At 72.2% G+C, this 55,928-nt stretch carries 52 protein-coding genes and 7 tRNA genes (2 of these 59 only partly in view); 43 read left to right on the top strand and 16 right to left on the bottom strand.

Features of this window, described 5'->3' with window-relative positions; translation table 11 throughout:
• The 7 genes from ACZ4VK_RS21135 to ACZ4VK_RS21165 all read left to right on the top strand — a co-directional run.
• Positions 1-292, top strand: partial view of a methionine ABC transporter permease gene (locus ACZ4VK_RS21135; RefSeq protein WP_030204624.1) — the final stretch only. The gene continues 377 nt to the left of window position 1, outside the view; the window shows 292 of its 669 coding nt (coding positions 378-669); its start codon lies off the left edge, out of view; the stop codon is at positions 290-292.
• Between the two features lie 93 nt (positions 293-385).
• Positions 386-1,240: a MetQ/NlpA family ABC transporter substrate-binding protein gene (locus tag ACZ4VK_RS21140; protein WP_468354071.1), complete on the top strand. Its 855-nt coding sequence runs from the start codon at positions 386-388 to the stop codon at positions 1,238-1,240.
• A 211-nt stretch (positions 1,241-1,451) separates the two neighbouring features.
• Positions 1,452-2,087 carry a GNAT family N-acetyltransferase gene (locus ACZ4VK_RS21145; RefSeq protein ID WP_468354073.1) on the top strand — a complete coding sequence of 212 codons (636 nt, stop codon included), beginning with the start codon at positions 1,452-1,454 and terminating at the stop codon, positions 2,085-2,087.
• A 69-nt stretch (positions 2,088-2,156) separates the two neighbouring features.
• Positions 2,157-3,410, top strand: coding sequence for a precorrin-6y C5,15-methyltransferase (decarboxylating) subunit CbiE (gene cbiE / locus ACZ4VK_RS21150; RefSeq protein WP_468354075.1), 1,254 nt, complete (start codon positions 2,157-2,159; stop codon positions 3,408-3,410).
• A 306-nt stretch (positions 3,411-3,716) separates the two neighbouring features.
• Positions 3,717-7,430 carry a nicotinate-nucleotide--dimethylbenzimidazole phosphoribosyltransferase gene (gene cobT, locus ACZ4VK_RS21155; protein ID WP_468354077.1) on the top strand — a complete coding sequence of 1,238 codons (3,714 nt, stop codon included), beginning with the start codon at positions 3,717-3,719 and terminating at the stop codon, positions 7,428-7,430.
• A 285-nt stretch (positions 7,431-7,715) separates the two neighbouring features.
• A complete protein-coding gene (gene cobA, locus ACZ4VK_RS21160) occupies positions 7,716-8,969 on the top strand; it encodes a uroporphyrinogen-III C-methyltransferase (RefSeq protein WP_468354079.1) in 1,254 nt (417 codons plus the stop codon).
• Between the two features lie 87 nt (positions 8,970-9,056).
• Entirely contained in the window at positions 9,057-9,875 is an 819-nt protein-coding gene (locus tag ACZ4VK_RS21165; RefSeq protein ID WP_030551811.1) for a TrmH family RNA methyltransferase, read from the top strand.
• 11 nt (positions 9,876-9,886) lie between these two features.
• Here the strand turns inward: ACZ4VK_RS21165 and ACZ4VK_RS21170 are convergent, their stop codons facing one another.
• Positions 9,887-11,071 carry a serine/threonine-protein kinase gene (locus ACZ4VK_RS21170; RefSeq protein ID WP_468354349.1) on the bottom strand — a complete coding sequence of 395 codons (1,185 nt, stop codon included), beginning with the start codon at positions 11,069-11,071 and terminating at the stop codon, positions 9,887-9,889.
• Positions 11,072-11,572: 501 nt separating this feature from the next.
• Between ACZ4VK_RS21170 and ACZ4VK_RS21175 the strand changes: the two genes are divergently transcribed.
• The 3 genes from ACZ4VK_RS21175 to ACZ4VK_RS21185 all read left to right on the top strand — a co-directional run bounded on the left by ACZ4VK_RS21175 (position 11,573) and on the right by ACZ4VK_RS21185 (position 13,290).
• A complete protein-coding gene (locus ACZ4VK_RS21175) occupies positions 11,573-11,740 on the top strand; it encodes a hypothetical protein (RefSeq protein ID WP_384107216.1) in 168 nt (55 codons plus the stop codon).
• A 225-nt stretch (positions 11,741-11,965) separates the two neighbouring features.
• Positions 11,966-12,949, top strand: coding sequence for a phosphotransferase family protein (locus ACZ4VK_RS21180; protein WP_468354081.1), 984 nt, complete (start codon positions 11,966-11,968; stop codon positions 12,947-12,949).
• 47 nt (positions 12,950-12,996) lie between these two features.
• Complete coding sequence (locus ACZ4VK_RS21185; protein WP_056566617.1) at positions 12,997-13,290, top strand: TFIIB-type zinc ribbon-containing protein; 294 nt, start codon at positions 12,997-12,999, stop codon at positions 13,288-13,290.
• A gap of 49 nt (positions 13,291-13,339) precedes the next feature.
• Here ACZ4VK_RS21185 and ACZ4VK_RS21190 read toward each other — a convergent pair.
• The 5 genes from ACZ4VK_RS21190 to ACZ4VK_RS21210 all read right to left on the bottom strand — a co-directional run bounded on the left by ACZ4VK_RS21190 (position 13,340) and on the right by ACZ4VK_RS21210 (position 13,821).
• Positions 13,340-13,414 (bottom strand) — tRNA-Val (locus tag ACZ4VK_RS21190).
• 42 nt (positions 13,415-13,456) lie between these two features.
• Positions 13,457-13,528 (bottom strand) — tRNA-Val (locus ACZ4VK_RS21195).
• Between the two features lie 34 nt (positions 13,529-13,562).
• Positions 13,563-13,634 (bottom strand) — tRNA-Val (locus ACZ4VK_RS21200).
• A 1-nt stretch (position 13,635) separates the two neighbouring features.
• Positions 13,636-13,709, bottom strand: a tRNA-Cys gene (locus tag ACZ4VK_RS21205).
• A 39-nt stretch (positions 13,710-13,748) separates the two neighbouring features.
• Positions 13,749-13,821 (bottom strand) — tRNA-Gly (locus ACZ4VK_RS21210).
• Between the two features lie 233 nt (positions 13,822-14,054).
• Between ACZ4VK_RS21210 and ACZ4VK_RS21215 the strand changes: the two genes are divergently transcribed.
• From ACZ4VK_RS21215 to ACZ4VK_RS21225, 3 genes are read left to right on the top strand one after another with little or no spacing between them, the layout of a single operon-like run.
• Positions 14,055-15,122, top strand: coding sequence for a chorismate-binding protein (locus ACZ4VK_RS21215; protein WP_468354083.1), 1,068 nt, complete (start codon positions 14,055-14,057; stop codon positions 15,120-15,122).
• Positions 15,119-15,949 carry an aminotransferase class IV gene (locus ACZ4VK_RS21220; RefSeq protein WP_468354085.1) on the top strand — a complete coding sequence of 277 codons (831 nt, stop codon included), beginning with the start codon at positions 15,119-15,121 and terminating at the stop codon, positions 15,947-15,949. The genes ACZ4VK_RS21215 and ACZ4VK_RS21220 overlap by 4 nt, the downstream gene beginning before the upstream one ends.
• Before the next feature lie 42 nt (positions 15,950-15,991).
• Positions 15,992-16,831, top strand: coding sequence for a GNAT family N-acetyltransferase (locus ACZ4VK_RS21225; RefSeq protein WP_468354087.1), 840 nt, complete (start codon positions 15,992-15,994; stop codon positions 16,829-16,831).
• A 10-nt stretch (positions 16,832-16,841) separates the two neighbouring features.
• Here the strand turns inward: ACZ4VK_RS21225 and ACZ4VK_RS21230 are convergent, their stop codons facing one another.
• Entirely contained in the window at positions 16,842-17,357 is a 516-nt protein-coding gene (locus tag ACZ4VK_RS21230) for a DsbA family protein (protein WP_468354089.1), read from the bottom strand.
• A gap of 148 nt (positions 17,358-17,505) precedes the next feature.
• Between ACZ4VK_RS21230 and ACZ4VK_RS21235 the strand changes: the two genes are divergently transcribed.
• On the top strand, positions 17,506-17,919 hold the full coding sequence (locus ACZ4VK_RS21235) for a hypothetical protein (protein ID WP_468354091.1): 414 nt from the start codon (positions 17,506-17,508) through the stop codon (positions 17,917-17,919).
• Positions 17,920-18,030: 111 nt separating this feature from the next.
• Entirely contained in the window at positions 18,031-18,195 is a 165-nt protein-coding gene (locus tag ACZ4VK_RS21240; RefSeq protein WP_468354093.1) for a hypothetical protein, read from the top strand.
• An 11-nt stretch (positions 18,196-18,206) separates the two neighbouring features.
• Here ACZ4VK_RS21240 and ACZ4VK_RS21245 read toward each other — a convergent pair whose 3' ends face one another.
• Positions 18,207-18,764, bottom strand: coding sequence for a CGNR zinc finger domain-containing protein (locus tag ACZ4VK_RS21245; RefSeq protein ID WP_468354095.1), 558 nt, complete (start codon positions 18,762-18,764; stop codon positions 18,207-18,209).
• 191 nt (positions 18,765-18,955) lie between these two features.
• Positions 18,956-19,369 (bottom strand): SsgA family sporulation/cell division regulator, encoded by a 414-nt coding sequence (locus ACZ4VK_RS21250; protein WP_015032345.1) that lies wholly within the window; start codon positions 19,367-19,369, stop codon positions 18,956-18,958.
• Positions 19,370-19,559: 190 nt separating this feature from the next.
• Here ACZ4VK_RS21250 and ACZ4VK_RS21255 point away from each other — a divergent pair, with 190 nt between their 5' ends.
• Both ACZ4VK_RS21255 and ACZ4VK_RS21260 read left to right on the top strand, forming a co-directional pair.
• Positions 19,560-19,982: a TIGR02611 family protein gene (locus tag ACZ4VK_RS21255; RefSeq protein ID WP_468354097.1), complete on the top strand. Its 423-nt coding sequence runs from the start codon at positions 19,560-19,562 to the stop codon at positions 19,980-19,982.
• A gap of 54 nt (positions 19,983-20,036) precedes the next feature.
• A tRNA-Val gene (locus ACZ4VK_RS21260) sits at positions 20,037-20,111 on the top strand.
• A 49-nt stretch (positions 20,112-20,160) separates the two neighbouring features.
• Here ACZ4VK_RS21260 and ACZ4VK_RS21265 read toward each other — a convergent pair.
• Positions 20,161-22,665, bottom strand: a complete 2,505-nt coding sequence (locus ACZ4VK_RS21265; RefSeq protein WP_468354099.1) for an SCO7613 C-terminal domain-containing membrane protein — start codon at positions 22,663-22,665, stop codon at positions 20,161-20,163.
• A 93-nt stretch (positions 22,666-22,758) separates the two neighbouring features.
• Between ACZ4VK_RS21265 and ACZ4VK_RS21270 the strand changes: the two genes are divergently transcribed.
• Positions 22,759-23,205: an SRPBCC family protein gene (locus ACZ4VK_RS21270; protein WP_468354101.1), complete on the top strand. Its 447-nt coding sequence runs from the start codon at positions 22,759-22,761 to the stop codon at positions 23,203-23,205.
• A gap of 39 nt (positions 23,206-23,244) precedes the next feature.
• Positions 23,245-23,316 (top strand) — tRNA-Val (locus ACZ4VK_RS21275).
• A 48-nt stretch (positions 23,317-23,364) separates the two neighbouring features.
• Here ACZ4VK_RS21275 and ACZ4VK_RS21280 read toward each other — a convergent pair.
• Entirely contained in the window at positions 23,365-24,093 is a 729-nt protein-coding gene (locus tag ACZ4VK_RS21280) for an exonuclease domain-containing protein (protein WP_468354103.1), read from the bottom strand.
• 121 nt (positions 24,094-24,214) lie between these two features.
• Here ACZ4VK_RS21280 and ACZ4VK_RS21285 point away from each other — a divergent pair, with 121 nt between their 5' ends.
• From ACZ4VK_RS21285 to thrS, 3 genes are all read left to right on the top strand, one after another.
• Positions 24,215-24,790, top strand: a complete 576-nt coding sequence (locus ACZ4VK_RS21285; protein WP_468354105.1) for a DUF4365 domain-containing protein — start codon at positions 24,215-24,217, stop codon at positions 24,788-24,790.
• On the top strand, positions 24,790-26,103 hold the full coding sequence (locus ACZ4VK_RS21290) for a serine/threonine-protein kinase (protein ID WP_468354107.1): 1,314 nt from the start codon (positions 24,790-24,792) through the stop codon (positions 26,101-26,103). The genes ACZ4VK_RS21285 and ACZ4VK_RS21290 overlap by 1 nt, the downstream gene beginning before the upstream one ends.
• A 135-nt stretch (positions 26,104-26,238) precedes the next feature.
• Positions 26,239-28,215 (top strand): threonine--tRNA ligase, encoded by a 1,977-nt coding sequence (gene thrS / locus ACZ4VK_RS21295; RefSeq protein ID WP_468354109.1) that lies wholly within the window; start codon positions 26,239-26,241, stop codon positions 28,213-28,215.
• A 12-nt stretch (positions 28,216-28,227) separates the two neighbouring features.
• Here thrS and ACZ4VK_RS21300 read toward each other — a convergent pair whose 3' ends face one another.
• Positions 28,228-28,917, bottom strand: coding sequence for a potassium channel family protein (locus ACZ4VK_RS21300; protein ID WP_468354111.1), 690 nt, complete (start codon positions 28,915-28,917; stop codon positions 28,228-28,230).
• A gap of 65 nt (positions 28,918-28,982) precedes the next feature.
• On the opposite strand from ACZ4VK_RS21300, the gene ACZ4VK_RS21305 reads away from it, so the two are divergent.
• On the top strand, positions 28,983-29,546 hold the full coding sequence (locus tag ACZ4VK_RS21305) for an HIT family protein (RefSeq protein ID WP_468354113.1): 564 nt from the start codon (positions 28,983-28,985) through the stop codon (positions 29,544-29,546).
• 22 nt (positions 29,547-29,568) lie between these two features.
• Here the strand turns inward: ACZ4VK_RS21305 and ACZ4VK_RS21310 are convergent, their stop codons facing one another.
• Complete coding sequence (locus tag ACZ4VK_RS21310) at positions 29,569-31,227, bottom strand: hypothetical protein (protein WP_468354115.1); 1,659 nt, start codon at positions 31,225-31,227, stop codon at positions 29,569-29,571.
• A 175-nt stretch (positions 31,228-31,402) separates the two neighbouring features.
• Positions 31,403-33,610: an elongation factor G-like protein EF-G2 gene (locus tag ACZ4VK_RS21315; RefSeq protein ID WP_468354117.1), complete on the bottom strand. Its 2,208-nt coding sequence runs from the start codon at positions 33,608-33,610 to the stop codon at positions 31,403-31,405.
• Positions 33,611-34,063: 453 nt separating this feature from the next.
• Here ACZ4VK_RS21315 and pgsA point away from each other — a divergent pair, with 453 nt between their 5' ends.
• The 17 genes from pgsA (at position 34,064) to ACZ4VK_RS21400 (ending at position 50,921) form a co-directional block, all read left to right on the top strand.
• Positions 34,064-34,726 (top strand): phosphatidylinositol phosphate synthase, encoded by a 663-nt coding sequence (pgsA, locus tag ACZ4VK_RS21320; protein WP_468354119.1) that lies wholly within the window; start codon positions 34,064-34,066, stop codon positions 34,724-34,726.
• Complete coding sequence (locus ACZ4VK_RS21325; RefSeq protein ID WP_468354121.1) at positions 34,723-35,664, top strand: phosphatidylinositol mannoside acyltransferase; 942 nt, start codon at positions 34,723-34,725, stop codon at positions 35,662-35,664. The genes pgsA and ACZ4VK_RS21325 overlap by 4 nt, the downstream gene beginning before the upstream one ends.
• The gene (locus ACZ4VK_RS21330) at positions 35,661-36,812 is read left to right on the top strand and encodes a glycosyltransferase family 4 protein (protein WP_468354123.1); all 1,152 of its coding nucleotides are present in this window, start codon (positions 35,661-35,663) and stop codon (positions 36,810-36,812) included. Before ACZ4VK_RS21325 ends, ACZ4VK_RS21330 begins: the two co-directional genes overlap by 4 nt.
• A gap of 630 nt (positions 36,813-37,442) precedes the next feature.
• Entirely contained in the window at positions 37,443-38,096 is a 654-nt protein-coding gene (locus tag ACZ4VK_RS21335) for an MBL fold metallo-hydrolase (protein ID WP_468354125.1), read from the top strand.
• An 11-nt stretch (positions 38,097-38,107) separates the two neighbouring features.
• Positions 38,108-38,650: a hypothetical protein gene (locus ACZ4VK_RS21340; RefSeq protein ID WP_468354127.1), complete on the top strand. Its 543-nt coding sequence runs from the start codon at positions 38,108-38,110 to the stop codon at positions 38,648-38,650.
• Positions 38,651-38,766: 116 nt separating this feature from the next.
• A complete protein-coding gene (gene pdxS, locus ACZ4VK_RS21345; RefSeq protein ID WP_317874515.1) occupies positions 38,767-39,681 on the top strand; it encodes a pyridoxal 5'-phosphate synthase lyase subunit PdxS in 915 nt (304 codons plus the stop codon).
• A gap of 6 nt (positions 39,682-39,687) precedes the next feature.
• Positions 39,688-40,281, top strand: coding sequence for a pyridoxal 5'-phosphate synthase glutaminase subunit PdxT (gene pdxT / locus ACZ4VK_RS21350; RefSeq protein ID WP_468354129.1), 594 nt, complete (start codon positions 39,688-39,690; stop codon positions 40,279-40,281).
• A 62-nt stretch (positions 40,282-40,343) separates the two neighbouring features.
• On the top strand, positions 40,344-41,096 hold the full coding sequence (locus ACZ4VK_RS21355) for a YebC/PmpR family DNA-binding transcriptional regulator (protein WP_468354131.1): 753 nt from the start codon (positions 40,344-40,346) through the stop codon (positions 41,094-41,096).
• Between the two features lie 130 nt (positions 41,097-41,226).
• A complete protein-coding gene (gene ruvC, locus ACZ4VK_RS21360; protein WP_389685069.1) occupies positions 41,227-41,790 on the top strand; it encodes a crossover junction endodeoxyribonuclease RuvC in 564 nt (187 codons plus the stop codon).
• Positions 41,787-42,419, top strand: a complete 633-nt coding sequence (ruvA, locus tag ACZ4VK_RS21365) for a Holliday junction branch migration protein RuvA (protein WP_468354133.1) — start codon at positions 41,787-41,789, stop codon at positions 42,417-42,419. Before ruvC ends, ruvA begins: the two co-directional genes overlap by 4 nt.
• Positions 42,420-42,466: 47 nt before the next feature.
• Entirely contained in the window at positions 42,467-43,555 is a 1,089-nt protein-coding gene (ruvB, locus tag ACZ4VK_RS21370) for a Holliday junction branch migration DNA helicase RuvB (protein ID WP_468354135.1), read from the top strand.
• Between the two features lie 165 nt (positions 43,556-43,720).
• Positions 43,721-44,197 carry a preprotein translocase subunit YajC gene (yajC, locus tag ACZ4VK_RS21375; protein ID WP_468354137.1) on the top strand — a complete coding sequence of 159 codons (477 nt, stop codon included), beginning with the start codon at positions 43,721-43,723 and terminating at the stop codon, positions 44,195-44,197.
• Positions 44,198-44,341: 144 nt separating this feature from the next.
• Positions 44,342-46,120 (top strand): protein translocase subunit SecD, encoded by a 1,779-nt coding sequence (gene secD, locus ACZ4VK_RS21380; RefSeq protein ID WP_468354139.1) that lies wholly within the window; start codon positions 44,342-44,344, stop codon positions 46,118-46,120.
• A 1-nt stretch (position 46,121) separates the two neighbouring features.
• Entirely contained in the window at positions 46,122-47,195 is a 1,074-nt protein-coding gene (gene secF, locus ACZ4VK_RS21385) for a protein translocase subunit SecF (protein WP_468354141.1), read from the top strand.
• Complete coding sequence (locus tag ACZ4VK_RS21390; RefSeq protein ID WP_468354143.1) at positions 47,192-47,743, top strand: adenine phosphoribosyltransferase; 552 nt, start codon at positions 47,192-47,194, stop codon at positions 47,741-47,743. Before secF ends, ACZ4VK_RS21390 begins: the two co-directional genes overlap by 4 nt.
• 127 nt (positions 47,744-47,870) lie before the next feature.
• Positions 47,871-48,269 carry a hypothetical protein gene (locus tag ACZ4VK_RS21395; protein WP_468354145.1) on the top strand — a complete coding sequence of 133 codons (399 nt, stop codon included), beginning with the start codon at positions 47,871-47,873 and terminating at the stop codon, positions 48,267-48,269.
• A 171-nt stretch (positions 48,270-48,440) separates the two neighbouring features.
• Positions 48,441-50,921 (top strand): RelA/SpoT family protein, encoded by a 2,481-nt coding sequence (locus ACZ4VK_RS21400; protein WP_468354147.1) that lies wholly within the window; start codon positions 48,441-48,443, stop codon positions 50,919-50,921.
• 69 nt (positions 50,922-50,990) lie between these two features.
• Here ACZ4VK_RS21400 and ACZ4VK_RS21405 read toward each other — a convergent pair whose 3' ends face one another.
• The gene (locus tag ACZ4VK_RS21405; protein WP_468354149.1) at positions 50,991-52,220 is read right to left on the bottom strand and encodes a DUF349 domain-containing protein; all 1,230 of its coding nucleotides are present in this window, start codon (positions 52,218-52,220) and stop codon (positions 50,991-50,993) included.
• A gap of 200 nt (positions 52,221-52,420) precedes the next feature.
• The gene (locus ACZ4VK_RS21410) at positions 52,421-53,221 is read right to left on the bottom strand and encodes a peptidylprolyl isomerase (RefSeq protein WP_468354151.1); all 801 of its coding nucleotides are present in this window, start codon (positions 53,219-53,221) and stop codon (positions 52,421-52,423) included.
• 164 nt (positions 53,222-53,385) lie between these two features.
• On the opposite strand from ACZ4VK_RS21410, the gene ACZ4VK_RS21415 reads away from it, so the two are divergent.
• The 3 genes from ACZ4VK_RS21415 to ACZ4VK_RS21425 all read left to right on the top strand — a co-directional run.
• Entirely contained in the window at positions 53,386-54,093 is a 708-nt protein-coding gene (locus tag ACZ4VK_RS21415; RefSeq protein WP_384107142.1) for an MBL fold metallo-hydrolase, read from the top strand.
• Positions 54,094-54,101: 8 nt separating this feature from the next.
• Positions 54,102-55,364 (top strand): histidine--tRNA ligase, encoded by a 1,263-nt coding sequence (hisS, locus tag ACZ4VK_RS21420; RefSeq protein ID WP_468354153.1) that lies wholly within the window; start codon positions 54,102-54,104, stop codon positions 55,362-55,364.
• Positions 55,365-55,518: 154 nt separating this feature from the next.
• Positions 55,519-55,928: the 5' portion of a vitamin K epoxide reductase family protein gene (locus tag ACZ4VK_RS21425; RefSeq protein ID WP_468354155.1), read on the top strand. 217 nt of this gene lie beyond the right edge of the window; the window shows 410 of its 627 coding nt (coding positions 1-410); it begins with the start codon at positions 55,519-55,521; its stop codon lies off the right edge, out of view.

Genomic DNA, 55,928 nt, shown 5'->3' on the forward strand with positions numbered 1-55,928 from the left:
CATGGGCGGCGGCATCCCCACCATCGTCCGCAAGGTGCTGCTCCCGCAGGCCCTGCCCTCACTGGTCTCGGGCGTCACCACCACGGTCATCGTCCTCATCGGCTACTCGGCGATGGCCGGCGCGGTCGGCGGCGAGGGCCTCGGCTCCAAGGCCGTCACCTACGGATACCAGCGCTTCGACACCACCTTCATGCTGGTCACCGTCGTCGTCCTGGTCCTGATCGTGACCGTCGTCCAGCTCATCGGCGACGGAGTCGTACGACTCCTCGCCCGCCGGGGCCGTACCGCGTAACGGCTCCCCGGCCACCCCGACTTCGTCCTTAGACGAAACAGCCCGGACTTGTTGTCCAGGCGTCCACCGCACCACCGGAAAGAGGCACTCTTCGTGCGTAAGAACATCAGGCTCACCGCCGGTATCGCCGCCACCGCCGCCCTCGCCCTCGGGCTCAGCGCCTGCGGCACCTCCTCGGACCCGTCCTCCTCCAAGGACACGGCCGGCTCCGCCGACAAGCCGCTCGTCGTCGCCGCGTCCCCGACGCCGCACGCCGACATCCTCAACTACGTCAAGGACAACCTGGCCGAGAAGGCCGGTCTGAAGCTGGAGGTGAAGGAGTTCACGGACTACGTCCTGCCGAACACCGCCACCCAGTCCGGCCAGGTCGACGCCAACTTCTTCCAGCACAAGCCGTACCTCGACGACTTCAACAAGAAGAACAAGACCACCATCGTCCCCGTGGTCGACGTCCACCTGGAGCCGCTGGGCCTCTACTCCAAGAGCCTGAAGTCCGTGAAGGACATCAAGGCCGGCCAGACCATCGCCGTCCCCAACGACACCACCAACGGCGGCCGCGCCCTCCAGCTGCTCGCCGAGAACGGCCTGATCACCATCAAGCCGGGTGTCGGCACCAACGCCAAGCTCTCCGACATCACCGACAAGAAGGGCCTGGAGTTCAAGGAGCTGGAGGCCGCCACCGTGCCCCGCGCCCTGAACGACGTGGACGCCGCCGTCATCAACGGCAACTACGCCATCGAGGCCAAGCTGCAGCCCGCGAAGGACGCCCTCGTCCTGGAGAAGGCCGACGGCAACCCGTACGCCAACTTCCTCGCCGTCAAGGAGGGCAACGAGAAGGACGCCCGCGTGCAGAAGCTCGCGAAGCTCCTCAACTCGCCCGAGGTGAAGAAGTACATCGAGGACACCTACAAGGGCTCGGTCATCCCGGCCTTCGGCGCCGCCGAGTAAGGCCGCCGCAGCGGTCCGGCCCGTCCGGCCCGCCGTCCGAGGGACCGTCAGACCGGTTCCCCCGTACAGTCCTTGCGCAGAAGGCCCCCCCGCACCCCGTCCGGTGCGCGGGGGCCTTCGCCACACCCACCCGGCCATGCGCACGGGCGGCCGCATGCTGCATGCTGTGCGTTCACGGTCGATTCGGACGGTCCACGGCATGGAGCTGCGCATGACTACCACCTTTCCGGACATCTCCATCAACACGGACCGGTTGGTGCTGCGCGCGTTCGAGGAGGCGGACGCCCCCGCTCTCACCGCGATGATGAACGACGAACTCGTCGGCGCCTGGACGACGGTGCCCCAGCCCTTCACCGAAGCGGCCGCCCGCACCTGGATCACCGAGTACGCGCCCGCCGAACGCGCCGCGGGCCGGGGCATCGACCTCGCCGTCACCGAGTTCCTCACCCAGCGCCTGGTCGGCGTCATCCAGCTCGGCAGGACCGACTGGCGGGTCCGCTCCACCGAGCTCTCCTACATCGTCGCCCCCTGGGCCCGTGGCGAGGGGTACGCCTCCGAGGCCGCGCTCGCCACCGCCCAGTGGCTCTTCGGGGACCAGAAGTTCGAGCGCCTCGAGCTGCGCACCGCCGCCGACAACACGGCCTCCCAGCAGGTCGCCCAGAAGATCGGCTGCATCAGCGAAGGCGTCCTGCGGAACGCCTGCATAGCCCGCACCCGCACCGAGGACGGCGACTGGACCGAACTGCGCACCGACTTCATCGTCTGGGGCCTCCTCCCCGAGGACCTCGACGGCGTCGCCGACCAGATGGCCGAGGCCGGCTACTCCTCGTACACCGACTGGAGCTGAGCCCGGCAGCCGACCCGGGGTACGCTCGGCACGCCCCCGACCTGCGACGACACCAGGAGACAGACGACGATGGCGGACCGCGTCACGGTGATCGGCTGGGACGGTTCACCGCTCACCGCGGCGGCCAGGTCCGCGCTCTCCGCCGCCACCCTGGTGGCCGGGGCCGCCCACCACCTGGCGCTGCCCGAAGTGCCGCCCACGGCCGAACGCATCCGCCTCGGCAGCGTCGACCTCGCCGCCCGCCGCATCGCGGGCCACCGCGGCACCGCCGTCGTCCTCGCCGACGGCGACCCCGGCTTCTTCGGTGTCGTCCGCACCCTGCGCGCCCCCGAACACGGCCTCGAGGTCGAGGTCGTCCCCGCCGTCTCCTCCGTCGCCGCCGCGTTCGCACGGGCCGGGATGCCCTGGGAGGACGCCCGGATCGTCGTCGCGCACCAGCGCACCCTCCGCCGCGCCGTCAACGTCTGCCGCGCCCACCCCAAGGTCGCCGTCCTCACCTCGCCCGGCGCGGGCCCCGCCGAACTGGCCCTTCTCCTCGACGGCGTCCACCGCACCTTCGTGGTCTGCGAGGAACTCGGCACCAGCCGCGAACAGGTCTCCGTCCTCACCTCCGACAAGGCCGCCGACCACTCCTGGCGCGACCCGAACGTCGTCCTCGTCATCGGCCCCACCACGGGCGGCCCGCCGGCGGCCCCCTGGCTGATGGGCCAGGACCCGACCGCCCGTCCCGTACGCGGCTGGGGCCTGCCCACGGAGGAGTACGACGTCCAGGGATACGGCTCCGCCGTCGGCCCCGGCCCGACCCGGAGCGGCGCGGGCGAGGACCCGTCCCTGCGCGCCGCCCAGCTCGCCCGCCTCGGACCCCGCACCGGCGACCTCGTCTGGGACATCGGCTGCGCGCGCGGCGCCTTCTCCGTCGAGGCCGCCCGCTTCGGCGCCGCCGTCATCGCCGTGGACATCGACCCCGAGGCCTGCGCCCGTACCGAGCAGAGCGCCCGCCGCCACGGCGTACCGCTCCAGACCGTCCCGGGCCGCGCCCCGCACGTCCTGGAGAGCCTGCCCGAGCCCGATGTCGTCCGGATCGCGGCCGGCGGGGTCCCCGTCGTCACCGCCTGCACCGACCGGCGTCCCGAACGCATCGTCGCCCACGCCTCCACCCGCGACGAGGCCGAGGCGATCGGCGCGGCGCTCTCCGACGGCGGCTACACGGTCGAGAGCCTCCTCCTCCAGACCATCGGACTCGACCCGGAGGACTGGTCGGAACGCGAGCGTTCGGTCGTCTTCCTGCTGTCCGGCCGCAGGACCGACGTCCCCCACCCGTGACGGTGCCGCCCCGGCGGGCCAGGTAGGCTGGCCGATTGTTGTACCGCATCCGGATGTTCGGCGCTTCGTTCGTCAATGTCCTGAATTGGTGGCCACTTTGCGCCGCTGACGTGGTACGCGATCAGGGGGGACCGCGCGACGTGGCGCAGTCCACAGCCCGCCGTGGCGAATCTCCCTGCCACGATGGCGGGGGGCCGCGACAATGTGTGGGTGTCCGCGTGTCCTTCGTGCCGCGCGGCGCGCGCGCTCGTTCTTGTCGACGGGCGCAGGTCTGAAGGAAGCACAAGCGATGGGCGAGGGGTACGCATGACGGACACCGGCCAGGTCCCGGGCGAGGGACTGCCGGAGAACGCAGGCATGGTCGAGCAGCCGGGCATCCCCGCTCCGGACGCGTACACCTTCCTGGACCCCTCCGGCCAGACCACCGAGGACGACGACCTGCTGCTGATGCCGGGGGCCCAGGGCGCCTGGAGCGAGCATCCGCCGGGCGTCGCGCCCGCGCCGCCGGTCGCCGTGCCGCCCCCGCCGGCGGGACCCGCCGTGCCGGGCGAGGCGGCGCCCCAGCAGGGCGTGCCGCACGCGGCCGTGCCTCATCAGGCCGCCCCGGAAGCGCAGGCCCCGACGGGTGACCCGCTCACCGACCCGCTGCCGGATCCGCTGACGGGCCCGCTGGACTCCGTCGCCCTGGGTGACGTCCTTACGGCCCCGCAGAGCCAGACCCCGCCGCAGGTCGTCCCGCTCACCACGCCTCCCGGCACCCCGCCGCACGGCATCCCGCTCGACCAGCACGCGGGCACTCCCGCGCACGGCGTGCCGGTGGACCAGTTCACGGGCACTCCCGCCCACGGCGTTCCCGCCGACCAGTTCACCGGAACGCCCGCGCACGGCGTCCCCGCCGACCAGTTCACCGGCACCCCGGCGCACGGCGTGCCCGTCGCCCCGCAGGAGTCGGCCCCTGGCCACGGCTACGAACCGGGCATCCTCGACACCGGCGCCCACGAGGCCGCAGGCCGCGACTCCGGCTCCGTCGACCTCGGCGGCGTCCGCGTACCCCCGCCGGCCACGGCCCCGACCCCGCCGCCCGCGCGCCGCCCGCTGCACATGGGCCCGGCCGTCCCCGAGGCCGGCGGCGTCGTGCTCTCGCTGGCCGACCGCGGCCCCGCCGCCGCGCCCGCCGCCCCGCAGCCCGCGCCGGCCCCCGCCCCCGAGTCGCTCGTGGCCACCGGCCCCGCGCCCACGCCGGTACGGAACCCGGGTCCGCCGACCACCGGCCCCGAGTACTTCGACATCGCGCAGGACCAGCAGCTCGCCCCGCAGGGCGCCGAGCCGTGGGCCGCGCAGCCGCAGGAGCCCATGGCACCGGCGGCCGAGGCCCTCCCCGCAGAAACGGTCGTCCCGGTGACCGGCCAGTTCGTCCAGGTCGAGGGCACCGTCCCGACGACCCCCCATCTGGCGCCGACTCCAGTGGCCGAGCCCGTGGCCGAGCCGGTCCCGGCCGCCGAGCCGGAGCTGCCCGAGGCCGTGCCGTCCGCCGAGGCCCCGACCGCCCCCGCGGAGACCGCCCCCGAGACGCCGGCCGAGCCGACGGAGCCTCAGGCGACCGTCCCCGCCCCGCGCGAGGGCGAGCCCTCCGTCGAGCCGGTGACCGCGGCCGCCGAGGAGCCCGAGGCAGACCAGGCCCCGGAGGCCGAGGCGCAGCCCGAGCCGGCCGACGAGCCGGAGCCCGCCGCCGAGGCCCCGGCCGAACCGGTCACGGCCGCGGAGCTCCCGTTGGAGGAGCCGACCTCGGAGGTGGCCCCCGAGGCGACCCCGGAGACAAGCCCGCAGTCCGCCCCCGACGCGACCCCGGAGACGACCCCGCAGTCCGCCCCCGAGGCGACCCCGGAGGCGGCCCCCGAAGAGGCCGCCGTGGAGGCGTTCGCCCACGACGTCCCGTTCGTTCCGGAGGAGGCCCCCGAGGCCCACCCCGAGCCGGCCCCGGAAGCCGCAGCCGTGCTCCCGGAGGAGCAGCCGGCTCCCACCGACGAGACCCCCCTGACCGACGAGCCGGCGGAGGCCCTCCCCGAGCCCGTCGAAGCCATCGAAGCCGCCGAGGCCGTCGAGACAGCAGAGGCCGTCGAGACCACCGAGGTCACGGAGGTCGCCGAGGTCGCCGAGGCCGTCGCTCCCACGGACGCCCCCGAGGCGCTCCCGCAGGAGACCGCCGCCCCCGAAGCCGACCCGGCTGAGGAACCGGCCGCTGCCGACCCGAGCGCGGACGCGGACGGCGAGGAGCCGGTGGCGGAGTCGGCCCCCGCGCCCGGCTACGACGACGCCGAACGCGAGGCCGTCCTCCGCGTGATGCGCGAGCGCCGCGACATCCGCAACGGCTTCCGCTCCGACCCGATCCCGCACGAGGTGCTGCTCCGCGTCCTCGAGGCCGCCCACACGGCCCCCAGCGTCGGCCACTCGCAGCCCTGGGACTTCGTCGTCATCCGCTCCGCCGAGACCCGGCAGACGATGCACGAGCTGGCCCAGCGGCAGCGCGAGGCGTACGCCAGGTCGCTGCCGAAGGCCCGCGCGAAGCAGTTCAAGGAACTGAAGATCGAGGCCATCCTCGACACCCCGGTCAACATCGTGGTGACCGCCGACCCCACCCGGGGCGGCCGCCACACCCTCGGCCGCTACACGCAGCCGCAGATGGCCCCGTACTCCTCGGCGCTCGCCGTCGAGAACCTCTGGCTCGCCGCCCGCGCCGAGGGCCTCGGCGTCGGCTGGGTCAGCTTCTTCGACGAGCGCGAGATGGTCCGCACGCTCGGCCTTCCCGAGCACCTCGAAGTCGTCGCGTACCTCTGTGTGGGATACGTCGACGAGTTCCCCGAGGAGCCCGAGCTGATGCAGGCGGGCTGGTCCAAGCGCCGCCCGCTCGCCTGGGTCGTCCACGAGGAGACGTACGGCCGCCGTGCTCTGCCCGGCGAGGAGCCGCACGACCTGCTCCAGGAGACCGTCGCCGGCATCCGCCCGCTGGACGCCAAGGCGCTCGGCGAGGCCTGGGAGCGCCAGAAGCGCATGACGAAGCCCGCAGGGGCCCTGGGCATGCTGGAGATCATCTCCGCACAGCTCTCCGGCCTCTCCCGGATGTGCCCGCCGCCGATCCCGGAGCCCGCGGCCGTCGCGATCTTCGCGGGCGACCACGGCGTGCACGCCCAGGGCGTCACGCCCTGGCCGCAGGAGGTCACCGGTCAGATGGTGGCCAACTTCCTCGGCGGGGGAGCGGTCTGCAACGCCTTCGCCCATCAGGTCGGCGCCGAGGTCTGCGTCATCGACGTCGGCGTGGCCTCCGAACTCCCGGCCACCCCCGGCCTGCTGCCCCGCAAGGTCCGCCCCGGGACCGCCGACTTCACCACGGGTCTCGCGATGACCCGTGAGGAGGTCCTGGCCGCGATCGAGGTCGGCATCGAGACGGCCAGGGACCTGGTCGCGGCCGGCAACAAGGCGCTGCTCACCGGTGAGATGGGCATCGCGAACACCACCGCGTCCGCTGCCCTGATCTCCGTCTACACCGGCGTGGACCCGACCGAGGTCACGGGCCGCGGCACGGGCATCAACGACGAGACGCACGCCCGCAAGGTGGACGTGGTCCGGCGTGCCCTCGACCTCCACCGGCCGGACCCCGCGGACCCGATCGGCGTCCTCTCGGCGGTCGGCGGCCTGGAGCACGCGGCCCTCGTCGGCCTGATCCTGGGCGCGGCATCCCTGCGTACCCCGGTCATCCTCGACGGCGTGTCGACCGGCGCCGCCGCGCTCGTCGCCCGGGCCATCGCGCCGGAGTCGCTCGCGGCCTGCATCGCGGGCCACCGCAGCGCCGAGCCGGGCCATGTCGCCGCCCTCAACAAGCTGGGCCTGCGCCCCCTGGTCGACCTGGACCTCCGCCTCGGCGAGGGCACGGGCGCGCTGCTCGCCCTTCCGCTGGTGCAGAGCGCGGCCCGCGCGATGCACGAGGTGGCCACGTTCGACTCGGCGGGCGTCACCGAGAAGTAGGACCGAGGACGCGTCCCCCCGCCCGCGGAGGGTGTGGGGGACGCGCGGGACCCAGGGCCGGGACGGAGAAGGCGAGGTGCGGCGCGGCGACAGAGCCGCACGCCCCACGGTCCGGCACGCGCCCTGGAAGGCGTCTCGTCCCTCGAACCCCCCACGGGGAGATCCATCACAGCGTGACAGGGTCCCGTCACCGATATCGTGGGGGTGGGCAACCGAAACCCCGCCCCACCAGCCGCTCCACCGCAGCAGCGGCCCCGCACACATCCTTCCGAGGAGCCGCCCGCCATGGCCGAGCACGCCGATCCCACCGCGCAAGCGGCGACGCACCCCGCCTACCCCGTCGGCCTCCGCCTCGCCGGCCGCCGCGTCGTCGTCCTCGGCGGCGGCCAGGTCGCCCAGCGCCGGCTGCCCGCCCTGATCGCCGCGGGCGCCGACATCACACTGATCTCCCCGTCCGCCACCCCCTCCGTGGACGCCATGGCCGAGGCCGGCGAGATCACCTGGATCAAGCGGCGGTACGAGGAGGGCGACCTCGCCGACGCCTGGTACGCCCTGGTCGCCACCACCGACCCGGCGGCGAACGCGGCCGCCTCCGCCGAGGCCGAGCGGACGAGGACCTGGTGCGTGCGCGCGGACGACGCCGAGGCGGCCACCGCCTGGACCCCGGCGACCGGCCGGGACGCGGGCGTCACGGTGGCCGTGCTCACCGGCCATGACCCCCGGCGTTCCGCCGCCGTGCGCGACGCGATCGTGGAGGGCCTCCGCGACGGTTCGATCGCGGCGCCCGCGCACCGCGCGCGTACCCCGTTCGTCGCTCTGGTCGGCGGCGGCCCCGGCGACCCGGACCTGATCACGGTGCGCGGCCGCCGGCTGCTCGCGGAGGCCGACGTGGTCATCGCGGACCGCCTGGGCCCCCGTGACCTCCTGGACGAGCTGCCTCCGCACGTGGAGGTGATCGACGCGGCGAAGATCCCGTACGGCCGTTTCATGGCCCAGGAGGCCATCAACAACGCGCTGATCGAGCACGCGAAGGCGGGCAGGTCCGTCGTACGTCTGAAGGGCGGCGACCCGTTCGTCTTCGGCCGCGGCATGGAGGAGGCCCAGGCGCTGGCCGCCGAGGGCATCGCCTGCACGGTGGTCCCGGGCATCTCCAGCTCGATCTCGGTGCCGGGCGCCGCCGGCATCCCGGTCACACACCGCGGGGTGGCGCACGAGTTCACGGTGGTCAGCGGTCACGTCGCCCCCGACGACCCGCGCTCCCTCGTCGACTGGGCGTCCCTCGCGAAGCTCACCGGCACCCTGGTCATCCTCATGGGCGTCGACAAGATCGGGAAGATCGCCGAGGCGCTCATCACGCACGGCAAGAACCCGGAGACGCCGCTGGCCCTGGTGCAGGAGGGCACGACGGCGTCCCAGCGCCGGGTGGACGCCACCCTCGCGACGGTCGCGGAGACCGTGAAGGCGCAGGAGGTCCGCCCGCCGGCGGTCATCGTCATCGGCGACGTCGTCACCGAGGGCCCCGGCGAACCGGTGAAGTGACCGGGGGAGGCGTCAAGCGACGTAACCAGCGGTAACCAGCACCTCGCACACATTGGCACCACACCCCGGACAAGGCAGTATCACCTCGTGGCCGAACTCATCACGATCGACGACCCCGACGACCCGCGCCTGCGCGACTACACCGGCCTGACCGACGTCGAGCTGCGCCGCAGACGCGAGCCGGCCGAGGGCCTGTTCATCGCGGAGGGCGAGAAGGTCATCCGCCGGGCGCGGCAGGCCGGGTACGAGATGCGGTCGATGCTGCTCTCCGCCAAGTGGGTCGACGTCATGCGGGACGTCATCGACGAGGTCCCGGCGCCGGTGTACGCGATCCAGCCGGACCTCGCCGAACGCGTCACCGGCTATCACGTGCACCGGGGCGCCCTCGCCTCCATGCAGCGCAAGCCGCTCCCCGACGCCGCCGAACTGCTGGTCGGCGCCCGCCGTGTGGTCGTGATGGAGTCGGTCAACGACCACACCAACATCGGCGCGATCTTCCGCAGCGCGGCGGCCCTCGGCATGGACGCCGTGCTGCTCTCGCCCGACTGCGCGGACCCGCTGTACCGGCGCTCGGTGAAGGTCTCCATGGGCGCGGTCTTCTCCGTCCCGTACGCGCGCCTCGACAGCTGGCCACGGGGTCTGGAGACCGTACGGGAGGCGGGCTTCAAGCTCCTCGCCCTCACCCCCGCGGAGAAGGCCACCTCGATCGACGAGGCCGCGCCGCACCGTCTGGAGCGGGTGGCCCTGATGCTGGGCGCAGAGGGCGACGGCCTGTCCACGCAGGCCCTGCGCGCCGCCGACGAATGGGTCCGGATCCCGATGGCCCACGGCGTCGACTCGCTGAACGTGGGCGCGGCGGCGGCGGTCGCCTTCTACGCGGTGGCGACGGGCCGACCGGAGTCCTGACCGCCGATGTCCTAGCCCTGGAGGGCCTGGGCGGCGGCGATGCCCAGGGCCACCACCAGGGTCACCACCACGAAGACGAAGAGCCGCTGCCGCAGCAGCCGGGGGTTGGCGGGGCGGCGGCCGGTCGACGTGGTGCGGACGCCCGGCCGGGTCGTGGGACGGCCCCCGGTGCGCGGCCCGGCGGACGGCCGGGAGGACGGCCCGGGGCCCCGGCCCTGGGGGCCACGGTCGGCACCCCGCTCGGTCGCGCGCTCGGCGCCCCGCTCCGTTCCGCGACCGGGTACGTCCCGCTCGGTGTACCGCTCGGTCGGCCGTGCGGTGTTCCGCTCCTCGGCCCGCTCCCGCTGCACGGGCGGTCGCGAGACCGGCAGGCCCTGTGCCTCGCGCGCCGCGATCTCCTTGAGCCGCATCGACAGCTGGAGCGTGCTGGGACGGTCCTCGGGGTCCTTCGCGAGACAGGCCCTGATCAGCGGCGCCAGCGCGTCGGGCACCCCGTGCAGCTGCGGCTCCTCGTGCACCACGCGGTAGAGCATGACCTCGGAACTGCCGTGCCCGAAGGGGGAGTCGGCCATCGCCGCGTACGCCAGGGTGGCGCCGAGCGAGAACACGTCGGTGGCGGGGGTGACGGCCGCTCCGCGCACCTGCTCGGGCGCGAGGAAGCCGGGCGAGCCGACGGCCGTGCCCACATGGGTCAGGGTGCTGGCACCGGTGGCCCAGGCGATGCCGAAGTCGATGATGCGCGGGCCCTTGGGGGAGAGCAGGATGTTCGAGGGCTTGAGGTCCCGGTGCACCACCCCGGCCTCGTGGACGGCGACGAGCCCCTCCGAGAGGGCCGCCCCGATCGAGGCGACGTCGGCGGCGCGCAGCGCGCCCTCCTCGGCGACCCGGTCGTGCAGAGAGGGGCCGGGCACGTACTGGGTGGCGAACCAGGGCCGCTCGGCCTCCAGGTCGGCGGCGACGAGCCGGGCCGTGCAACCGCCGCGGATCCGCCGGGCGGCCGACACCTCACGGGCGAACCGCGACCGGAACTCCTGGTCCTCGGCCAGGTCCGGCCGGATCACCTTCAGCGCCACCCGCTGGCCGCGCCGGTCGGACCCCAGGTACACGACGCCCATCCCGCCGGCCCCCAGCCTGCGGTGGAGCCGGAACGACCCGACGATCCGCGGATCCTCGCGCCGGAGCCGCATCATCGCCATGTCCGTCCCCTCGTCCGTTCGACGTGGCACAGCTTACGTAGTGGCGCCCGCACGTGCTCATAGGCCGCGCCCTCGCACCGCGATCGATTGTCAGTGCTGACGGGGAGGAGAGCCCGATGCGTGCGGCCCCGGCACGCTCCAACACCCGTACCCGACAATCCACTTGACGAGGAGTCGGGAGCCGCGCCGGAGGCCCCCGGAGGCGCGCTCCGGACCCTTCGGACCAGGGTGTTCGCGAGGCGGCCCGCGAAGTGAGCCATGTCACCCTTCCGGCGGCTCTTCCGGGCCCCCTGGGGGAAGACCCGGGGTTCCACGCCCCCGTCTCCACCCAGGGGAGTACGTCGCACGGGCGGCCCTCATCCTCCGGGAGGCCCGGAAGTCGGTACGAGGGCATGACGTCCCGGCGCTCCCGGCTCCCTAATGTTGAGGTCAAGCGGCGGGTGCAGCACTCGTCCCCCGAGGTCACGCACCCGCCGCGCCAGACATGACAGGAGAGGAACCATGGCTTACACGGCACCGCGGACGAGCACCCGGCCTTCGAGCCGGCGTCACCCCCTGGTGGCCACCGCCATGGTCCTCCCTCTCGCGGCCCTGCTCGTCGTCGTCTTCGGCGGCTGGGAAGCGGTGGTCACACAGGCGTCGTCCGTGGGCGTGATGCTGGGGCGCTGAGCAGCGCCCCGGACCCGGGAGAGCGGCCCGGGTCGGGACATCCGGCCATCAACCCCGTGGGGACGGGGGTGCGGCGGACGGCAGCGTGGGGCCGGTCAGCTGGGGAGCTGACCGGCCCTCGCGCTTCCCCGAAGAAACCGGCCCCGCACGACCCTTCCCGTACGCTCCCGAACTTCCCCTCCCCGTACGCGCCCCCGGATTTCCCCTCCCCGTACGCTCGCCCCCGTGGACTCCACCGACCGCCCCCCGCTCGACCGACTCGCCGAGCTCGCCCGCACCGCCGCCCACCGCTCCGGTGACCCCTGCCGCTGCGCGAGCGGCCTCGTCCGGGTGCTCGCGGACCGGGACGACGGGACCGTCGTACGGCACGGGCGGCTCGTCGCCAAGGCCCACGCACCCGGCACCGACCCCGAGGCGCACCGCGCGCGGCTGGCCCTTGCCGCTCACCCGGACGTCGCCGGTGTCTTCCTCCCGCCGCTTCCGGCGCCCGGCCCCGAGGACGTCGACGGCCGCCCCGTCACGGTCTGGCCGTACGGCCCGCCCGTCGACCCGGCGGACCCCGACGCCGCCCCCTGGGAGGACGCGGCGCGGCTGCTGGCCCTCCTCCACCGGACTCCGCCCCCGCCGGAGGTCGCGGGCCGGCTTCCGGAGATGCGGGCCCCCGTCAAGGCGGCCCTCGCCGTCGAGCGGATGCGCCGGACGGCCCCGGAACACCCGGCCGCCCCGACCGTCCTCGCCGCCTGGCGGTCCGTCCCCGACCGTGCCGCACCGGGCCCCCGGCTCCTCTGCCACGGCGACGTCCACCTCGGCCAACTGGTCCGCGCCACCGGGCCGGAGCCGGTCCCGGGCCCCCGGCCCGCGCACACCGGCCCCTGGCGGCTCATCGACATCGACGACCTTGGCCTCGGCGACCCGGCCTGGGATCTGGCTCGCCCCGCGGCCTGGTTCGCCGCCGGCATCCTGCCCCCGGAGATCTGGTCCCGCTTCCTCGGCGCGTACCGGGAGGCGGGCGGCCCGGCCGTGGGCGCCGACCCCTGGGTCCAACTCGACGGGCCCGCCCGCGCCTTGACGGTGCAGACCGCCGCCCTGGCCCTCGCCAAGTCGAGGGCCGAGCGCAGACCGCTCGACGAGGTGGAGGAGGTGATGATCGACACCTGCGCCCGCATCGCCGGACATCGAACCGACCCGGCCCCTTCGGCGTCCACATAAGGTGAAGCCACCATACGAACGGCGATGTCAGGGAGTTGACCCGACCCATGCAGTGTCCCAAGTGCCACGCGGCCATGCACACCTACAACCGCAACGGTGTCCAGATCGAGCAGTGCAGCGGCTGCCGTGGGATATTCCTGGACTACGGCGAGCTGGAGGCCCTGACCCGTCTGGAGTCCCAGTGGACCCAGCCGGCCCCGCCCGCGCCGCCGGCCCCCCAGGCGTACCCGGCGCAGCCCGCCCCCGCCGCTCCCGCCTGGGGTGCCCCGCACCACGGCGGCCACCACGGCGGCGGTCACTACCGCCAGCGCGGCTTCGGCCGGATGCTCTTCTCCTCCTGAGGGGTACGAGAAAGCCCCCGGCCGCGAGATGCGGCCGGGGGCTTCTTGGTGGTGCGCGATACTGGGATTGAACCAGTGACCTCTTCCGTGTCAGGGAAGCGCTCTCCCGCTGAGCTAATCGCGCGGGGTGGTGCACACGTCGTACCCGAAGGCACTGCGTACTGCGTGCGCGATACTGGGATTGAACCAGTGACCTCTTCCGTGTCAGGGAAGCGCTCTCCCGCTGAGCTAATCGCGCGGGGGATCCGAAGATCCAGGACCCGAAGGTCCAGTGGACGATACTGGGATTGAACCAGTGACCTCTTCCGTGTCAGGGAAGCGCTCTCCCGCTGAGCTAATCGTCCTTGGAGGTGGAGACGGGATTTGAACCCGTGTAGACGGCTTTGCAGGCCGTTGCCTCGCCTCTCGGCCACTCCACCAGGAGTGAATACAGGGGTTCGGGAAGATCCCCCACATCGAGCGGACGACGAGATTCGAACTCGCGACCCTCACCTTGGCAAGGTGATGCTCTACCAACTGAGCCACGTCCGCTTGTCGTTTCCGTTTCGCTTGCGCGTCCCGGCGACGTGTTGAACTCTAGCGGATTCCTGGGCCAGCACAAAAACGCGTTTCCGCAGCGTGCTGACCTGCGCGCCGACCCCGGTGCCCGGCAGGGCGTCCCGGAGGGTTCCCGTGGCGTTCACTCGCCGTGTTCCCCGAGTGGCACGGAGCCGCCATCGGACAAGCGTCCGGTGTCCCACCCTCGGCAGACCTAGACTCGACGCGTGCACGACCTTGCTCCCCTGGCCCGCTTCGGCGGCCTCGTCGCGACCGACCTCCGGGACGTCACCCACGACCCCGAAGCCCTGGACTCCTCCGGCTTCTGGGCCGTCTGCGCGGACTTCGAAGGGCGTCTGACCTGCGCCCGCTTCGGAGACGTGCGGCTCGACCCCGTCCGCGCGCCCGTCCCGGGCGCCTGGCGCGGCCCCGCCGCCGGTGACTGGACGTCGTCCCTCGACCGCGCCGCGTACATCGAGGGCGTCCGGCGCGTGCGCGAGCACATCGCGCGCGGCGAGGTCTACCAGGCGAATCTCTGCCGGGTGCTGACCGCGCCGCTGCCGGAGCCGGCCCTCGCCGACGTCGACGCACTCACCGCGCTCCTCGCCAGGGGGAACCCCGCCCCCTACGCCGGAACGATTCGGCTGCCCGCGCACGGCGTGGAGGTCGCCACCGCCTCCCCGGAGCTCTATCTCCGCAGGGAAGGGGCGACGATCACCTCCGGCCCCATCAAGGGGACCGGCCGCACCGCCGCCGACCTCCTCCCCAAGGACCACGCGGAGAACGTGATGATCGTCGACCTGGTCCGCAACGACCTGGGGCGGGTCAGCCGGACCGGCTCGGTCGCCGTCCCCGCCCTCTGCGCGATCGAGGAGCACCCCGGGCTCGTGCACCTCGTCTCCACGGTCACCGGCCTGATGCGCGAGGACGCCGGCTGGCCCGAGCTCCTCGACGCCACCTTCCCGCCCGGCTCCGTCACGGGCGCCCCCAAGTCCAGTGCCCTGCGGATCATCGAGGCCCTGGAGACCGCCCCCCGCGGCCCGTACTGCGGAGGCGTCGGCTGGGTCGACGCCGACCTGGACACCGCCGAGCTGGCCGTCGGCATACGCACCTTCTGGATCGACCGCCCCGAGGGGGTGCTCCGCTTCGGCACAGGAGCAGGGATCACCTGGGGCTCCGACCCGGAGCGCGAGTGGGAGGAGACCGAGCTCAAGGCGGCCCGGCTCGTCGCGATAGCGTCGGGCGCCTACGAGTCAGGCGCCCTTGAGGCGAGCGGAAAGGCCACTTCTCGATGAAACTCTGGGTCAACGGCGGGCTGCACGACGCGGACACCGCCCTGGTCTCCGTACTGGACCACGGACTGACCGTCGGCGACGGTGTCTTCGAGACGGTCAAGGCCGAGCGGGGCGGAACGTTCGCCCTGACGCTTCACCTGGAGCGGCTCACCCGCTCCGCCCGCGGCCTCGGCCTGCCGGACCCCGACCTCGACGAGGTCCGCCGCGCCTGTGCCGCGGTCCTCGAGGCGAACCCGATGGAACTCGGCAGGCTCCGCATCACGTACACCGGTGGTCTCTCCCCGCTCGGGTCGGAGCGCGGCGACGCCGGTGCCAGCCTCGTCGTCGCCCTCGGCGAGACCGGCCGCCGCGCCGACTCCACCGCCGTGATCACCGTGCCCTGGACCCGCAACGAGCGCGGCGCCCTCACCGGCCTCAAGACCACCTCGTACGCCGAGAACGTCGTCGCCCTCGCCAGGGCGCGCGAGCGGGGGGCGTCCGAGGCGCTCTTCGCCAACACCGTCGGGCAGCTCTGCGAGGGCACCGGCTCCAACGTCTTCGTCGTCGTCGACGGCCGGATCCTCACCCCGCCCGTCTCCTCCGGCTGCCTCGCGGGCATCACCCGCGCCCTGGCCGTGGAATGGACCGGCGCGCGGGAGACCGACCTGCCGCTGGACGTCCTGGAGAGCGCCGAGGAGATCTTCCTGACCTCGACCCTCCGCGATGTGCAGGCCGTGCACCGGGTCGACGACCGGGAGCTGTCGGCGACGCCCGGCCCGGTCACCGCGAAGGCGATGCGGATCTTCGATGAGCGGGCCGCGGAGGACCGGGACCCGCGCCTCGGGTAAAACCTGATGACGGACGGCCCCGGGGTGGGTAGAACACCTCTGATGACCACCACCCTGCGGCCGGCCGAGCCGCTTCAGCAGACGCCCGACGGCGGCCGCTCCCGTACCTACGACGTGTGCGTGAACAGCCGTCGCGTCGGTTCCGTCCATCTCTCCACCGATCCCGGTTTCGGCGCCGCCTCCGGCGTGATCAGCCGCCTCGGCGTCGACGAACCCGACCGGGGCCGGGGCCGGGGGACGGTCGCGGCGCTCGCCTCCGAGGAGGTGCTGCGGAACTGGGGCTGCGTCGAGGTGCAGATATCGGTGCCCGCCGACGCCGAGGCGGCGCTGCGGATGGCCCGTTCGCTCGGCTACACCGAGCGCAGCCGGAACATGGTCAAGGAACTGCCCGCCGAGCCGCCGGCGCTGCCGGAGGGCGTCGAGGTCCGGCCGATGACGGAGGCCGAGTACGCGAGGTGGGAGGCGCGGGCCAAGGAGGCTTTCGCGCGGAGCTGGATCGACCGGGGGGTCCCCGAGGACCAGGCCCGCACCAAGGCGGAGAACAGCCACCTGACGTATCTGCCGGAGGGCCTGGCCACGCCCGGCGTCGCGATCCACGTGGTCGTCCGCGACGGCCGGGCCGCCGGTTATCTGTGGACCGGCCGGATCGAGCTGGAACCGGGGCGGTGGGCGGCCTTCGTGTACGACATCGAGGTCGACGAGGAGCAGCGCGGACGCGGCTACGGGCGGGCGCTGATGCTGCTCGCCGAGCGGGTCGCCCGGGAGGCCGGGGAGACCCTGCTCGGACTGCACGTCTTCGCGGGCAACACCCCGGCGATCCGGCTCTACGAGTCGCTCGGTTACCGCACCACCTATGTCAACAGCGCGAAGGTGCTGCGGTAGGGGAGGGCCGTCAGGCCTTCAGGAGGCGGTCGGCGATCTCCTCGACGCGCTCGCGCAGTCCGTCCTGGCTCTGGCCGCCGTCCAGGCGCTCGCCGCCGATCACATAGGTCGGCGTGCCGGTGACCTTGATGGCCTTGCCCTCGGCCTCGTCCGCGTCGACGGTCAGGAGGTGCCGGCCGTCGATCAGGGCGGTGTCGAACTCCTCGGCGTCCAGGCCGAGTTCGCCGGCGATCTCCATGAGCACCGGCTCGCCCCGCTCGCCGAGCTCGGCGGTCCTGGCGAGCAGCGCCTCCACGTACGGCCAGCCCTTGCCCTGGTCGACGGCCTCCTCGGCGGCCTGGGCGGCGGCGTACGCGTGCTTGTGCTTCGCCAGCGGGAAGTGGCGCAGCTGTACGGCGAGCCGGTCGCCGTACTTCTCACGGAGCGCCCGGACGTCGTCGAGGGCCTGGAAACAGTCGGGGCACTGGAGGTCGAACCACGCCTCGAGGACGACGGGGGAGGCGGGCGCGGTGGTGGAGTCACTCATGACAGCAGTCTCCCTCACCGGGACCTGGGGAGGAGATCCGGAGGGGACGACCCGGAGATCTCCCTGAGACCGGCCTCGGGACATGGCCCCGGACGGCCCCGCCGGTGCAGGATGGAAGGGACGTATCACCCGGGACCTGGAGGACCGCATGCTGGCCGAGACCATCTGTTCCGCGGTGTCCGCGGCGGGCCTGGGCATCGCCGCGATCACGGCGTACCGGAAGCGCTTCCTGACCGCTGCCCGGATCGTGGCCTACGCCCTGGTGCCGATCGGCCTGGTGATGACGGGCGCGGTCGAGTGGATCGCGGGCACGGCGTTCAGCCCGGTCGCCTGGGCCGGATTCGGTGTGCTCGGTGCCGCGTGGCTGCTCTTCCTGTCCACCCGGGCCGTCGAGCGGCGCCGGGGCGGCCGCAAGGAGACCACCGGTGGGGCCGAGCCGAGAGCGGTGGCCCCGGGGGCGTCGGCGCCCTCGCGCGCCGTGACGGCGAAGCCCGGGGCCGGCCAGGCCGCGGGGGACGACTTCAGCGACATCGAGGCGATTCTGAAGAAGCACGGAATCTGACCGCTTCTGGCGGTTCGCGTTCCCATGATCCACGGGAAGGGATGAACGGCCTTGCCGGTGGGGCGTGTTGCGTGATTTCCCGGGGCCCGGGTGCGCGATCATCCCCCCGAGATGCTGGATACCTCGCGGGACACCGTCCCCGCCGCCCCCGATGTCCCTGTCCAAGAGCCGCGCGGCTGTCTGTTCGCGCTCTCCCAGCCCCCACTGATGATCTTCCTCGGGGTGATCGGCTGTCTGCTGCTCATGGCGGCCGTGCACGACCTCTTCGTCCTGTGACGGCCCCCGCCTCAGCCCGCCGCTTCCTTGCGGCGCGCCCGGTACGCGGCCACGTGCAGACGGTTGCCGCAGGTGCGGCTGTCGCAGTAGCGGCGTGAGCGGTTGCGGGAGAGGTCGACGAAGGCCCGGCCGCAGTCCGGTGCCTCGCAGCGCCGCAGCCGCTCCTGCTCGCCCGCCACCACGATGAACGCGAGGGCCATGCCGCAGTCGGCCGCGAGGTGGTCCGCCACCGAGGCGCCCGGCGCGAAGTAGTGCACGTGCCAGTCGTAGCCGTCGTGGTCGGTGAGCTGCGGCGTGGTGCCCGCGCCCGCCACCAGCTGGTTGATCAGGGGGGCCGCGATCCGCGCCTCGGGCGCGGAGAAGACCGCGGCGAACTTCTCGCGCACCTCGCGGACGGCCCGCAGGTCGTCGGCGTCGAGATCACCCACGTCGCTGATCTTGTGCGCGTGGACGAAGGTCCGCAGCCCCGGGAGGTCGGCGAGCTCGTCGGCGCGGTCGCCCTGTGGCGCGGTGTTCATCAGATCGACGACGGTGTCGAGGGCGATCCGGGTGTCGTGGGGGATCAGCACGATTCGCTCCCTGGCCGGCCGCGGGCGGGTGCCCGCGGAATGGCGCTGACTTTAGCGCGACCGGGAAAAGGACAACGGCGCCCACCACCGCGCCGGCTGCGCGGTGGGGGACGCCGGTGTCGTGCCTATGTGGCTGCCCGCGCGGCGCCGTCGCCCCGAGTCGGACGGCGCCGTGCGGCTCTCGGCCTGGCTCAGCTGTCGGCCAGGATGTGGGAGAGCTCCGTATCGAGATCGAAGTGCCGGTGCTCGGTGCCCGGTGGCACGGCGGCGTCGGTCCTCTTCAGGAACGACTCCAGGGCCCTCGCCGGGGCCTCGAGCAGGGCTTCTCCCTCGGGGGAGCTCAACGCGATGCAGACGACTCCCTGACCGTGGCTACGCGACGGCCAGACGCGGACGTCGCCCGTGCCGGTGGGCCGGTGCAGCCCCTCGGCGAGAAGGTCGCGGGCGAAGACCCATTCGACCGTCTCCTCGGCTCCGGTGTGGAAGGTGGCGTGCACGGCATAGGGATCGGCCGTGTCATACCGCAGGCCCGCGGGTACAGGCAGTGAGGACTCGCTCGACACAACGAGGCGCAGGTGCAGCTCGCAGCTGACCGTGGTGTTCATAAGCGCCAGGGCCTTTCGCTCAGTGTGCGCTCGGGGATTCGCACGTCGGCGAAATCGACATGCCACCTCCGGTGGCGTTGTAAACCCCTCTGTCGGTTTTGTGAGTGTTCAGGTAGCTCGTTCGGAGGACTGTGACCTGCGGTAATACGACCGTTCCGGTGACGGCGCCCCGTCCGGTAAGTTGGGAGGCATGAATGCGGAGAGTGACGAGCGCGCCGGGGAGTCCGCAGGCGGCAAAGAAGCCGAACTGGGATCCCGCGCACCGGAGTTCATCAAGTCCCGGCGAGGCCTGCATCTGAGCTGGCAGGTCGGCGTCTTCATCGTGGGACTCGCCGTGGTCGGCGCCGGAGTGGTGATGCTGCCGCTGCCCGGGCCCGGCTGGCTGGTCATCTTCGGTGGCATGGCGATCTGGGCGACCGAGTTCGTCTGGGCACAGCTCGTGCTCCGCTGGACCAAGCGCAAGGTCACCGAGGCCGCCCAGCGCGCCCTCGACCCCAAGGTCCGCCGCCGGAACATCATCCTGACCACCGTCGGCCTGGTGATCATCGCCGTGCTGCTCGGGATCTACCTCTGGAAGTTCGGCTTCGTCATGCCGTGGAAGATCGACCAGTGACCCTCGGATGGTTCGGGAGCCCCGCTGACATGCGGTAATGTTTGCGGTGCACCGGGGCGATTAGCTCAGTGGGAGAGCACTTCGTTCACACCGAAGGGGTCACTGGTTCGAACCCAGTATCGCCCACCACCCGGACCGAAGGCCCGGAGACGGAAGACCGTCTCCGGGCCTTCGGCGTTCACCCCATCCGCGCGACCCGGTCCCGGAGCCTCCGGGCGTCCCGCAGCCGCTGCTCGTACGTGGCGCCCACCGCGAGCAGCAGGAGCCCGGCGAGGGCCGGTGGCAGCCAGCGCGGCAGCGCGCCCACCACCTGCACCACGTACGGCGCCAGCTCGTGCAGCCCGTCCAGGGCGAGGACCACGCCGCCGAGGACCAGCAGCGCCTGGAGCCGGGACCGCGCGCCGATCAGCGTCACCGCCAGGGCCGCGACCCCGAGGAGCAGCGGGCGGAGCCACTCCGGGTCCGTCCAGACCGCGACGAGGCTCGGCAGGAGCGTCGCCGCGAGCCCCGGGCCGTACGCCGTCCAGGACGAGGCCTCGGCGTCCCCGCGCCGCCGCAGGAACCCGACGACGAGAGCGGGCACGGTCACCGGGAGCGTGTACGCCTCCGGGGTCGTCACCTCCCAGTCGGCAAGGCGCACCCAGGTGGCGAGGAGGAGCAGCGCCGCCGCCGTCCACGAGGCGAACCGCCGCCGTTCCGGCCGTACCGCCGTCGCCGCCGCGATCACCCCGCCGAGGGCCAGGGCGAGCGCCAGGAACGCCGGCCGGGACGCGGCGAGGCCGAACGCCGGGAGCGCCACGGCCGCACCGGTGATCTCCGTCGCCAGGGCCACCGCACGCGGGCGCGTCCGGGCCCCCACGGCGGCGGTGCCCGCCGGGACCAGCAGGAGCGCCAGGGCCGTCCAGTGGTCCTCGAACCCGCCGGCGGCCGCCACGGCCCCCACGAGTCCGGTCGCCGTGAGGACCGCGCCGCAGGCCGAGACCACCCTGCGGGCGTCGGTCCCGAGAACCGCCACGCCCGTGAGGAGCCCGAGCACCACAGCGAGAACGGCGAAGGTGGCTCCCCGTACGTCGAGGGCCAGCGCCAGGGCGCTCATGGCGGACGCGAGTCCACCGACGTACGCGCACCACCCCAGGACGGTCCCGGGCTCCACGGCGGCCGAGCCCTGCCCGGGACGCTTGGGGGCCCAGGAGGCCCAGGGAGTCCCCGGTGCGGTCGGCAGGGCGGACGGGGCGGCGGGCGCCGCGCTCGGACGCAGACCGCGCGTCAGCGGGGCCGGACGGACGGTGATCCACAGGGCCGCAGCGGTCGTGAGGAGCTGGAGGACCAGAGTCGCCGCGTACGGCAGGCCGAGCGAGACCGGCAGGGCCGTGAGGAGCGCCCAGGCTAGGGCGAGGGCCCCGCACCGGGCCCAGAGCCGCGGGACGGCCGCGAGAGCGGCGGCGGCCACCGTCACCACCAGGACCGCCGTCGCCGGGTACGAGGTCAGCACACGCTCGGCGTGCTCGCCCGACCACACGCCCGTCGTCCGCGCCATCGGTCCGAGCAGCCCGGCCGCCACCGGCGGCAGCGCCCACACGACCCCGAGCGCCGCCACACCGGCCCCGGCGGAGGCCAGCCCGAGCCGCACCCCACGCGGCGGCCGGAAGCCGCCGCCCTCCGGGCCCGAGCCCGTCGTCACGCCGTCCGCAGACGCCCCGACCCGCGCGGTCAGCGGCCACACCGAGGCCAGGGCCAGGGCGCAGAGCACGTACCCCGGTACCGTCCAGTCCGCCGGGACGGCCGCCCGCAGCAGGCCGCCCAGGGCCGCCACCGCCGCAAGACCCGAGACCACGGAGGCCGCCGCCGCGAGCGCCGGCGTACGCCACGCCACGTACAGCGTCACCGCCGCACCCGCGAGGAGCAGCGGCGCGCCGCTCCACGGCGCGGTGAGCGAGAGCCAGCCGCCCGTCAGGAGCGCCCAGCCGCCGAGGAGCGTCGCACCGGTGACCGCCGTGATCCGGACAGGCGTCGGCCGGGTCCACAGGATCAGCGCCCCGTCCGCGGCGGCCGTCACGAGTGCCGCCCACGCGAAGGCCGTCGGCCCGCCTCCCGCCGCGAGCGCCCCCAGCGGCAGCGGCAGCTGCCCGGCGACCACGGCCACGGGCAGCGGGATCCGCAGCCGGGACAGGGCCGTGCCGTACGCGGTCCACGCGCCCGCGAGGACCGCGGACGCCACCGCCGCGTACCCGAGGCCGTCCGTCTCCGGCAGTGCCACCCGGTGCAGCGCGTACGCGTCGAGCACCATCAGGGCAAGCCCGAGAGCCGCCACCGACTCGGCCGTCGACACCAGGCTCCTGCGGAGGAGTACCACCGGCGCCGCCAGGGCGGCCGAGGTCACCACGAACAGGACCGCGGCCCGTCCGCCGATGCCCATCGAGCCCCAGCTCACCAGGGTGAAGGCGACCGCCGCGATCGTCAGCAGGGTGCCGCCAAGGGTCAGCAGGACGTTCTGCGCGCTCCGCGGTGTCGAGTCCGCCACCGGCGGCCGGGGCGGCGACGCCGCCGTCGACCTGGCCGGCGCGTACAGGACCTGGAGCAGCCAGGCACGCCGGGCGAGCAGCTGGGACCGGCGGGCGTCGAGTCGCGCCAGCTCGCGGTCGACGAGCACCAGCTCGTCGGCGGGCGGCAGTGAGGTGTCCATATCCGGAGTGTGGCCCCGGCCCCATCTGGCGGGAATGCGTCCCCGTACTCATCTTTCCGGCGCTCGCCGTCTGAGTACCTCCACACTGGGGGCATGGACTGGTGCAGGTACCGCTTCCGCAGCGTCTGGCGGCTCGCCGCCCCGCCCGACGCCGTCTACGCCGTACTCGAACGCGCCGAGGAATACCCCCGCTGGTGGCCCCAGGTCCGCGAGGTCGTCCCGCTCGACGACACCACCGGCACGGCGCGCTTCCGCTCGTTCCTCCCGTACGAGCTCGTCGTCACCGCCCGCGCGGTGCGCCGTGACCCGGCAGCCCGCGTCCTGGAGGTCGGCCTCGGCGGCGACCTGGAGGGCTGGGCCCGCTGGACGCTCGTCCCCGAACGGTCAGGGACCCGCGCCGTGTACGAGCAGGAGGTCGAGGTCCGCGCCCGCCTCCTGCGGGCCCTCGCGGTCCCGGGGCGGCCCGTCTTCCGCGTCAACCACGCGTTGATGATGCGCGGGGGGCGGCGGGGGCTCGCGGCCCACCTCCTGTCGGTTTGAACGAAGGGCGCGGGGCCCTGTATGGTTCAACCCGTTCCCGGGCGATTAGCTCAGCGGGAGAGCACTTCGTTCACACCGAAGGGGTCACTGGTTCGATCCCAGTATCGCCCACCGGGTAGAGGCCGGTTCGTCGAAAGACGGACCGGCCTCTGTCATGTGTCACGCCGCCGTGCCCAGTTCGGGCCGCAGCGGCCACGCCGGGTCCACCGTCTCCGGCGTCCCCTGCCGCGAGAACCACGCCTGGAGCCCCCGGGCCTGCGCCGCGTGCCACACCGCCTGCAGCGTGTGCAGCTCCGCCGGCGTCAGCCGCTCGAGCCGGGACGAGAAGCGCCGCGCCACCGCCCGTACGACGTCGAGCGCCGCCGTCGCGTCCGCCGCCGCGTCGTGCGCCCCCGCCAGCTCCACCTCGTAGTGCGCGCAGAGGTCCGTGAGCGTCCGGCGGCCCTTCCGGTAGCGGTCCAGGTGCTTGTCGAGGACCCGCGGATCGAGCACGCACAGCGGGGTGCCCGGCAGGTAGTCGCCGAGCGTGGACGCCCGGTGCCTGCGCAGCTCGCGGTCGAGGATCGTCAGGTCGAACGGCGCGTTCATCACCACCAGCGGCCGTCCCGACGCGACCTGCTCGGCCAGCGCGCGCGCCAGCTCCTCCATCACCGGAGCCGGCCAGCGGCCGTACCGCTGGAGGTGATCGTCCGTCAGGCCGTGGACCGCGGTGGCCCCTTCAGGCACCGGTATGCCCGGATTGACCAGCCAGCGCGTCACCCGCGGCCGTGCCCCCGCGGTGTCCTGCACCACCAGGGCGGCCGAGACGATCCGGTCGTCCTCGACGTCGACTCCCGTGGTCTCCGTGTCGAAAGCGGCCAGGGGCCCTTCGTACCAGTGCATCGTCATCCCTGAACTCCCTGCACACGTGCGGCAGATGGCCAACCCCCTGCCCCGAAACGGTGATACCCGGACTGTTTGCGCCGTACGCGGACCGGTCACAACACAAGGGACGGGGAAGGAAATCGACATGGCGCTCGCCCAGCCCGAGTCGGGAGGGCTGCCGCCCCAGCGGCTGGCACCGACGCGCGGCTCACTCGCCACCACCGCCTGCATGGAGACCCTTCAGGTGGGATACCTGCACGCCGTCGCCGCCGCGGCCGGCTGCTCGCTGTCCCAGCCCTTTCCGGACAACGGCATCGACTGGCACGTCAGTCACGGCTCTCCCGGCCACACCGTCGACGACGAGGTGACCATCAAGGTGCAGCTCAAGTGCACCTACCAGATACCGCCGCGAGCGCCCGGGAGCACGTCCGGGGCGTTCTCGTTCACTCTCGACAACGACCACCTGGTGAAACTCGCCAGGACCCCGGTGTCCGTGCACAAGATCCTCGTCGTGATGCTCGTCCCGAGGTCACAGGAGGACTGGCTGAGAGCGAGCCACGACCGGCTCGACCTGCGGCACTGCTGCTACTGGATCAACCTGGCCGGACACCCGGTCACGGGACGGCGCCGGACCACCGTGCGCGTCCCGACGGCGCGGATCTTCGACGACCGGGCACTCTGCGAGATCATGACCCGGGTCGGCGTGGGAGGGAGACCTTGATGCACCGACCGATCGACGAACCGAGGTTCGGGGACGAGGGGGCCGGGGACGGCCCCGTCTCCGTTCCCCCGCCCTACCGGCCCCACCCGGCCCCCGGCGACCTCCCCGGACCCTGGACGGGCGTCCCGGCGCCGCCCGCCGGACCCTGGGCCGACAGCCAGGGCACACCCGACCCGGGCAGGGTCGACCCGCGGGTCCTCGGCGCCCTCCTCGCCCGCCACGGATGGCGGCGGCGCGGCGGGGCGGCCGGCCGTTACAGCCGCTGGACCCCGCCCGGCAGCGGCACCGGCACCAGCCTCCTCGTCCCGGAGAGCCGGGCCTTCCCGGACTGCGAGGACCTGCTCGGCGAGGCGCTCACCGCCCTCGCCCGCAGCGCCACACCGTCCGCCCGCGAGGTCCTCACCGGCCTGGCCGTGCCCAGCGACGAGATCCGCTGGTGGCGCGACGTGCCCCCGGGGCCCGCCGGCACCGTTCCCTGGACCGTGCAGGAACAGCTCAGGTCCGCCGCCCGCCAGCTGCTCCTGGCCGGCGCCCTCGCCGTGCGCGGCAGGGCGGGCTACTACGGGGCCCGGCACCGGCGCCCCGCGCAGGCCTCCCTGGAGACCGTCGTCGTCGGCGCGGCGCCCGGCGGGCGCGGCCTCACCGCCTTCCTGCCGGTCGACCCGGGCCGCCCCATCGCCGTCCGGCTCTACCACGCGCTCCACGCGGCCCGCGAGGCCACCGACTACCAGCGGGCCACCGGCGGCATGGAGGCCTTCGACGCGGCGGTCGCCGCGGGCGTCAGCCGCGAGCTCACCGAGGCCCTCGTCGCCCTCGTCCGCGGCACCGAGGGCGCCCGCATCGCCCTGGAGTGGGCACCGTCCGCCGGGGCGCCGGAGGGCTGTGCGCCCCGGCCCGAACCGGTCGAGTTCTCGCCGGGCGACCTGCCGGCCCTGCGGGAGGCGAGCGCCCGCTACCTCACCGGCGAGCCGTCCGTGCCGGTCCGGCTCACCGGCGCCGTCGTCCGCATGCGCCGCTCGGGTCCCCGCGGCGACGGCACCGTACGCCTCCGGGTGCTCGCCGGGGCGGAGGTCCCGCACGTCCGCGTCACCCTCGACGAGGAGGCGTACCGCACAGCGGGCCAGGCCCATCTCGTGGGGCTCCCGATCCGGGTGGTGGGCCGCCTGGAGAGCCGGGGCGGCTTCCGCCGCCTCACCGACGCCTCCGGGGTCGTCCCCGTCCAGGTCGACGAGACGGAACGGGACCGGCTGATGAAGGCACTCCAGGAGAACCTCGACTTCTTCGAGGAGGTCTGCGGCCCGGACGAGGGGTGAGGCACGAGGGAAACCGTTTCGCGGGTGGGACGGTCACCTCGGTACCATCGGCGGTGCGCGGCACCTCGTACCTGTCGCGCACCGCCGGCGCCGGCACCTCGTGTCTGTCCGCGCCCCAAAGGAAGAAGAACATTCGTGTCTGATGTCCGTGTGACCGTCCAGTCCGCCTCGGAAGCAGAGGAGAGGGCGGTGAGCGCGGGCACCACCGCCGGCGCCCTGTTCGCCGACGACCGTACCGTCATCGCCGCCCGTGTCGGCGGTGAGCTGAAGGACCTGTCGTACGAGCTCGCCGACGGCGATGTCGTCGAGGGCGTCGAGATCTCCTCCCCGGACGGTCTCGACATCCTGCGCCACTCGACCGCGCACGTCATGGCGCAGGCCGTGCAGGAGCTCTTCCCCGAGGCCAAGCTGGGCATCGGCCCGCCGGTCCGGGACGGCTTCTACTACGACTTCGACGTCGAGAAGCCCTTCACTCCCGAGGACCTCAAGGTCATCGAGAAGAAGATGCAGGAGATCCAGAAGCGCGGCCAGCGTTTCGCCCGCCGCGTGGTGACCGACGAGGACGCCCGCGCCGAGCTGGCGGACGAGCCGTACAAGCTGGAGCTCATCGGCATCAAGGGCTCCGCCTCGACCGACGACGGCGCGAACGTCGAGGTGGGCGGCGGCGAGCTGACCATCTACGACAACCTCGACGCCAAGACCGGCGACCTGTGCTGGAAGGACCTCTGCCGCGGTCCCCACCTGCCGACCACCCGGAACATCCCGGCGTTCAAGCTGATGCGCAACGCCGCCGCCTACTGGCGCGGCAGCGAGAAGAACCCGATGCTCCAGCGCATCTACGGCACCGCCTGGCCGTCGAAGGAGGAGCTGAAGGCCCACCTCGACTTCCTCGCCGAGGCCGAGAAGCGCGACCACCGCAAGCTCGGCAACGAGCTGGACCTCTTCTCCGTGCCCGACGAGATCGGCTCCGGCCTCGCGGTCTTCCACCCCAAGGGCGGCATCATCCGCCGGGTCATGGAGGACTACTCGCGCAAGCGGCACGAGGAGGAGGGCTACGAGTTCGTCTACTCGCCGCACGCCACCAAGGGCAAGCTGTTCGAGAAGTCGGGCCACCTCGACTGGTACGCCGAGGGCATGTACCCCCCCATGCAGCTCGACGAGGGCGTGGACTACTACCTCAAGCCCATGAACTGCCCGATGCACAACCTGATCTTCGACGCGCGCGGACGTTCGTACCGTGAACTGCCGCTGCGCCTCTTCGAGTTCGGCACCGTGTACCGGTACGAGAAGTCCGGCGTCGTGCACGGTCTGACCCGGGCCCGCGGCTTCACCCAGGACGACGCGCACATCTACTGCACCAAGGAGCAGATGGCGGAGGAGCTCGACAAGACCCTCACCTTCGTCCTCAACCTGCTCCGCGACTACGGTCTGACCGACTTCTACCTGGAGCTGTCCACCAAGGACCCGGAGAAGTTCGTCGGCTCCGACGAGGTGTGGGAGGAGGCCACCGCGGTCCTCCAGCAGGTCGCGGAGAAGCAGGGCCTCCCGCTGACCCCCGACCCGGGCGGCGCCGCGTTCTACGGTCCGAAGATCTCGGTGCAGGCGCGGGACGCCATCGGCCGTACCTGGCAGATGTCGACCGTGCAGCTCGACTTCAACCTGCCGGAGCGCTTCGACCTGGAGTACACCGCTCCGGACGGCACCAAGCAGCGCCCGGTCATGATCCACCGCGCGCTGTTCGGTTCGATCGAGCGCTTCTTCGCGGTGCTCCTCGAGCACTACGCGGGCGCGATGCCGCCGTGGCTGGCGCCCGTCCAGGCGACCGGCATCCCGATCGGTGACGCGCACGTCGACTACCTGTACGAGTTCGCCGCCAAGGCGAAGAAGCAGGGCCTGCGCGTGGAGGTCGACTCCTCCTCGGACCGGATGCAGAAGAAGATCCGGAACGCGCAGAAGCAGAAGGTCCCGTTCATGATCATCGCGGGTGACGAGGACATGGCCGCCGGCGCCGTCTCCTTCCGCTACCGCGACGGCTCGCAGGAGAACGGCATCCCCGTCGACGAGGCCCTCGCCAAGATCGCCAAGATCGTCGAGGACCGCGTCCAGGTGTGACGCCCTGAGCGTTCAGGAGGCCCCCGGGGAATCCCCCGGGGGCCTCTTGTCGTCCTCCCGGGTGAACGACTGGACCAGCCAGGACGAGAACGAACCCGTCACCGCCCCCAGGAGCGCGAGACCGCAGGCCATCATGCCCACCGCCGTCACCCGGCCCATCGGGGTCACCGGCGCCACGTCCCCGTACCCCACGGTCGCGAGCGTGGCGCAGGTCCACCACATCGCGTCGCCGAAGGTGAGGATCGTGGCACCGGGGGCGTCGGCCTCGTGGTGGTAGACGGTGAGCGCGCCCGCGAAGCCGAGCAGGGCCACGCTCAGCCCGGCGTACAGCATCACGCGCGCGTAGAGGCCGAGCCGCGGCTTGTCGCGGCGGCGCTGGACCCGGTCGTAGAGGGTCACCATCCGGAGCGGCCGCAGCAGCGGCAGCACCAGGACGACCGTGTCGAGGAGATGGGTGCGGACGAAGCGGAGCGGACGCATGCCGCTGAGGCGGAGCCGTACCGCGTAGTCCACGGCGAACAGGGCCCAGGCGGCGACGGTGACGGCGAGACAGAGCTCGAGCCAGGCCCGGGGGAGACCGTGGCGGGCGAGGACGCGGACCGCGTAGCCGGTCAGGAAGACGAGGGAGGCCACGGCGAGCGGGGTCTCCATGCGGCGGTCCCAGCGTTCCTGCCGTGGCGGTTTCGGGGGCCTCTCGCTCATCGGATCAGCATGGCCGCTGCATGGATCTTCCGCCCCGGCGACACGTTCCGAACGGGCGACGCAATATGCTGCACAGCATGACGACTGAGCCGGAGCAGCAGATCGGAGTGGGGACGCGGGACGCGTTCCAGCGCCTGTGGACGCCTCATCGGATGGCGTACATCCAGGGCGAGAACAAGCCGACCGGGCCGGGGGCCGACGACGGCTGTCCGTTCTGCTCGATCCCGGCGAAGTCGGACGAGGACGGTCTGGTGATCGCCCGCGGCGCCAGCGTCTACGCGGTCCTCAACCTGTACCCGTACAACGGCGGGCACCTCATGGTCGTCCCCTACCGTCACGTCGCCGACTACACGGATCTGGACGTGGCGGAGACGGCGGAGCTCGCCGACTTCACCAAGCGCGCGATGGTCGCGCTGCGGGCGGCCTCCGGTGCGCACGGCTTCAACATCGGCATGAACCAGGGCGCCGTCGCCGGCGCCGGCATCGCCGCCCATCTCCACCAGCACCTGGTGCCGCGCTGGGGCGGGGACACCAACTTCATGCCGGTCGTCGGTCACACCAAGGTGCTGCCGCAGCTGCTCGCGGACACCCGGAAGATGCTGGCCGACGCCTGGCCGGCCACCATCTGATCCGTACGGGCAGCGGCGGAGCTCAGGCTTCGTAGACGTCGGCCTTCTTGGGGCCCGGGTCCTGGACGCCGCCGCTGAGGAACAGCGAGCGGTTGGTGAAGCGCTCCGTGTCCACGTTGTGCTCGTCGAGCATCTTGAGGGTCGCGGAGTGGACCGCGCGCAGCACCGGCGTCGCCATGCGGATGGCGTCGTCGGCCATGAAGCGGTTCTTCCAGAGCGGCCCGGCCCAGATGTGCCGCAGCCCGAAGGGCTCGGGCAGGACGAGCTTGCCGCCGAGGAAGTCCAGGACCGGCGGGTACCAGGTGAGCGGGGCGCGGACCGCGAGCCGGACGACCTCGTCGGTCGTCATCAGCGGCTGCTTGATCTCCTTGGTCTCCCAGAAGCGGACGGTCTTGGAGACCTCCTTGGTCTTCGCCTTCGGCTTCGTCGTGAAGAGGCCGTGCACGGGGCCGAGGGCGTGCCCGGTGACCTCGATCCGGAGGGTGTGGAGGAGGGACGTCACCGTGACCATCATCGTCAGGACCAGGTTCCCGTCCCAGAGCGTGAACTGCACGCCGAGGTAGTGCCGGTTGCCGGCGCCGAACTGCTGGTCGTTGCAGATGCGCTGTATCTCGTGCGGCTTGACCTGGTAGTGGACGATGCTGTCGCCCTCGGGGCGGGTGACCTCGTCGGCGCCCTCCCCGACGGGGGAGACGATCCAGTGCTTGACGGTCGGCTTGGGGAACCCCGTCTTCATCGAGCCGCGCTCCAGCAGGGTCAGCTGGTCGTGGATCCTGCGGACGACGTCCCAGGCGCGGAAGTCATGGATCTCGCGGCCCGGCTGGGGGACGAGCTCCTCGGCCAGCGTCCAGCTGCCCCAGCGGGTGCCGAGGCCGAGGACACCCTTCGCGCCCGCGTAGAACACGATGTTGGACTGCTGCTCGGCGGAGAGCTTCTCCAGGTTCTGCCGGAGCTCCTCCGCGGCCTTCTCGCCCGGGTCCCGCGGAGCGGCCTCCGGGATCTTGGCGCCGATGCCGCCGCCGCTGAGCAGGGCCGTCCAGCGCTCGCGGAGGTCGACGGCGGTGGTCTCGCAGATGCGGTGAGCGAGGAACCAGCCCGCGACAGGGGCCACGATCATGGCGCGCAGGTAGTTCGGCAGGATCCCGTCGAAGGGCAGCTTGAGAAGGACGAGCAGGGCGAACAGGCCGGCCGCGACGAGGAGCGCGGTGCCGATGGCGCTGGTGCGCTTGTTGTCGGAGCCCGCGGCCATCCGCCGGAGCTGGATGACTCCCAGCCAGAGCAGCAGCCCGGGCAGGAAGAGCACCCCGCAGACCAAGGTGACCAGGGTCAGTTTGATGTCCCGCTGCCTGCGGAGGCGGGAGGCGGCGAGACAGTGCTCGACGACCGGCTGCGGCTCCGCGCCGAAGGACTGGATGAGGGCCTTGCGGGCGCCACCGAGCATGCGGACCTGGATCGCGCGGGAGAACGCCTCGCCGAGGTCGGGGCGGAAGAGCTTGTGCCACTTCCCTTCCTTGACCGTCGACTTGTAGAGCTCGTTGTCGGCTTCCTTGATCGTGTCCAGGGGGCTGTCCCGGTACGCGGCGGAGGCGAGCGCGTTCGTCGCCCCCGTACCGCCGCCGGAGCCCTGGAGGGGAATCTGTGCCCCGGGTCCGAAACCGTCGATCGCCACTGCCGCCCCCATCGCGCGCGAGTACCTGTGCGGGCTGTTCCCAACTGCCGCGCCCCGCACACCTTCTGAGCTGGGCACCCCAGCGTAACCGGGTGCCGCCTGATGCGTCACCGGAGTGGGACGGCTCGGCCGAATGCCGCCCGCCCCGCGGTGGCGGTGCGGGCGGCCAGGGCTGTCACCCCGTCAATCAGGAGCTCTTTCCGGCCTCTTCGCGCATCTTCTCGGCGAGATGCGGGGGCATCGGCTCGTGCCGGGCGTACGAGCGGTCGAACCTGCCGGTGCCGTGCGACACGGACCGCAGGTCGATCGCGTACCGCCCGATCTCGATCTCCGGCACCTCGGCCCGGACCACGGTCCGCCCGGGCCCGGCCTGATCGGTGCCGACGACCCGGCCGCGCCGCCCCGACAGATCGCTCATCACGGGACCGACGTACTCGTCCGGCACGAGGACCTGGACCTCGGCGACCGGTTCGAGGAGTTGGACGGCGGCATCGGCGGCCGCCTCGCGCAGCGCGAGCGCCCCGGCCGTCTGGAAGGCGGCGTCGGAGGAGTCCACCGAGTGGGCCTTGCCGTCCCGCAGGGTGACCCGGATGTCGACGAGCGGGTAGCCGGCGGCGACGCCCCGCGCGGCCTGGGCCCGTACCCCCTTCTCCACCGAGGGGATGAACTGGCGCGGGACCGCGCCCCCGACCACCTTGTCGACGAACTCGATGCCGCTGCCCGGCGGGAGCGGCTCCACGTCGATCTCGCAGATCGCGTACTGGCCGTGACCACCGGACTGCTTGACGTGCCGGCCCCGGCCCGCCGCGGCGCCGCCGAAGGTCTCGCGCAGCGACACCTTGTACGGCACGGCGTCGACCCGCACCCCGTACCGGCCCCTGAGACGTTCGAGGACGACGTCCTGGTGCGCCTCGCCCAGGCACCACAGGACCACCTGCCGGGTGTCCTGGTTCTGTTCGAGGCGCAGGGTCGGGTCCTCGGCGACCAGCCGGGCGAGGCCCTGCGAGAGCCGGTCCTCGTCGGCCTTGCTGTGGGCCTCGACCGCGAGCGGCAGCAGGGGCTCGGGCATGCTCCACGGCTCGATCAGGAGCGGATCGTCCTTCGCGGAGATCGTGTCGCCCGTCTCCGCCCGGCCCAGCCGGGCCACACAGGCCAGGTCCCCGGCGATGCACTGCGCCATCGGCCGCTGCTGCTTGCCGAAGGGGGAGGTGAGCCCGCCGATCCGCTCGTCGACGTCGTGGTCCTCGTGTCCCCGGTCCGCAAGGCCGTGGCCGGAGACATGGACGGTCTCGTCGGGGCGCAGGGTGCCGGAGAAGACCCGGACGAGCGAGACCCGGCCCACGTAGGGGTCGGCGGCGGTCTTGACGACCTCGGCGACCAGGGGACCCTCGGGGTCGCAGCTGAGGGGCGGTCGGGGTCGGCCGTCGGGGGTGGTGACGGCGGGCGGCTCGTGCTCCAGCGGGGAGGGGAAGCCTCCGGTGATCAGTTCCAGGAGTTCGAGGGTGCCCAGGCCCTGCGTACCGCCCTCGGCCGCCGGGGCGGCCGCGAGCACCGGGTGGAAGGCGCCACGGGCGACGGCCTTCTCCAGGTCGTCGACGAGCGTCTTCACATCGATCCGCTCGCCGCCGAGATAGCGGTCCATGAGGGTCTCGTCCTCGCTCTCGGCGATGATCCCCTCGATCAGCCGGGCGCGGGCCTCCGCGATGAGCTCCCGCTGGCTCTCGTCGGGCGGGCTCTCCCGCCGTACCCCCGTGGAGTAGTCGAAGATCCGCTCCGAGAGCAGCCCCACCAGACCGGTCGCGGGCGCGTGCCCGTCGGCCGACTCCTCGCCGCGCACCGGCAGATAGAGCGGGAGGACGGCGTCGGGGTCGTCGCGGCCGAAGAGCGACGCGCAGACGGCGGTGAGCTCGTCGAAGTCGGTGCGGGCCGTGTCGAGATGGGTGACGACGATGGCGCGGGGCATGCCGACGGCCGCGCACTCCTCCCAGATCATCCGGGTGGAGGCGGCGACGGCGTCCGCCTCCTGGGCGGCCGAGACGACGAAGAGGGCCGCGTCCGCCGCGCGCAGACCGGCCCTCAGCTCCCCGACGAAGTCGGCGTACCCGGGGGTGTCGAGGAGGTTGATCTTGTAGCCGTCCCAGCCGACCGGGACGAGGGAGAGCTGTACGGAGCGGTGCTGGCGGTGCTCGATCTCGTCGTAGTCGGAGACGGTGGCGCCGTCCTCGACCCGACCCGCCCGGTTGAGCGCCCCGGCGGTCTGCGCGAGCGCCTCCACCAGGGTCGTCTTGCCGGATCCGGTGTGGCCGACCAGCACCACGTTCCGCACGGCCGTGGGCCGGTCGGCCGTCAAAGCCCTGCCGGCGGCCCCGGCGGGAGTGTTCGCCTTGTCACCCATGATGTGTTCCTCCCGGCTGCTCGCACGGTGCGGCGGGACGCGGGCATGGGGGAGTGGTGTGTCGCGGTTACGGCTCCTGCGGTGCCCGCGGTGGTCCTTCGAGCTTTGCACCGACGGGGGGAGGCGTCCATATGTCGTACGGCTGGGGGAGGTCTACGGCCTCACGTCGCACGGCTGGGGTCCCGCGTCGCGCGTCGGTGCGGGGTGTACGGCACAGCCGCGCGGTGTACGGCCGGCCGGGCCGCGCGATGCCCCGTACGGCTCTCGGAGAGGCGCCTCCGGGGACGCGTACGGCCGCAGAGGACACGTCCGAACGTCGTACACGGCGCGGGCCCGCCGGGGGACGCCGACGCGGCGGGGCGGGTGCCCGCCGGAACGCCGGGGCGCTCGTGGCTACGATGGGTGAGCCGGTGGTCATTGGGGCCGCGCGGCCCACCGAACCTCGGGAAGGCCATGCTGAACAAGTACGCGCGTGCATTCTTCACGCGTGTCCTCACACCGTTCGCAGCGTTTCTGCTCCGCCGGGGCGTCAGCCCCGACGCGGTCACGCTCATCGGCACGGCGGGAGTGATGGCCGGTGCGCTGGTCTTCTTCCCCCGCGGAGAATTCTTCTGGGGCACCATCGTCATCACCCTCTTCGTCTTCTCCGACCTCGTCGACGGCAACATGGCCCGGCAGGCCGGGATCTCCAGCCGCTGGGGCGCCTTCCTCGACTCGACGCTCGACCGGGTCGCCGACGGTGCGATCTTCGGCGGCTTCGCGCTCTGGTACGCGGGCACCGGCGACGACAACGTGCTCTGTGCCGTCGCGATCTTCTGCCTGGCGAGCGGGCAGGTCGTCTCGTACACCAAGGCGCGTGGCGAATCGATTGGCCTTCCCGTCGCCGTCAACGGCCTGATCGAGCGTGCCGAGCGACTCGTGATCTCGCTGGTCGCCGCGGGCCTCGCCGGCCTGCACGCGTTCGGGGTGCCCGGGGTCGAGGTCCTGCTCCCGATCGCCCTGTGGATCGTGGCGGTCGGCAGTGCCGTCACCCTGGGGCAGCGGGTCGTGACCGTACGGCGTGAATCGGCCGAGGCGGACGCCGCCGCGGCCGGGGGGAGCGGGGCGACGACATGAGCGCGCTGAAGGAACGACTGAGCGACGGGCTGTACGGCGCCGGCTGGGCGACCGTCAAGAAGCTTCCCGAACCGGTGGCCACCGGCCTCGGCCGACGGATCGCCGACTTCACCTGGAAACGGCGCGGCAAGAGCGTGCTGCGCCTTGAGGCGAACCTCGCGCGCGTGGTGCCCGACGCCACGCCCGCGCGGCTCGCCGAGCTTTCGAAGGCCGGCATGCGCTCGTACATGCGGTACTGGATGGAGTCCTTCCGGCTGCCGACCTGGGACAAGGAGCGGGTCGAGCGCGATGTCGACATCAAGGACGCGCACTACCTGAAGGAAGGCCTGGCCGCCGGACGCGGGGTCGTCCTCGCCCTGCCGCACCTGGCGAACTGGGACCTGGCCGGTGTGTGGGTGACCCGCGCGCTCGGCGTGCCGTTCACGACGGTCGCCGAGCGGCTCAAGCCGGAGACGCTCTACGACCGTTTCGTCGCCTACCGGGAGTCCCTCGGCATGGAGGTCCTCCCGCACACCGGGGGCTCCGCCTTCGGCACCCTCGCACGGCGGCTGCGGGCGGGCGGCCTGGTCTGCCTGGTCGCCGACCGCGACCTGTCGGCCTCCGGCACCGAGGTCACCTTCTTCGGCGACACGGCGCGGATGCCCGCGGGACCCGCGATCCTCGCCCAGCAGACGGGGGCGCTGCTGCTGCCCGTGACGCTCTGGTACGACGGGACGTCCCTGAAGGGCCGGATCCACCCGCCCGTCGACGTACCCGAGTCAGGCACGCGGGCCGAGAAGACGTCCGTGATGACGCAGGCGCTGGCCGACGCCTTCGCCGCCGGCATCGCGGACCACCCGGAGGACTGGCACATGCTGCAACGCCTGTGGCTGTCGGACCTGGAGACACGTCCGGAGGAGGCTCCCGGCGTGGAGCGGGACGGGGAGCGCGGCGCGTGAAGATCGGGATCGTCTGCCCGTACTCCTGGGACGTGCCGGGCGGCGTCCAGTTCCACATCCGTGACCTCGCCGAGCACCTCATCCGGCTCGGCCACGAGGTGTCCGTCCTCGCGCCCTCTGACGACGACACCCCGCTGCCGCCGTACGTGGTCTCCGCAGGCCGGGCCGTGCCCGTCTCGTACAACGGCTCGGTTGCCCGGCTCAGCTTCGGCTTCCTCTCCGCCGCGCGGGTCCGCCGCTGGCTGCACGACGGCATCTTCGACGTCGTCCACATCCACGAGCCGGCCTCGCCCTCCCTCGGCCTGCTCACCTGCTGGGCGGCGCAGGGGCCGATCGTGGCCACCTTCCACACCTCGAACCCGCGATCGCGCGCGATGATCGCCGCGTACCCGATCCTCCAGCCCGCGCTCGAGAAGATCAGCGCCCGGATCGCGGTCAGCGAGTACGCGCGCCGCACGCTCGTCGAGCACCTCGGCGGTGACGCCGTCGTCATCCCCAACGGGGTCGACGTGGACTTCTTCGCCCGCGCCGAGCCGAAGAAGGAGTGGCAGGGCGAGACCCTCGGCTTCATCGGCCGGATCGACGAGCCGAGGAAGGGCCTGCCGGTCCTCATGCGGGCCCTGCCCAGGATCCTCACGGAACGGCCCGGCGCGCGGCTCCTCGTCGCCGGGCGCGGGGACGAGGAGGAGGCGGTGGCCTCGCTGCCGCGTGAGCTGCGCTCCCGGGTCGAGTTCCTCGGGATGGTCAGCGACGAGGACAAGGCGCGGCTGCTGCGCAGCGTCGACGTGTACGTGGCGCCCAACACCGGCGGCGAGAGCTTCGGCATCATCCTCGTCGAGGCGCTCTCGGCCGGCGCGCCGGTCCTCGCCTCCGACCTGGACGCCTTCGCCCAGGTCCTCGACCAGGGAGCGGCGGGCGAGCTCTTCACGAACGAGGACGCGGAGGCCCTCGCCGTCGCGGCGATCCGGCTCCTGGGGGACGAGGAGCGCCGCGCGGGCCTGAGCGCGCGGGGCTCGGCGCATGTACGGCGCTTCGACTGGGCGACGGTCGGCGCGGACATCCTGGCGGTGTACGAGACGGTGGCGGACGGGGCGGCGGCGGTCGACACGGACGAACGGGTGAGCCTCAGGACGCGCCTGGGCTGGTAGCCCACGGCCACCGCCGCGTGGGCGATCGTCTTGCTGGGACGGTGCCCACCCGCGCGGGCGGGCCGCGTCGCCCACCGCCGTGTGGCAATCGCCCTGCCGAGGCGGTACCCACCCGCCCGGGGCGCCGCCCACCCAACCGGGGCCGACCAGCCTCTCCCACCGCCGTGTGGGCAATCGCCCCGCTGGGGCGGTGCCCACCCCGCCGGGGTCTCGCGCCCACCCCCGTGTGGGCAATCGTCCCGCAGGGCGGGACGGGTGGGCACACGGGACGGCGCCCTTGGCGGCGCCTCCGCCCCTTGCGGCCTGGACCCGCACCGACTGTGCACCGCACAACGGGGTGCGGGTACAGGCGCGGAAGCCTAGGCTCGGCAAGGGGCGCCGTCCGTTGTGCCCACCCGTTCCGCCCCAGCGGAACGAATGCCCACAACGGGGGTGGCACGGTGGGGGTGGGCGCCGCGCCAGCGGAACAGGTGCCCACAACGGGGTGGGCGCCGTCCCGGCGGGACAGGTGCCCACGACGGGGTGGGTGGCGGCACGGGAAGGGTGGGCGGTCCGCCCGTGGAGCGTCGCGGCGGACGGGCAATCCACGGGCGGCGGATGGTGTCCTACCGCCGGGGGCAGGATGCGTTCATGGATGCGATCACGCGGCTCGACCTCGGGTACTTCACCCGCCCCGCCGCCGAGTGGCAAGGCCCCCACCCCCGCGTGGAACCCGTTCTCGCGTATCTCGTGCGCCACGCGGGCGTGAGGCTGCTCTTCGACACCGGCATGGGGACCGGGTCCCCGGAGACCGACGCCCACTACCGGCCCGTCCGCCGCCCCCTGCCCGTCGGGCCCGGCGACGTGGACCTCGTCGTCAACTGCCACCTCCACTTCGACCACATCGGCGGCAACCAGCGCTTCCCCACCACCCCCGTCCTCGTCCAGCGCACCGAGCTCGCCACCGCCCGCGCCGGCGGGTACACGATCGACTCGTTGCTTCCCGGCGTCCGGTACGAGGAGCTCGACGGCGAGCACGAGATCGCCCCCGGCGTCCTCGTGGTGCCGACCCCGGGCCACACGGACGGCCACCAGTCGCTGTTCCTGGACCACGGCGACCACGGCGACCACGGCGCCCCCGTGACGGTCCTCGCGGGCCAGGCGTACGACTTCGCGTCCGAGTTCGGCACCCCGTACCGCCCCTGGCTCGACCGGCTCGCCGAGCTCGCCGGCGGTCGGCCGGTCCGTGTCCTGTTCGCCCATGACCGTGACCTTTGGGAGGGCGTGCTGCCACCGCCCCGGTAGCCTGTGCGCCCGTGACCGAAACCCTGATCTGGACCGTCGTCGCGCTGATTCTCATCGGCGTCTATCTCAGTTGGACCGCCGGACGGCTCGACCGGCTGCACTCCCGTATCGACGCCGCCCGCGCGGCCCTGGACGCGCAGCTGCTGCGCCGGGCCTCGGTCACCCAGGAGCTGGCCACCTCCGGCGTTCTCGATCCGGCCGCCTCGATCGTGCTGTACGAGGCCGCGCACGCCGCCCGGCAGGCCGAGGAGGATCACCGGGAGGTCGCCGAGAGCGAACTCAGCCAGGCGCTGCGGGCTGTGTTCGGCGAGCCCGAGCAGGTGGAGGTGGTCCGGGAGGCCGCCGGTGGCGTGGAGGCCGCGGAGGAGCTCGCGCAGGCCGTCCGCCGGGTGCCGATGGCCCGCCGCTTCCACAACGACGCCGTACGGGCCGCCCGCGCCCTGCGCCGCCACCGCAAGGTCCGCTGGTTCCGGCTCGCGGGCCACGCGCCCTTCCCGCTGGCCTTCGAAATGGACGACGAGCCGCCGGTGGCTCTTGCCGATCGCCCCACCTGACGCCCCGTAACCTGCGAAAACGATCCACCGGGTCCACATTGGCCCTTGCAGTGGACCGCAGGTGGACTGTTTCCTCGCTGTTGTCGTCAATGACTCTTGTCACGAGTGAGGTACTTGTGTCCACCACGCCTTCCCCCTCCCCCCAGTCCCCCGAGACCGGCACCGCCCGTGTGAAGCGCGGCATGGCCGAGCAGCTCAAGGGCGGCGTGATCATGGACGTGGTCAACGCCGAGCAGGCGAAGATCGCCGAGGACGCCGGCGCCGTGGCCGTCATGGCCCTGGAGCGGGTCCCCGCGGACATCCGCAAGGACGGCGGCGTGGCCCGCATGTCCGACCCGAACATGATCGAAGAGATCATCGGCGCGGTGTCCATCCCGGTCATGGCCAAGTCCCGGATCGGCCACTTCGTCGAGGCCCAGGTCCTGCAGTCCCTCGGTGTCGACTACATCGACGAGTCCGAGGTCCTGACCCCGGCCGACGAGGTCAACCACTCCGACAAGTGGGCCTTCACGACCCCCTTCGTCTGTGGCGCCACCAACCTGGGCGAGGCCCTGCGCCGCATCGCCGAGGGCGCGGCCATGATCCGCTCCAAGGGCGAGGCCGGCACCGGCAACGTCGTCGAGGCCGTCCGCCACCTGCGCCAGATCAAGAACGAGATCGCCCGCCTGCGCGGCTTCGACAACAACGAGCTGTTCGCCGCCGCCAAGGACCTGCGCGCCCCGTACGAGCTCGTCAAGGAGGTCGCCGAGCTCGGCAAGCTGCCGGTCGTGCTGTTCTCCGCCGGTGGTGTCGCCACCCCGGCCGACGCCGCGCTCATGCGTCAGCTCGGCGCCGAAGGCGTCTTCGTCGGCTCCGGCATCTTCAAGTCGGGCGACCCGGCCAAGCGCGCCGCCGCCATCGTGAAGGCCACCACCTTCTACGACGACCCGAAGATCATCGCGGACGCCTCCCGCAACCTGGGCGAGGCCATGGTCGGCATCAACTGCGACACCCTCCCCGAGTCCGAGCGCTACGCCAACCGGGGCTGGTAGGCACCGATGAGCAGCACTCCCGTGATTGGTGTCCTGGCTCTCCAGGGCGACGTACGGGAGCACCTGATCGCCCTGGCCGCGGCGGACGCCGTGGCCAGGCCGGTGAGGCGCCCCGAGGAACTGGCCGAGATCGACGGCCTGGTCATCCCCGGTGGTGAGTCCACCACCATCTCCAAGCTGGCCGACCTCTTCGGCATGGCGGAGCCGCTGCGCGAGCGCATCGCCGCCGGCCTGCCGGTCTACGGCACCTGCGCCGGTCTGATCATGCTCGCGGAGAAGATCCTCGACCCGCGTTCGGGCCAGGAGACCTTCGGCGGCATCGACATGATCGTCCGCCGCAACGCCTTCGGCCGGCAGAACGAGTCCTTCGAGGCCGGCGTCACCGTCGCGGGCATCGAGGACGGCCCCGTCGAGGGCGTCTTCATCCGCGCCCCCTGGGTGGAGTCCGTCGGCGCCGAGGTCGAGATCCTCGCCGAGCACGAGGGCCATGTCGTCGCCGTACGGCAGGGCCGCGCGCTCGCGACCTCGTTCCACCCCGAGCTCACCGGGGATCACCGCATCCACGCCCTGTTCGTCGACATGGTGCGCGCCGCGAGCTGATCCGATCCCGGTAGGATCTCTGGGGTTCGTTCAGAAATGGGTTACGCGAAGGAGACAGGCAGATGTCCGGCCACTCTAAATGGGCTACGACGAAGCACAAGAAGGCCGTGATCGATGCCAAGCGCGGCAAGCTCTTCGCGAAGCTGATCAAGAACATCGAGGTCGCGGCCCGTACGGGCGGCGCCGACCTGGACGGTAACCCGACGCTGTTCGACGCCGTCCAGAAGGCGAAGAAGAGCTCGGTCCCGAACAAGAACATCGACTCCGCGCTCAAGCGCGGTGCGGGTCTCGAGGCCGGCGGCGCCGACTACGAGACGATCATGTACGAGGGCTACGGACCGAACGGTGTCGCGGTGCTCATCGAGTGCCTCACCGACAACCGCAACCGCGCCGCCTCCGACGTCCGCGTGGCCATGACCCGCAACGGCGGCTCCATGGCCGACCCGGGCTCGGTCTCGTACCTGTTCAACCGCAAGGGCGTCATCGTCCTCCCGAAGGGCGAGCTGTCCGAGGACGACGTCCTCGACGCGGTCCTCGACGCGGGCGCCGAGGAGGTCAACGACCTCGGCGAGAGCTTCGAGGTCATCAGCGAGGCCACCGACCTGGTCGCGGTCCGCACCGCCCTCCAGGAGGCCGGCATCGACTACGACTCCGCCGACTCCAACTTCGTCCCGACCATGCAGGTCGAGCTCGACGAAGAGGGCGCGCGCAAGATCTTCAAGCTGATCGACGCGCTGGAGGACAGCGACGACGTGCAGAACGTCTTCGCCAACTTCGACGTCAGCGACGAGGTCATGGAGAAGGTCGACGCCTGAGCGCGGCCGCTCCGCACAGCGGGCCGACGGGGACACACCCCCGTCGGCCCGCTGTCGTTCGTACGGCGTTGTCAGTGGGAGCGGATAGCCTGCACAAACAGTTGAGCGACAGCGGGCCGGGAGGGGCACAGTGCGCGTTCTCGGGGTGGACCCGGGTCTGACCCGGTGCGGTGTCGGCGTCGTCGAGGGGGTCGCGGGACGGCCCCTGACCATGCTCGGCGTGGGAGTGGTGCGGACGGCCGCGGACGACGACATCGGCGTGCGGCTCGTCGGCATCGAGCGCGGCATGGAGGAGTGGCTCGACCGCTTCTCGCCCGAACTCGTCGCCGTGGAGCGGGTGTTCAGCCAGCACAACGTGCGTACGGTGATGGGCACCGCACAGGCGAGCGCCGTCGCCATGCTCTGCGCCTCGCGCCGCGGCATCCCCGTCGCCCTGCACACCCCCAGCGAGGTCAAGGCCGCCGTCACCGGCAGCGGACGCGCCGACAAGGCGCAGGTCGGCGCCATGGTGACCCGGCTGCTCCGGCTCTCCGCCCCGCCCAAGCCGGCTGACGCCGCCGACGCCCTCGCCCTCGCCATCTGTCACATCTGGCGGGCCCCCGCCCAGAACCGTCTCCAGCAGGCCGTCGCCCAGAACCGTCTCCAGCAGGCGGTCGCCCAGCAGGCGTCCGCAGTGAAAGGCCGAACCCGATGATCGCCTTCGTCAGCGGCCCGGTCGCCGCCCTCGCCCCCACCACGGCCGTCATCGAGGTCGGCGGCGTGGGCATGGCCGTCCAGTGCACCCCGGGGACCCTCGCGGGACTGCGGATCGGACAGGACGCCCGGCTCGCCACCTCCCTCGTCGTCCGCGAGGACTCCCTCACCCTGTACGGCTTCGCCGACGACGACGAGCGGCAGGTCTTCGAGCTGCTCCAGACCGCGAGCGGCGTCGGCCCCCGCCTCGCGCAGGCCATGCTCGGCGTCCACAGCCCCGACGCCCTGCGCCTCGCCGTGTCCACCGGAGACGAGAAGGCCCTCATGGCCGTCCCCGGCATCGGCAAGAAGGGCGCCCAGAAACTCCTCCTCGAACTGAAGGACAAGCTCGGCGCCCCCCTCGGCAGCAGCGGCCTGGTCGGCGCCCAGCGCGCCGCGGCCTCCGGACCCGCACCGTGGACCGAGCAGCTGACCGCCGCCCTGATCGGCCTCGGCTACCAGAGCCGCGAGGCCGAGGAAGCCGTCGGCGCCGTCGCCCCGCAGGCCGAGGCCGCGATCGCCGAGACCGGCACCGCGCCCGTGCCGCAGCTGCTTCGCGCCGCCCTGCAGACCCTCAACCGCGCCCGCTGACCCATCACCCGCCCCGACCCCGCCGTACGAACGAGAAGGCATCCACCGTGAACTGGGACGACGACTCCACCGCCGAGGCACCGGACGCCGAGGCGCGCATCGTCGGCGCCTCCGCCGAGGGCGACGACCAGGCCGTCGAAGCCGCCCTGCGCCCCAAGGACCTCAGCGAGTTCGTCGGCCAGGAGAAGGTCCGCCAGCAGCTCGACCTGGTCCTCAAGGCCGCCCGCCAGCGCGGCGCCACCGCCGACCACGTCCTGCTCTCCGGCGCCCCGGGCCTCGGCAAGACCACCCTCTCGATGATCATCGCGGCCGAGATGAACGCGCCGATCCGCATCACCTCGGGCCCCGCCATCCAGCACGCCGGAGACCTCGCCGCGATCCTCTCCTCCCTCCAGGAGGGCGAGATCCTCTTCCTCGACGAGATCCACCGCATGTCCCGGCCCGCCGAGGAGATGCTCTACATGGCGATGGAGGACTTCCGCGTCGACGTCATCGTCGGCAAGGGCCCCGGCGCCACCGCCATCCCCCTGGAGCTCCCGCCCTTCACCCTGGTCGGCGCCACCACCAGGGCAGGACTCCTGCCGCCCCCGCTGCGCGACCGCTTCGGCTTCACCGGCCACATGGAGTTCTACGACCCCGCCGAGCTCCAGCGCGTGATCCACCGCTCCGCCGGACTCCTCGACGTCGAGATCGACCCGGCCGGTGCCGCCGAGATCGCCGGCCGCTCCCGCGGCACCCCCCGTATCGCCAACCGCCTGCTGCGCCGGGTCAGGGACTACGCGCAGGTCAGGGCCGACGGCGTCATCACCCGCGCGATCGCCGAGGCGGCCCTCAGCGTGTACGAGGTCGACGGCCGCGGCCTCGACCGGCTCGACCGCGGCGTCCTCGAAGCGCTGCTCAAGCTCTTCGGCGGCGGACCGGTCGGTCTCTCCACCCTCGCCGTCGCCGTGGGGGAGGAGCGCGAGACCGTCGAGGAGGTCGCCGAACCCTTCCTCGTACGCGAGGGTCTGCTGGCGCGCACCCCCCGTGGCCGGGTCGCCACCCCGGCGGCCTGGGCGCACCTCGGGCTCGTTCCGCCGCAGGCAGCGGGCCCGGGGGCGCCAGGAAGCGGACAACAGGGGCTCTTCGGGGCGTGACGGTGCTGACACTCGCCCGGACCGGAACCGGGGTGCGATGCTGGACGTTGTTCCATCGATGCGGACTCGCCTAGACTCCGCCGTTGCCGCCCTTTCTGGTCGGCGCGCCCACCCCCGAAGATCAGGCCGCGGGTTCTCCGCGACCGTGCGAAGGAAACCCGTCCCGTGAGCATCGTGACCCTCCTCCCCTTCATCGTCCTCATCGGGGCCATGTTCCTGATGACCCGCTCTGCCAAGAAGAAGCAGCAGGCGGCGGCGCGGATGCGCGACGAGATGCAGCCCGGCACCGGCGTCCGCACGATCGGGGGGATGTACGCCACCGTCAAGGAGCTCGGCGACGAGACCGTCCTCCTCGAGGTCGCGCCCGGCGTGCACGCCGTCTACGCGAAGAATGCCATCGGCGCCGTCCTCGAGGACTCCGAGTACAACCGCATCGTCCACGGCGACGACGAGTCGGACTCCGACACCGTCGTCCCGGACGACGCCTCGTCGCTGACCGGTGCCGTCGAGGCCACCGAGGGCACGGAGACCGCCGAGGACGCGGAGCCGAAGGCCGACCTGACGAAGAAGGCGGACGCGGCCGAGGCCGCCGCCGAGGGGCAGAAGGACGGCAAGGCCGACGGCGAGACCGACGCGAAGTAGTCGCGGCCGGGGACACCGCGCACGCCCACCGGCGCGCGCGGTACCCGGAACGGTTCCACGTCTGCGGGGGAAGGTCCCCACACACACTTCGTGGCCGTCTCACGCATACCCGGCGGGAGACGGTTGGACAGGGAGATACGACAGGTGGCAGCACCGAAGAAGGGCCGAAGGCCGGCGGGGGGACAGAGCCGGCCGGGCCGCGCCCTGGCACTCATCCTGATCGCCATGGTCGCGCTCACCGGCGGCATGTTCTGGTCGGGGCACACCACCCCGCGCCTGGGCATCGACCTCGCCGGCGGTACCTCGATCACGCTCAAGGCCAAGGCTGAGCCGGGCCAGGAGTCGGCGGTCAACGAGACCAACATGAACACCGCCGTCGGCATCATCGAGCGCCGTGTCAACGGTCTCGGTGTCTCCGAGGCCGAGGTCCAGACGCAGGGCCGCGAGAACATCATCGTCAACATCCCTCGCGGGACGAACGAGAAGCAGGCCAGGGAGCAGGTCGGTACCACCGCCCAGCTCTACTTCCGGCCCGTGCTCGCCGTCGCGGCCGCCGCGCCGCAGCCGGTGCCGAGCGCCACCTCCGGCTCCCCCTCGGCCTCGCCGAAGCCCTCCGCCTCCGCCTCCGGCGCGACGGTGGGCGAGAAGCCGGCGACGCCGACGGCCACCGCCTCCACCCAGGGCCGTGCGCTCACCGAGGCCCTCAAGGCCCCGAGCCCCACGCCCACCGGGAGCGCCTCCTCGTCCCCCTCCGCGACCCCCAAGGCCACGGAGCCCCCCAAGGCGAGCCAGACGCCCGACGCCTCCACCGCGGCGCTCGAGAAGAAGTTCGCCACCCTGAACTGCCTCGACCCCAAGCAGCGCTCCGCAGCCGGTCAGGGCGTCAAGCCGGCCGAGCCGACCGTGGCCTGTGGCAAGAACGCCATCGACCAGTGGGAGAAGTACCTCCTCGGCCCGGCCGAGGTCGAGGGCAAGGACGTCGACGACGCCCAGGCCGCGATCGACCAGCGGACCGGCCAGTGGATCGTGGACATGGAGTTCACGGGCGCCGGTTCGAAGAAGTTCCAGTCGATCACCAGCAAGCTCTCGCAGCAGACCGAGCCGCAGAACCAGTTCGCGATCGTCCTGGACGGCGAGGTCGTCTCCGCGCCCCGCGTGCAGACCACGCTGAGCGCCAGCGCGCAGATCTCCGGCAGCTTCAACCAGCAGTCGGCGCAGGACCTCGGCAACATCCTGTCCTACGGTGCCCTGCCGCTCTCCTTCGAGACCCAGAGCGTCGACACCGTCACCGCCGCGCTCGGCGGGGACCAGCTGGAAGCCGGTCTGATCGCCGGCGCCATCGGCCTCGCCCTGGTCATCATCTACCTGGTCGCCTACTACCGCGGCCTGTCGCTGATCGCCATCCTCAGCCTCGGCGTCTCCGCGCTCCTCACCTACGTGATCATGTCGCTCCTCGGCCCGGCCATCGGCTTCGCGCTGAACCTGCCGGCCGTCTGTGGAGCCATCGTCGCCATCGGTATCACCGCGGACTCGTTCATCGTCTACTTCGAGCGCATCCGCGACGAACTCCGCGAGGGCCGCACGCTCCGCCCGGCCGTCGAGCGCGCCTGGCCGCGTGCCCGCCGCACCATCATGGTCTCCGACTTCGTGTCGTTCCTGGCCGCGGCCGTGCTCTTCATCGTCACCGTCGGCAAGGTCCAGGGCTTCGCGTTCACGCTCGGCCTGACCACCCTGCTCGACGTCGTCGTGGTGTTCCTCTTCACCAAGCCGGTCATGACGCTCCTCGCGCGGACCAAGTTCTTCGGCGACGGCCACCCCTGGTCCGGCCTCGACCCGAAGCGACTCGGCGCCAAGCCGCCGCTGCGCCGCTCCCGCCGTGCCACCGCCTCTGCCGCTGGCCCTGTCGACCCGAAGGAGGCGTGAGATGTCGAAGCTCGGCGATCTCGGAGCCCGGCTCCACCGCGGTGAGGTCGGCTACGACTTCATCGGCAACCGCAAGATCTGGTACGGCCTGTCCATCCTGATCACCATCACCGCCATCGTCGCCCTGGCCGTCCGCGGCCTGAACATGGGCATCGAGTTCCAGGGCGGCGCGGTCTTCACCACCCCGAAGTCGGAAGTCTCCGTCAGCCAGGCGCAGGAGTACGCGGAAGAGGCCTCCGGCCACGACGCGATCGTCCAGCAGCTCGGCAACGGCTCCCTGCGCATCCAGGTCGGCGGCCTCGACACCGCGCAGTCCGACCAGGTCCGCTCGGAGCTCGCCAAGGACCTGAACGTCCCCGAGGACAAGATCGCGGCGGAGCTGGTCGGCCCCAGCTGGGGTGAGCAGATCGCCACCAAGGCCTGGACGGGCCTGGGGGTCTTCATGATCCTCGTGGTGATCTATCTGGCGATCGCCTTCGAGTGGAGAATGGCGGTCGCGGCACTCATCGCCCTCATCCACGACCTCACGATCACCGTGGGCATCTACTCGCTGGTCGGCTTCGAGGTCACGGTCGGTACGGTGATCGGTCTGCTGACCATTCTCGGATATTCGCTGTACGACACAGTGGTGGTCTTCGACTCCCTCAAGGAACAGACGAAGGACATCACGAAGCAGACCCGCTTCACCTACAGCGAGCTGGCGAACCGCTCGATCAACGGCACCCTGGTCCGTTCGATCAACACCACCGTCGTCGCGCTGCTGCCGGTCGCCGGTCTGCTGTTCATCGGTGGTGGCGTCCTCGGCGCCGGCATGCTCAACGACATCTCGCTGTCGCTGTTCGTCGGTCTCGCCGCCGGTGCCTACTCGTCGATCTTCATCGCCACCCCGCTCGTCGCCGACCTCAAGGAGCGCGAGCCGGCGATCAAGGCGCTCAAGAAGCGCATCCTCGTCAAGCGGGCGAGTGCCGCGTCGAAGGGCGAGTCGGAGGACGGTGCGTACGCCGACGAGGCGGAGACCGCCGTCGTCGGTCCGCGCGCGAGCCGTCGCGGCCGTGCGCAGGAGCACCGAGGATGACCGCCGACACCCAGGACGTGACCGCGCTCCTGCTGAGCCGTATCCGCGACGTCCCCGACTATCCGAAGCCGGGCGTGCTGTTCAAGGACATCACGCCGCTGCTCGCGGACCCGGAGGCGTTCACGGCGCTCACCGACGCCCTCGCCGCGCTGTGCTCCGCGCACGGCGCCACGAAGATCGTCGGTCTCGAGGCGCGCGGCTTCATCCTGGCCGCCCCGGTGGCCGTCCGCGCGGGCCTGGGCTTCATCCCGGTCCGCAAGGCCGGCAAGCTCCCCGGGGCGACGCTCCGCCAGGCGTACGAGCTGGAGTACGGCAACGCCGAGATCGAGGTGCACGCCGAGGACCTCGCGGCGGGCGACCGCGTCATGATCATCGACGATGTCCTCGCCACCGGTGGTACGGCCGAGGCCTCCATCGAGCTCATCCGCCGCGCGGGCGCCGAGGTGGCGGGCGTCGCGGTCCTGATGGAGCTGGGCTTCCTCCCCGGCCGCGGCCGTCTGGAGCCCGTCCTGAACGGGGCTCCGCTCACCGCACTCATCCGAGTGTGATCGTTCAAGTCCGACGATCTCCCGCCCGATAACGGTCGAGGGATACGGCGAAGGGCGCCCGGGTTCTCCCGAGGCGCCCTTCGGCGTTCCCGACCGTCACGCGCCGCCAGGAGGAAGTCGTATGAACATGTCGCGGAGAACCGTCGCCGGGGTCGTCTCCCTGATCGCACTCGCCGCCCTCGGGACCGCCGCGAACCCCGCGAGCGCGGACCTGCCGTCACAGGCGCCGGCGGCCGGCGTCTGCGTCGGCTGGAAGAACGCCGGGAGCGTGCCCCTGAAATGGTCCGAGGTCAGCGACGGCTGCGGTCACTTCGGTGCCGAGGGCATGAAGATGGCGTACGCCTGGAAGGTCTACAAGGGCGGGAGCATCTGCGTCCGGGCCAAGGGCTTCGACGCCCGGCGCAAGGAGTTCTGGTCGAGCCCGCTGTGCGGGAAGAGTGGCTCCCTCAAGGTTCACTGGGGCAATGTCGCCGCCACCAAGGAGATCCAGGTGAAGGGCGGCCCCTCCCTGTTCCGCTGGAGCTGATGAGAACGGCCGGCTCGACCTCGGGCCCCGCGCCCGCGGGGCCCTTCGCAGGTGAGAGCCACCACGTGCGCATCGCGACTCCCGGCTCGATACCATGGGCTTTCCGGGCCTGACCGGGGGACCCGGTACCTCCCCCAGACTCCGTCCGGGGGGACGCCCAGAGGAGCGCTCTTGCCAGACGAGGCCCAGCCACTCTCCGCCGCGCAGCCCGACCCGAAGGCCGACAAGGCCGCGCCCGGGACCGGCACGCCCCAGAACAAGCCGGCGGAGACCGGGCCCGCGCCTGCCGCGTCCGCGCAGCCGGCCCCCGAGGCCCCGGCCCCCGCCCGGCCCGCCCCGGCCCCGCCCGCCCGCTCCGGCGGCTCGTCCAACCGCGTCCGCGCACGCCTCGCCCGGCTCGGCGTCCAGCGCTCCTCCCCGTACAACCCGGTCCTCGAACCGCTGCTGCGGATCGTCCGCTCCAACGACCCCAAGATCGAGACGGCCACGCTCCGCCAGATCGAGCGGGCCTACCAGGTCGCCGAGCGCTGGCACCGCGGCCAGAAGCGCAAGAGCGGCGACCCGTACATCACGCACCCGCTCGCCGTCACGACGATCCTCGCCGAGCTCGGCATGGACCCGGCGACCCTGATGGCCGGTCTGCTCCACGACACCGTCGAGGACACCGAGTACGGTCTCGACACCCTGCGCCGGGACTTCGGCGACCAGGTCGCGCTCCTCGTCGACGGCGTCACCAAGCTCGACAAGGTCAAGTTCGGCGAGGCCGCCCAGGCCGAGACCGTCCGCAAGATGGTCGTCGCCATGGCCAAGGACCCCCGCGTCCTGGTCATCAAGCTCGCCGACCGCCTGCACAACATGCGCACCATGCGGTACCTCAAGCGGGAGAAGCAGGAGAAGAAGGCCCGCGAGACCCTGGAGATCTACGCCCCGCTGGCGCACCGGCTGGGCATGAACACCATCAAGTGGGAGCTGGAGGACCTCGCCTTCGCGATCCTCTACCCCAAGATGTACGACGAGATCGTCCGGCTCGTCGCCGAGCGCGCCCCCAAGCGGGACGAGTACCTCGCCATAGTGACCGACGAGGTCCAGGCGGACCTCCGGGCCGCCCGGATCAAGGCGACCGTCACCGGCCGACCCAAGCACTACTACAGCGTCTACCAGAAGATGATCGTCCGGGGCAGGGACTTCGCGGAGATCTACGACCTGGTGGGCATCCGTGTCCTCGTCGACACGGTGCGGGACTGCTACGCCGCCCTCGGCACCGTCCACGCGCGATGGAATCCGGTCCCCGGCCGGTTCAAGGACTACATCGCGATGCCGAAGTTCAACATGTACCAGTCGCTGCACACGACGGTCATCGGACCCAACGGCAAGCCCGTCGAGCTCCAGATCCGCACCTTCGACATGCACCGGCGCGCCGAGTACGGCATCGCCGCCCACTGGAAGTACAAGCAGGAGGCCGTCGCCGGGGCCTCCAAGGTGCGCGCCGACGTGCCGAAGAAGGCCGGCAAGGACGACCACCTCAACGACATGGCGTGGCTCCGCCAGCTCCTCGACTGGCAGAAGGAGACCGAGGACCCCAGCGAGTTCCTGGAGTCCCTGCGCTTCGACCTCTCCCGCAACGAGGTCTTCGTCTTCACGCCCAAGGGCGACGTCATCGCGCTCCCCGCGGGCGCCACCCCCGTCGACTTCTCCTACGCCGTCCACACCGAGGTCGGCCACCGCACCATAGGGGCGCGCGTCAACGGGCGGCTCGTCCCGCTCGAATCGACCCTCGACAACGGCGACCTGGTGGAGGTCTTCACCTCCAAGGCCGCGGGCGCCGGGCCCTCCCGCGACTGGCTGGGCTTCGTGAAGTCCCCGCGCGCCCGCAACAAGATCCGCGCCTGGTTCTCCAAGGAGCGCCGGGACGAGGCCATCGAGCAGGGCAAGGACGCCATCGCGCGGGCGATGCGCAAGCAGAACCTGCCGATCCAGCGGATCCTGACCGGCGACTCGCTCGTCACCCTCGCCCACGAGCTCCGCTACAGCGACATCTCGTCGCTGTACGCGGCGATCGGCGAGGGCCATGTCACCGCCCAGTCCATCGTGCAGAAGCTGGTCCAGGCGCTCGGCGGCGAGGAGGCCGCCACCGAGGACATCGACGAGGCCTCGCCGCCGACCCGCGGCCGCTCCAAGCGCCGCTCGAGCGCCGACCCCGGCGTCGTCGTCAAGGGCGTCGAGGACGTGTGGGTGAAGCTGGCCCGCTGCTGCACCCCCGTGCCCGGCGACCCGATCATCGGCTTCGTCACCCGCGGCAGCGGCGTATCGGTTCACCGCAGCGACTGCGTCAACGTGGAGTCGCTCTCCCGGGAGCCGGAGCGGATCCTGGAGGTCGAGTGGGCGCCGACCCAGTCCTCGGTCTTCCTCGTCGCCATCCAGGTCGAGGCGCTCGACCGGTCCCGGCTGCTCTCGGACGTCACCCGGGTCCTCTCGGACCAGCACGTCAACATCCTCTCGGCGGCCGTGCAGACCTCCCGTGACCGGGTGGCCACCTCGCGCTTCACCTTCGAGATGGGCGACCCGAAGCACCTGGGCCACGTCCTGAAGGCCGTACGGGGCGTGGAGGGCGTCTACGACGTCTACCGCGTGACCTCGGCCCGCCGGCCGTAACCACGGGCATGACGAAGGCCCCCCGGCGCAGAGCCGGGGGGCCTTCGTCGTACGGTCACGGCGTCCGTGTCAGCCGCCGAACTCCTCCAGGCCCTTCATGGCCTGGTCGAGCAGCGCCTGGCGGCCCTCCAGCTCGCGGGCGAGCTTGTCGGCCTTGGCGTCGTTGCCGGCGGCGCGGGCCGCGTCGATCTGCTTGCGCAGCTTCTCGACCGCGTCCTGCAGCTGACCGGTCAGACCCGCGGCACGCGCGCGTGCCTCCGGGTTCGTCCGGCGCCACTCGGCCTCCTCGGACTCCTGGATCGCCCGCTCCACCGCGTGCATCCGGCCCTCGACCTTGGGACGGGCGTCACGCGGGACGTGGCCGACGGCCTCCCACCGCTCGTTGAGGGAACGGAAGGCCGCGCGGGCCGCCTTCAGGTCCGTCACCGGCAGGAGCTTCTCGGCCTCGGTCGCGAGCTCCTCCTTCAGCTTGAGGTTCTCGGTCTGCTCCGCGTCCCGCTCGGCGAAGACCTCGCCGCGCGCCGCGAAGAAGACGTCCTGGGCACCGCGGAAGCGGTTCCACAGGTCGTCCTCGTGCTCGCGCTGGGCGCGTCCCGCCGCCTTCCAGTCCGCCATCAGCTCGCGGTAGCGGGCAGCCGTGGTGCCCCAGTCGGTGGAGTTCGACAGCGACTCCGCCTCGGCGACCAGACGCTCCTTGGCCTTGCGGGCGTCCTCACGCTGGGCGTCCAGCGAGGCGAAGTGGGCCTTGCGGCGCTTCGAGAACGCCGAGCGGGCGTGCGAGAAGCGGTGCCACAGCTCGTCGTCCGACTTGCGGTCGAGCCGGGGGAGGCCCTTCCAGATGTCCACCAGCGCCCGCAGCCGCTCGCCCGCGGAGCGCCACTGCTCGCTCTGGGCCAGCTCCTCGGCCTCCGTGACGAGCTTCTCCTTCGCGGCGCGCGCCTCGTCGGTCTGCTTCGCCTTCTGGGCCTTCCGCTCCTCGCGGCGCGAGTCGACCGTCTCGACGAGCTTGTCGAGGCGGGTCGCGAGCGCGGCCAGGTCGCCGACGGCGTGGTGCTCGGTGACCTGCTGCCGGATGTGCTCGATCGCCGCCGTGGCGTCCTTCGCCGAGAGGTCGGTGGTCCTCACCCGCTTCTCGAGGAGGCCGATCTCGACAACCAAGCCCTCGTACTTGCGCTCGAAGTAGGCCAGAGCCTCCTCAGGGGTGCCGGCCTGCCACGATCCGACGACCTTCTCACCCTCGGCCGTCCGCACGTACACGGTGCCCGTCTCGTCGACGCGGCCCCACGGGTCGCTGCTCACAGCGCCTCCTCACCATGATGCCGTCGCGGGGTCGTACCCCCCGGGCATCGTCCACAGTTTCCCGGCGGGCCTCGCCCGCCTTCCGCAGCGCGGCCGACGGCCCAACGCTGCACAACGCCAATCTAGGCGAACCGCGGCCCGGCTGTCCGCACTCAGCACGACCGAGATTCGACGGCCACGCGCGCGTGCGGACGCCCGGCTCACTTCTTCGCGACGGTCGCCTTCTCGATGGTGACGGCCTTCTTCGGGGCGCCGTCCGTGGCGCCGCCCGAGACGCCGGCCTCGGCCACGTCCTTGACGGCCTTCAGGCCGGCCGCGTCGATCTTTCCGAACGGGGTGTAGGTCGGCGGCAGCTTGGTGTCCGCGTAGACGAGGAAGAACTGCGAGCCGCCGGTGCCGGGCTGTCCGGTGTTGGCCATGGCGACGGTGCCGGCCGGGTAGGTCACCGTGCCGTCCTTGCCCGCCTTGCCCAGGGCGTCCAGGTTCTCGTCCGGGATGTTGTAGCCCGGGCCGCCGGTGCCGTCGCCCTTGGGGTCACCGCACTGGAGCACGAAGATGCCCTGGGTGGTGAGCCGGTGGCACTTCGTCCCGTCGAAGTACTTCTTGTCGGCGAGGTGCTTGAAGGAGTTCACCGTGCGCGGGGTCCTGGCCGCGTCCATGGTGATCGTGACGTCGCCCTCGTTGGTCTTCAGCGCCATGGTGTACGTGGCCTTCGGGTCCACGGACAGCTTGGGCTCGGGGCTCGCCTTCTCGCTCTCCGAGGGCGTGGGCGCGGAGCTGCTCGGCGCCTCGCCGGCCGCGTTGTCCGAGCCCTTGCCGGAGCCGTCCGTCAGCGCCACGGACGCGTACACGGCGCCGCCCGCCGCGAGCACCACCGCGAGGGCCGCGGCGACGACGGTGTTGCGGCGCTTCGCCTTGCGCCGGTTCTCCTCCCGCCGCTGCTGCTGCCGCGCGTACTTCTCCCTGGCAAGCTGCCGCCGCCGCTGATCGCTGGTGACCACCGGGTCCGCTCCTTGTCGCTCGTCTGTTCCTGTTCTGGCCGGATGTGCCCGTACGGTATACGGGTTGGCTGTGGAACCGGCACCGCCGGTAGGCTCTGATCTGCCGAATCTCGTGATTCCCGTGAATTCCGCGCCCTGTGCCGGACGACATCCAAGGACGAAACGTGCTGATTGCCGGGTTCCCCGCCGGGGCCTGGGGGACCAACTGCTATCTGGTCGCCCCCGCCGCAGGCGAGGAGTGCGTGATCATCGACCCCGGCCACCAGGCCGCCCAGGGTGTCGAGGAGACGCTGAAGAAGCATCGGCTCAAGCCCGTCGCCGTCGTCCTCACCCATGGACACATCGACCACGTCGCCTCCGTCGTCCCGGTGTGCGGCGCCCATGACGTCCCCGCGTGGATCCACCCGTCCGACCGCTACATGATGAGCGACCCGGAGAAGGCCCTCGGCCGCTCCATCGGGATGCCCCTCATGGGCGAGCTGACCGTCGGGGAGCCCGACGACGTGCGGGAACTCACCGACGGCGCCGAGCTGAAGCTCGCCGGTATGGAGTTCTCCGTCGCCCACGCGCCCGGTCATACCAAGGGGTCGGTGACCTTCAGGATGCCGGAGACCACGGAGATCCCGTCCGTGTTCTTCTCCGGGGACCTGCTGTTCGCCGGCTCCATCGGACGCACCGACCTTCCCGGCGGTGACATGGACGAGATGCTCGCTTCGCTGGCCCGTGTGTGCCTGCCGCTCGACAACTCGACCGTGGTGCTGTCGGGACACGGTCCCCAGACGACCATCGGCCAGGAGCGCGCCACGAACCCCTATCTGCGGGACGTGGCCTCCGGCCTCGGGAGCGCGAAGGCTCCCCGACGAGGAATGTGACGACCCACGTGAGCACCTTCAAGGCCCCCAAGGGCACGTACGACCTGCTGCCCCCCCGCTCCGCGACGTTCCTCGCGGTGCGCGAGGCGATCTCCACACCGCTGCGGAACTCCGGCTACGGCTACGTCGAGACCCCCGGTTTCGAGGACGTGAAGCTGTTCTCCCGCGGCGTCGGCGAGTCCACCGACATCGTCAGCAAGGAGATGTACACCCTCACCACCAAGGGCGGCGAGGAGCTGGGGCTGCGCCCGGAGGGCACCGCGTCCGTCCTGCGCGCGGCACTCCAGGGCAACCTGCACAAGCTCGGCAACCTGCCGGTCAAGCTCTGGTACTCCGGCTCGTACTACCGCTACGAGCGGGCCCAGGCGGGCCGCTACCGCCACTTCTCCCAGGTCGGCGCCGAGGCCATCGGCGCCGAGGACCCCGCGCTCGACGCGGAGCTGATCATCCTCGCCGACCAGGCGTACCGCTCCCTCGGCCTGCGGAACTTCCGCATCCTGCTGAACTCCCTCGGCGACAAGGAGTGCCGTCCCGTCTACCGCGAGGCGCTCCAGTCCTTCCTGAGCGGCCTCGACCTCGACGAGGACACCCGCCGCCGCGCCGAGATCAACCCGCTGCGCGTCCTCGACGACAAGCGCGAGTCCGTGCAGAAGCAGCTGGTCGGCGCACCGCTCCTGCGCGACTACCTGTGCGACGCGTGCAAGGCGTACCACGAGGAGGTGCGCGCCCTGATCACCGCGGCGGGCGTCGCCTTCGAGGACGACGACAAGCTGGTGCGCGGCCTCGACTACTACACCCGCACCACCTTCGAGTTCGTCCACGGCGGTCTCGGCTCGCAGTCGGCGGTCGGCGGCGGCGGCCGCTACGACGGCCTCTCCGAGATGATCGGCGGCCCCGCGCTGCCGTCCGTCGGCTGGGCGCTCGGCGTCGACCGCACGGTCCTCGCCCTGGAGGCGGAGGGCGTCGAGCTCGACATCCCCGCCGCCACCAGCGTCTTCGCGGTCGCCATCGGCGAGGAGGCGCGCCGCGTCCTCTTCGGCAAGGTCACCGAGCTGCGCAGGGAGGGCATCGCCGCGGACTTCTCCTTCGGCGGCAAGGGCCTCAAGGGCGCCATGAAGGACGCGAACCGCTCGGGCGCCCGCCTCGCCGTCGTCGCCGGTGAGCGCGACCTCGCCGAGGGCGTCGTCCAGCTCAAGGACATGGAGTCCGGCGAGCAGCAGGCGGTCCCCGTCGACGGTCTCCTGGACGCGGTGCGGGCCAAGCTGGCCTGAGGACCGTAGGAACGCCGAAAGGGGCCCGGACCACGCACGCGCGTGGCCCGGGCCCCCTCTCGCGTCCTCCTTATCCCGGGCGAACGGCGGACGCGGGGCGCCTTGCGGCAGAATGGCGGTGCCCGACAGGCGGACGATCGAGGGACAAGGCGACATGACGAAGGCAGCGGTGGACGAGACCGCGTCCGGCCGGGACGGCGCCGGCACGATCGGCGCGAGCAGGGCCTTCGCCTGGCTGCTCGTGATCACCGGAGCGGCCGGAGTGCTCGCCGCCTGGGTCATCACGATCGACAAGTTCAAGCTCCTCGAGGACCCGAACTTCACGCCGGGATGCAGCCTCAACCCGATCGTCTCCTGCGGCAACATCATGAAGAGCGAGCAGGCCTCGGTCTTCGGCTTCCCCAACCCGATGCTCGGCCTCGTCACGTACGCGATGGTGGTCGCGATCGGTCTGGCCCTGCTCGCCGGGGCCCGCTACCGCCGCTGGTACTGGCTGGGGCTCAACGCCGGCACCCTCTTCGGCGTCGGCTTCTGCACCTGGCTGATGTACCAGTCGCTGTACGA

This window comes from Streptomyces sp. NPDC028711 (genome assembly GCF_055565415.1).

Excerpts from the sequence above, each read along its gene's own strand:
- pgsA (WP_468354119.1), top strand. The coding sequence starts at position 34,064 with ATGCTGAACAAGTACGCGCGTGCATTCTTCACGCGTGTCCTCACACCG.
- ACZ4VK_RS21395 (WP_468354145.1), top strand. The coding sequence starts at position 47,871 with ATGTCGCGGAGAACCGTCGCCGGGGTCGTCTCCCTGATCGCACTCGCC.
- ACZ4VK_RS21355 (WP_468354131.1), top strand. The coding sequence starts at position 40,344 with ATGTCCGGCCACTCTAAATGGGCTACGACGAAGCACAAGAAGGCCGTG.
- ACZ4VK_RS21175 (WP_384107216.1), top strand. The coding sequence starts at position 11,573 with ATGGCTTACACGGCACCGCGGACGAGCACCCGGCCTTCGAGCCGGCGT.
- ACZ4VK_RS21230 (WP_468354089.1), bottom strand. The coding sequence starts at position 17,357 with ATGAGTGACTCCACCACCGCGCCCGCCTCCCCCGTCGTCCTCGAGGCG.
- pdxT (WP_468354129.1), top strand. The coding sequence starts at position 39,688 with ATGAGCAGCACTCCCGTGATTGGTGTCCTGGCTCTCCAGGGCGACGTA.
- ACZ4VK_RS21250 (WP_015032345.1), bottom strand. The coding sequence starts at position 19,369 with ATGAACACCACGGTCAGCTGCGAGCTGCACCTGCGCCTCGTTGTGTCG.
- ACZ4VK_RS21255 (WP_468354097.1), top strand. The coding sequence starts at position 19,560 with ATGAATGCGGAGAGTGACGAGCGCGCCGGGGAGTCCGCAGGCGGCAAA.
- ACZ4VK_RS21325 (WP_468354121.1), top strand. The coding sequence starts at position 34,723 with ATGAGCGCGCTGAAGGAACGACTGAGCGACGGGCTGTACGGCGCCGGC.
- ACZ4VK_RS21285 (WP_468354105.1), top strand. The coding sequence starts at position 24,215 with ATGGCGCTCGCCCAGCCCGAGTCGGGAGGGCTGCCGCCCCAGCGGCTG.
- ACZ4VK_RS21305 (WP_468354113.1), top strand. The coding sequence starts at position 28,983 with ATGCTGCACAGCATGACGACTGAGCCGGAGCAGCAGATCGGAGTGGGG.
- secF (WP_468354141.1), top strand. The coding sequence starts at position 46,122 with ATGTCGAAGCTCGGCGATCTCGGAGCCCGGCTCCACCGCGGTGAGGTC.
- ACZ4VK_RS21225 (WP_468354087.1), top strand. The coding sequence starts at position 15,992 with ATGACCACCACCCTGCGGCCGGCCGAGCCGCTTCAGCAGACGCCCGAC.
- ACZ4VK_RS21315 (WP_468354117.1), bottom strand. The coding sequence starts at position 33,610 with ATGGGTGACAAGGCGAACACTCCCGCCGGGGCCGCCGGCAGGGCTTTG.
- ACZ4VK_RS21265 (WP_468354099.1), bottom strand. The coding sequence starts at position 22,665 with ATGGACACCTCACTGCCGCCCGCCGACGAGCTGGTGCTCGTCGACCGC.
- cobA (WP_468354079.1), top strand. The coding sequence starts at position 7,716 with ATGGCCGAGCACGCCGATCCCACCGCGCAAGCGGCGACGCACCCCGCC.
- ACZ4VK_RS21145 (WP_468354073.1), top strand. The coding sequence starts at position 1,452 with ATGACTACCACCTTTCCGGACATCTCCATCAACACGGACCGGTTGGTG.
- cbiE (WP_468354075.1), top strand. The coding sequence starts at position 2,157 with ATGGCGGACCGCGTCACGGTGATCGGCTGGGACGGTTCACCGCTCACC.
- cobT (WP_468354077.1), top strand. The coding sequence starts at position 3,717 with ATGACGGACACCGGCCAGGTCCCGGGCGAGGGACTGCCGGAGAACGCA.
- ACZ4VK_RS21300 (WP_468354111.1), bottom strand. The coding sequence starts at position 28,917 with ATGAGCGAGAGGCCCCCGAAACCGCCACGGCAGGAACGCTGGGACCGC.
- ACZ4VK_RS21240 (WP_468354093.1), top strand. The coding sequence starts at position 18,031 with ATGCTGGATACCTCGCGGGACACCGTCCCCGCCGCCCCCGATGTCCCT.
- ACZ4VK_RS21220 (WP_468354085.1), top strand. The coding sequence starts at position 15,119 with ATGAAACTCTGGGTCAACGGCGGGCTGCACGACGCGGACACCGCCCTG.
- ruvA (WP_468354133.1), top strand. The coding sequence starts at position 41,787 with ATGATCGCCTTCGTCAGCGGCCCGGTCGCCGCCCTCGCCCCCACCACG.
- ACZ4VK_RS21170 (WP_468354349.1), bottom strand. The coding sequence starts at position 11,071 with ATGGCGATGATGCGGCTCCGGCGCGAGGATCCGCGGATCGTCGGGTCG.
- ACZ4VK_RS21235 (WP_468354091.1), top strand. The coding sequence starts at position 17,506 with ATGCTGGCCGAGACCATCTGTTCCGCGGTGTCCGCGGCGGGCCTGGGC.
- ACZ4VK_RS21185 (WP_056566617.1), top strand. The coding sequence starts at position 12,997 with ATGCAGTGTCCCAAGTGCCACGCGGCCATGCACACCTACAACCGCAAC.
- ACZ4VK_RS21280 (WP_468354103.1), bottom strand. The coding sequence starts at position 24,093 with ATGACGATGCACTGGTACGAAGGGCCCCTGGCCGCTTTCGACACGGAG.
- ACZ4VK_RS21310 (WP_468354115.1), bottom strand. The coding sequence starts at position 31,227 with ATGGGGGCGGCAGTGGCGATCGACGGTTTCGGACCCGGGGCACAGATT.
- ACZ4VK_RS21335 (WP_468354125.1), top strand. The coding sequence starts at position 37,443 with ATGGATGCGATCACGCGGCTCGACCTCGGGTACTTCACCCGCCCCGCC.
- ACZ4VK_RS21270 (WP_468354101.1), top strand. The coding sequence starts at position 22,759 with ATGGACTGGTGCAGGTACCGCTTCCGCAGCGTCTGGCGGCTCGCCGCC.
- ACZ4VK_RS21290 (WP_468354107.1), top strand. The coding sequence starts at position 24,790 with ATGCACCGACCGATCGACGAACCGAGGTTCGGGGACGAGGGGGCCGGG.
- ACZ4VK_RS21390 (WP_468354143.1), top strand. The coding sequence starts at position 47,192 with ATGACCGCCGACACCCAGGACGTGACCGCGCTCCTGCTGAGCCGTATC.